Source organism: Amycolatopsis sp. NPDC004378, from assembly GCF_053602455.1.
The window spans coordinates 171,171-225,063 of record NZ_JBSGDR010000009.1 but is presented as its reverse complement, the minus strand read 5'-3'; the positions used below and the strand labels follow the sequence as shown (position 1 = coordinate 225,063).

Below are 53,893 nucleotides of genomic sequence, written 5' to 3'. Positions count from 1 at the left end.
TGGTCGCCGAGCGGGCCGCGTCCGCGCTGGCCGTGCACCGGCTCGTCGCGAAGGACACCGACGGCCTCGAGCGGCAGGCGCACCGCGCCGTCCTGACCGAGCTGCTCGCGTCGCCCGCGCCGTCGGCGGAGCTGCTGGCGCGAGCTTCGGCGCTGGCCGTGCCGCTGACCGGGCGGCAGCTGGTCGGGCTGGCGGCGCGGCCCCGGCTGACCGGCACCCGGCCCGCGCTGTCCACGCCGCCGGTGCTGCGCGAACTGGCCGAGGCGACGGTCCTGGCGGCGCGCCGCGCGAAGGTGTCGGCACTGGTCGCGACGGACGACCTGGGCGTGCGGGCGCTGATCGCGCTGTCGCCGGAGGCGAACGCCGACGCGGTGCTGCACCGGCTGGCCACCGACGTCCACGAGGCCCGCGGCAGCGCGCCGGGTGTGCTGGCCGTCGGCACGACGGTGCTCTCCCCGGCCGAAGCGGGCCGGACGCTGCTGGAGGCCGGCCAGGTCGCGGCGGCGGCGCTCGGGACGGGCGACACGCGCGTGCTGCACCGGCTTTCCGACGTCCGCCTGCGCGGCCTGCTGCACCTGCTCTCGGGCGACGAGCGCGTGACGGCGTTCGCGCACCGGGAACTGGGCCCGCTGCTCCAGCGGGACGCGGCGTCCGGCAGCCGGCTCGTGCAGGCCCTGCGGCACTACTGCGAGCAGGGCGGCAACAAGTCCGCGGCGGCCGCGGCGGCGCACACCTCGCGGACGGCGTACTACCAGCAGCTCGCCCGGATCGAGCAGGTGCTGGGCGTCCGGCTGGAGGACCCGGAGTCGATGCTCTCGCTCTACGTCGCGCTGCTGGCGGGGGACCTCACCCGGACGAGCGAAGAAGAGTCACCCGGACGAGGAGCACAGTGATCGGTCCCGGGCTGCCGATGGAACCGATATGGCCATCCTTCCCTTCGCAGCCTGCCTGATGAGCTTGAGCTGCCTCGCGCCCGCGCACCCGCCGGCGTCGACGTTGCAGCTCACCAGCCACGACACCGCGAACCGCGTCAGCTCGGTGGTGCTCACGTGCGACCCGACCGGCGGCACGCACCCCAAGCGCGACAAGGCGTGCTCGGTGCTCTCCAGCGCCGGCGGCGACTTCTCGAAGATCAACGCCCGGCACCAGATGTGCACGCTGATCTACGCCCCGGTGGACGTCACGGTGGTCGGCAGCTGGCGCGGAAAGCCGGTGTCGTACCAGACGACGTTCCCGAACCGCTGCGCGGCGGACCGCGACTCGGACGACGTCTTCGCGTTCTGACGCGGGCGTGCCCGGCGCGCGGAAGCCGCCGGGCCGCCCCCACGACGGTCCGGTGGCTTCCGCGCAACTCTCTTAACCACGCAAGACCGGGGCGCCCGGTTCAGCCGCAGCGGCCGAGAGGCACGTCACGTGCCGCGGCGCGGCTGAGGTTCCAGGCGGGCCAGCCGTCGGGGGTGTCGCCGGCGAGGACTTCGCGCAGCACGCACGTCCGCAACGGCTCGGGCAACCGGGCCGACACGACCGGGACGACGTCGGCCGAAAAACCCGCGAGATACCGGTGGTCGAGCGGTTTCCCGGCGGCCGCGCGGTCGAGGTTGGCGTCGGCGATCAGGCGTTCCGGGTCGAGGACGGCGAGCACCAGCAGCGCCCCGGCGGCGGCCCCGATCGCGGCGCGCGGCAGCCACGTCGAGCGGAGCTTGACCAGCGAGACCAGCACCAGGACGAACACGGCGCCGAACCAGAGTTCGCAGACCTCGACGAGCAGCCGCAGGACGGTGAAGCCGTAGGCCTCCTGGTAGGTCCACATGCGACTCAACGCCGACCCGACGAGCACCAGGCTCAACGCGCTCAAGGCGCCCAGCAGGACCCGCTGCCGAAGCCGGTCGGCCCTGGTCGCGTTCGGCGCCCAGCGCAAGGCCGCGGCGACGATGGCGAGCGTCAGGACCGTGACGGCGCACAGCTGCCAGAAGCCGCTGCGGGCGTACTCGGCCGACGTCAGGCCGCTGGTGCGCAGGACGTATCCGGTCCCGCCGAACAGCACGACCAGCCGCACGCCGACGAACACGCTGAAGAGCAGCACGAGGACGCCGAGCGGGACCGTCCACTCCAGACCGTTCTTCGTCCGGTGAGGACGGTCCGCCGTCGCGCGGTGCGGTGGGGCGGCCAGGAAGTAGCAGGCCCCGGCGACGACCGACGTGACGACCGCGAAGACACCACACCACCGGACGAGCACGTCGACGCCGAGATCCGGGATCACGGCGCTGACGACGGCGGCGAAGGCGGCATCGGCACTGGCGAGCAGCGGAACGAAGACGGCCACGAGCACGGCGGCGGCCAGCACGGCGAGCGCGATCCGCCGGGCGACGCCGTCGCGGCGGGCGGCGAACCGTCCCACGCCGCGGCCCGCCCACGGAATGGCGCGCACGGCCTCGAGGGGAACGGCGAGCATGTCGTAGAGGACGGAGTTGACGGTCCGCGCCCCGACGACGGCCAGCGACCCGGTGACCACGGCGGCGAGCGCGCAGAGGACGAACAACCACCCCGACGCCCGCACGGCGCCCATCCCGAGAAGGGCGAGGGTGAGGGCGGCCCAGCCGGCATTGCCCCAGGTGAAGCCGGTTTCCCCCGCGGGTCTCGACCGCCGGTCGGCGACGAAGACGGCTGCGGCAGCGGCGAGTCCGGCGAGCAGCCAGCCGATCCCGGGCCGGTCGACGGGCAGGACGAGAGCGGCGGCAATCCCGGCGAGGACGGCCGCGGGAAGGACGGCGGGTGGGAGCGGAACGACGGCCGACTTGGGCGGCGGGACCGGCAGGGAGAGGACCGGAACAGCGGGCCGCTCGGCGACCGCCACACCACCGGGACCCGGCCCTGCAACAGCCCCGCCCACCGAACCACCGGCTGTTCGCTCGGCGGCGCCGACCGCACTCGCCGAACCTCGCCCCGCCGCCCCGCCAGCCACCCGGTCGGCAACCCCGTCCGCTCGGGCCGCACTCGCCGGTTCTCGCCCCGCCGCCCCGCCAGCCACCCGGTCGGCAGCCCCGCCCGCTCGGGCCGCACTCGCCGGTTCTCGCCCCGCCGCCCCGCCCGCTCGCGCCGCACTCGCCGGTTCTCGCCCCGCCGCCCCGCCCGCTCGCGCCGCACTCGCCGGTTCTCGCCCCGCCGCCCCGCCAACTCGCCCGGCAGCCGCATCCGCTCGAGCCGCACTCGCCGGTTCTCGCCCCGCCGCCCCGCCAGCCACCCGGTCGGCAGCCCCGTCCGCTCGGGCCGCACCTCGCCCCGCCGCCCCGGGTGCGCCACCCGCAGCCTCGTCTGCCGGGACACCCGCGGCCACCTGCCGCTTCCCCCGTGGCACGCGGTCTCCCGCGCCGGAGCCGCCCGTTCTGTTCTTCGGCATCTCGCCCGCTTCCTTCCGTGCCTCACCCACCGGGCAACACACGAGTCGATGTTCGCTTTTGCGAATGCGCGGCGCGAGGCCCGCCGCCGCGGTCTTCGGACAACTTCAGCTCGTCGGCAACGTCACCCGGATCCGGCTGCCCACTCCGGTGGCCGGTTCGACCACCCCGATCGTTCCGCCGTGCAGTTCCACCGCCCACCGGGCGATCGCCAGCCCGAGGCCCGTTCCGCCACCGGACGGACGCTCGCCCCGGGTGAACCGCTCGAACACCCGCTCGCGGTCGGCTGGGGCGATCCCGGGCCCCTCGTCGCAGACGTCGATGCGGACCTCGCCCGGCCGGACCTCCGCGAGGACCCGGACCGAGCCGCCCGCCGGGCCGTGGCGGGCCGCGTTCTCCAGCAGGTTGGCCACCACCTGGAACAGCCGGCCGCGGTCCGCCGTCACCACGGCGTCGGGCGGCGAAACCGACACCGAGAACGTCACCCCGCGCACCAGCGCCGCTTCGGAGACCGCCGAGGAAAGCAATGACGCCAACGGAAAGGAAGTCCTGTGCAGCGGGATCGCCCCCGCGTCGAGCCGGGACAGGTCCAGGAGCTCGTCCACCAGCGTCGCCAGGCGCTCGGTCTGCTGCAGCGCCGTCTTCAACGTCGCGGGATCGGCGTCCTCGACGCCGTCCACCAGGTTCTCCAGCACGCCGTTCAGCGCCGTGATCGGTGTGCGCAGCTCGTGGGAGACGTTCGCGACCAGCTCGCGACGCTGCCGGTCCGCGTCGCCGAGGTCGGCGGCCATCTGGTTGAACGCCCGGGCCAGCGAGCCCACTTCGTCGCGGGTCGTCGCGCGGATCCGGCGGGTGTAGTCGCCCTTCGCCATCGCGCGGGCCGCCGCCGTCATCTCGCGCAGCGGGCGCGTCATCCCGTGGGCCAGCACCTGGGAGAGCACCAGCGCCAGGACCATCGCCGTGATCGTCGTCCGGGGTGGCAGCCAGCCGATCTGCCAGTTGAAGAACGCGAACGCGATGCCACCCGAGGCGACCATCAGGATGGCGAGTTTGAGCTTGATCGACCGGATCCGGTCGAGGGGCCGCGGCACGAGGTTCACGATCCCGCCTCCAGTGCGTAGCCGACTCCGTGCACGGTCCGGATCAGGTCGGCCCCGAGCTTCCGCCGCAGCGCCTTGATGTGGCTGTCGACCGCCCGGGTGCCCGCGGAAGTGCCGTGGACGTCCCAGTCCCACACCTCCGACAGCAGCCGTTCCCGCGGTTGCACCGCCCGCGGCCGCCGCGCGAAGTGCACCAGGAGGTCGAACTCGATCGGCGTCAGCTGCGCCGCGACCCCGGCCCGGGCGACGCGCCGCTGGTCGACGTCGATCTCGAGGTCGCCGAGCACGATCCGGGTGCCCGGGACCGCGGCCGAGCGGTCGACCCGCCGCAGCAGCGCGTGCACCCGCGCGGTCAGCACCCGCATCGAGAACGGCTTCGTCAGGTAGTCGTCGGCGCCGACGCCCAGGCCGACCAGCAGGTCCGTCTCGTCGGCGCGCGCGGTCAGCATGAGCACCGGCACCGGCCGCCGCCCCTGGATGCGGCGGCAGACCTCCAGGCCGTCGAACCCCGGGATCATCACGTCCAGCACCACGAGATCCGGCTCGAAAGCGCTGTCCGCTTCGACGGCGGCCGGCCCGTCGTGGGCGACCTCCACGCTGAACCCTTCGGCCCGCAGCCGGGCCGCGATCGACGCGGCGATCGTGACGTCGTCCTCGACGACCAGCACGCGCCGCCCACCCAGTTCCATGGCCACGACCCTATGCACCCCCGGTGGAGACGGTTCGCGTGAAGTGTGGAGATCCTGTGGAGACGTTTCACCCGCTTTGCCGGTTGATGACGGGGAGATGTGTGACACAGGTCATGCACTCCGGCGCCCGTTCGCGCAATCGACAGACTGCACTCCTGATCAGCGAAGAGTGAACAGACTGCCGTTGCCCTCGTCACAACCGGACGCGCAGGATTCCGCAATGGCGCCGACACCCGCAGACCAGCGCGTGCACGACGACGGCCGGGTCGAACTGGACCCCGCCGACGTCGGGTCTCTCGAAGGCAGCCGGTTCTTCAACTCCGAACTGGCACCCGTTCCCGTCGAAAAACGGACCTGGACCACTTACAACTACTTCGCGCTCTGGATGGGGATGGCGCACAACATCCCCAGCTACGCCCTGGCCGCGTCGCTGATCGCGCTCGGCATGAACTGGGTGCAGGCGCTGATCACGATCACCATCGGCAACATCGTCGTGCTCGCGCCGATGCTGCTCAACAGCCACGCCGGCACGAAGTACGGCATCCCGTTCCCGGTGTTCGCCCGCGCGTTCTACGGCCTGCGCGGCGCCAACCTGGCCGCGCTGCTGCGGGCGTTCATCGCGTGCGGCTGGTTCGGCATCCAGACCTGGGTCGGCGGCGAAGCGATCTACGTCATCCTGGGCCGGCTGCTCGGCTCGTGGTGGCGCGACTCGCCGGTGGTCGCCGGCCAGCACTGGACACTGTGGCTGTCCTTCGTGGTCTTCTGGATCGGTCAGATGCTCATCATCTGGCGCGGCATGGAGGCGGTCCGCCGGTTCGAGAACTGGACGGCGCCGCTGGTGTCGGTCGGCTTCCTCATCCTGCTCGGCTACGTGCTGGTCAAGGCGGGCGGGCTCGGCCCGATCCTGTCCGACGGCGGCAAGCTCGGCTGGGGCCCGGACTTCTGGAAGGTGTTCGCGCCGTCGCTGATGGCGATGATCGCGTTCTGGTCGACGCTCTCGCTGAACATGCCGGACTTCACCCGCTTCGGCGGCAGCCAGCGCAAGCAGGTCCGCGGCCAGATCCTCGGCCTGCCGACGACCATGACGTTCATCGCGATCGTGGCCATCCTGACGACGTCGGGCGGGCACGTGCTCTACGGCGAGGACATCTGGGACCCGGCGCAGCTGGCGGACAAGTTCTCCAGCCCGGTCGTGGTCGTCGTCGCCCTGATCGCGCTCGTGCTGGCGACGATTTCGGCGAACCTCGCGGCCAACGTCGTCAGCCCGTCCTACGACTTCTCGAACGCCTTCCCGAAGAAGATCACGTTCGCGGTCGGCGGCGGCATCACCGGCGTCATCGGCATCCTGATCCAGCCGTGGCGGCTCTACTCCGACCCGAGCATCTACATCTTCGCGTGGCTCGGCTTCTACGGCGGCCTGCTCGGCGCCGTCGCGGGCGTGCTCGTCGCCGGGTACTGGGTGATCGCCCGCACCAAGCTGAAGCTGAAGGACCTCTACACACCCGATGGGGTGTATTGGTTCAGCGGCGGCTGGAACTGGCGCGCGCTGGTCGCCACGCTGGTGGGAGCCGTGCTGGCCGTCGGCGGCGCCTACGGCGGGCCGTTCCCCGACGGCGGCCTGATCCCGTTCCTCAAGCCCCTTTACGACTACAACTGGGTGGTCGGCTTCGTCGGCGCGTTCGTCGTCTTCGCCGCCCTGTCGGTATCCGCTAACAAGGAGGAAGCAAGTGAGCGTCGTCCGAGCCGGATTGATCCAGCAGCGGTGGACGGGTGACAAGGAGTCCATGATCAAGGCGGCGGTCGACCACATCGCCACCGCCGCCTCGCAGGGCGCCCAGGTCGTCTGCCTGCAGGAGCTGTTCTACGGGCCGTACTTCTGCCAGGTGCAGGACACCGAGTTCTACTCCTACACCGAAGGCATCCCGGACGGCCCGACGACCCAGCTCATGCAGGAGGTCGCCGAGCGCCACGGCGTGGTGCTCGTCGTGCCGATGTACGAGGTCGAGCAGCCCGGCGTCTACTACAACACCGCCGCGGTGATCGACGCCGACGGCACCTACCTCGGCAAGCACCGCAAGAACCACATCCCGCAGGTCAAGGGCTTCTGGGAGAAGTTCTACTTCCGGCCCGGCAACCTGGGCTACCCGGTGTTCGACACCGCCGTGGGCCGCATCGGCGTCTACATCTGCTACGAGCGGCACTTCCCCGAGGGCTGGCGGGCGCTCGGCCTGGCCGGGGCGAAGATCGTGTTCAACCCGTCGGCGACCAGCCGCGGGCTGTCGCAGTACCTGTGGCGGCTGGAGCAGCCGGCGGCCGCGGTGGCCAACGAGTACTTCGTCGGCGCGATCAACCGCGTCGGGGTGGAACCGCTGGGCGAGAACGACTTCTACGGCCAGACGTACTTCGCCGACCCGCGCGGGCAGCTGATCGGCGACGCCGCGTCCGACACCGAGGACGAGGTGGTGGTGCGCGACCTCGACATGGCGCAGCTCGACGAGGTCCGGGACCTGTGGGCGTTCTACCGCGACCGCCGCCCGGACACCTACGGCCCGCTCACGGAGGCCTGATGACCACGCTCATCTCGGGCGGTCAGGTCGTCTCCCCGTCGGGCGCGCTGCTCGCGGACGTCCTCGTCGACGGCGAGACCATCGCCGCCGTCGGGGCGCCCGGGACGCTGACCGGCGACGAGACGATCGACGCAGGAGGCAAGTACGTGCTGCCCGGCGGCATCGACGCGCACACGCACATGGAGATGCCGTTCGGCGGGACGCACTCGGTCGACACGTTCTCGACCGGCACCACGGCGGCGGCCTGGGGCGGCACCACGACGATCATCGACTTCGCCGTCCAGGCCAAGGGCACGTCCCTGCTGTCCACACTGGACAAGTGGCACGCCAAGGCGGACGGCAACTGCGCGATCGACTACGGCTTCCACATGATCGTCAGCGACGTCAACGACCAGTCGCTGAAGGAGATGGAAGCCTGCGTCGACGGCGGCGTCGGCAGCTTCAAGATGTTCATGGCCTACCCGGGCGTGTTCTACTCCACCGACGGCGAAATCCTGCTGGCCATGCAGAAGGCGCGCGAGATCGGCGCGACGATCATGATGCACGCCGAGAACGGCATCGCGATCGACCAGCTGGCCGCGCAGGCGTTCGAGGCCGGGAACATCGACCCGGTGCAGCACGGGTACACGCGTCCACCCGAGCTGGAGGGCGAAGCGACATCGCGGGCGATCCAGCTCGCGAAGGTGACCGGCTCACCGCTGTACATCGTGCACCTCTCGGCGTCGCAAGCGCTTGCGGCGGTCGCGGAGGCACGCAACGACGGTCAGAACGTCTTCGCCGAGACGTGCCCGCAGTACCTGTACCTGTCCATTGAGGACCTGGCGAAACCGGATTTCGAGGGCGCCAAGTACGTCGCCTCCCCGCCGCTGCGGGAGAAGTCGCACCAGGCCGACCTGTGGCGGGGGCTGCGGACGAACGACCTGTCCGTGGTGTCCACCGACCACTGCCCGTTCTGCTTCAAGGACCAGAAAGAGCTGGGGCGCGGCGACTTCCGGGCCATCCCGAACGGCATGCCGGGCGTGGAGCACCGGATGGACCTGCTGCACCAGGGCGTCGTCGCGGGCGAGCTGACGCTCGGGCGCTGGGTCGAGACGTGCTCGGCGACGCCGGCGCGGATGTTCGGGCTGTACCCGCGCAAGGGTGTCATCGCGGCGGGTTCGGACGCGGACATCGTGATCTACGACCCGGCGGCGACGCAGACCCTGTCCGCCGAAACGCACCACATGAACGTGGACTACTCGGCGTACGAAGGGTTCGAGCTGACCGGCCGCGTGCACACCGTGCTGTCGCGGGGACGCGTGGTCGTCTCCCCGGACGGGTTCACCGGGTCGACGTCGCACGGCAAGTTCCTGTCCCGTGAGCTGAACCAGTACCTGAACTGAGGTAGTCATGGACTTCGGGATCGTGCTGCAGACGGACCCGCCCGCGCGGGACGTCGTGCGGCTGATGAAGGACGCCGAGGACGCCGGGTTCCGCTACGGCTGGACGTTCGACTCCTGCGTGCTGTGGCAGGAGCCGTTCGTCATCTACTCGGCGATCCTGGCGGCGACGTCGTCGCTGGTCGTCGGGCCGATGGTGACCAGCCCGGGCACGCGGGACTGGTCGGTGATGGCCTCGACGTTCGCCACGCTCAACGACATGTACGGCAACCGGACGGTCTGCGGCATCGGCCGCGGCGACTCCGCGCACCGGGTCGTGGGCAAGCCACCGTCCACTTTGGCCACCGTCCGCGACTGCATGCGCGTGGTCAAGGACCTCGCCGAAGGCCGCGCGGTGGAAATGAACGAGACGACCGTGCGGATCCCGTGGATCCGCAACGGCCGCCTGGAGATGTGGATGGCCGGGTACGGGCCGAAAGCGCTGAAGACGGTCGGCGAGCACGCCGACGGCTTCATCCTGCAGTGCGCGGACCCGGCGATCGCGCGCTGGACGATCGGCGCGGTGCGCGACGCCGCCCGCGCGGCCGGCCGTGACCCGGGCGGCATCACGATCTGCGTCGCGGCCCCGGCGTACGTCGGCGACGACCTGCCGCACCAGCGCGAACAGCTGCGCTGGTTCGGCGGGATGGTCGGCAACCACGTCGCGGACCTGGTCGCGCGCTACGGCTCGACGGGCGCGGTGCCGCGAGAGCTGACGGACTACATCCGCGAGCGGGAGGGCTACGACTACAGCCACCACGGCAAGGCGGGCAACCCGTCGACGGAGTTCGTGCCGGACGAGATCGTCGACCGGTTCTGCCTCCTGGGCCCGGCGTCGTCCCACGTCGAACGGCTGCAGGAACTGGCGGAGCTGGGCGTCGACCAGTTCTCGCTGTACCTGATGCACGACGACCGCGAGGCGACGCTGGCGTCGTACGGGGCGCAGATCATCCCGAAGCTCACCGCGTAGGGCTCGCCCTACTCCGCTTCCGGGGGTGCGCACCAGCGCGCCCCCGGTCCCGGTGACGGGACGATCGGGGCCATGAACGCTCCGAAACTCCGCGCCGCGCTGGCTTTGGGGGCCGCCGCGCTCGCCGTGGGCGCACTCGCGCCCGCGGCCGCGGCGAGCCCGGCCGGAATCGTCTGGGAAGCCGCGTGCGCCGCCGGATACCAATGCGGCCACCTCGACGTCCCGCTGTCCTATCAGGACCCTTCGCTGGGAACCGTGTCCATCGCCGTCGGCCGGCTCCCGGCCACCGACCAGGCCCGCAAACTGGGCACCGTCTTCTACAACCCCGGCGGGCCGGGCTCGTCCGGCCGCTTCGCGCCCGCGTTGACGCCTTTCCTGCACGAGCACTACGACATCGTCGGGGTCGACCCGCGCGGTGTCGGCGCCAGCTCGAAGATCCACTGTTTCACCGATCCTTCGCAGCTCGAGGTGCTCCAGCGGGCGCTCGGCACGTTCCCGCTGACCCGCGACGCCGAGCAGCGGCAGATCGCGGACACCCGCACGGTCACCGATCTCTGCGAGCGGAACGCGGGTCCCCTGGCCAACCACCTGTCGACCGGCACGATCGCCCGCGACCTCGACCGGTTGCGGGCGGCGTTCGGCGAGCGGAAACTGCGCTTCTACGGGAAGTCGTACGGCACCTACCTCGGCGAGACCTACGCCAACCTGTTTCCCGGCCGGGTCGGAACGTTGGCGCTCGACGCCGTCGACGACCCGACGCGCTGGGCGACCGGCCCCGGTCCGATGAGCTACCGCCTGCGCGGTTACGAAGACGGCCCGCGGGCCGTACAGTCCTTTTTGGACGCCTGCGCGTCGCGCTGCGCCTTCGACTACGACACAATCCTCGACCGGCTCCAAACCGGACCCATCACGGTGACGGACACGACGGGCAAGCAGGTCGTCGTCACCTACCCGAGCGCGATCGCCACGATCCACAACTACCTGACCGACGCCCAGGCCGCGCCGCGGCTGGCGTCGTTCCTGCAGGCTCTGGCGGACCCAGCGGCACGCGCCCCGGCCTCGGCGGGCGGCCCGCCGGACGTCGACTCCCTGCTGGGTGGCGGCGCGACCCTCTGCTCGGACGCGGACAACCCGCGTGACCCGGCGGTGTGGTGGGACTACGCCCGGCGTGCCGACGAGGCCGGGCGCGGCTTCGGCCCGTACGACGTCTACAAGACGCTCCCGTGCGCGAGCTGGGACGTCTCGGACACCGGCCGCTACACCGGCCCGTGGAACCGCCCGACGGCGCCGATCCTTTTGCTGGCCAACCGAAAGGGCGACCTCGAGACGCCCTATGCGGGGGCGCGGCGCACGGAACGCCTGCTGGGCAACGCGCATCTGCTGAGCCTCGACACGTACGGCCACGGCTCGCGCGGCAAGAGCGCGTGTGTCGACGGCTGGCTCGACCGCTACTTCGCGACCGGCGCCGTCCCGGCGCCCGGCACGGTCTGCGCGCCGGACAAGGGCCCCTTCGACTGAAGGTAGGCCATCGCCGCGTCGGGGTCGCCCAGCCAGCTTTCGTAGCCGGCCGGGTCCTCGAAGAGGTGCGCGAACCGGTGCGCCACTTCGGGTACGCGCTGCGCGGCGTCCAAAGTGGCCAGGACGTGGGGCGGCGGCGGGGCCAGGAGGGCGTTGTTGAAGAGTGTGGCGTGCCGGGCGTGCTGCCAGTAGCGCGCGAAGGCGTCGTGCATGAACTCTTCGTCGAACGGCCGGTCGGCGCGCTCGACGATGGCTTCCTGGTACGCCCGGGCCGCGCGGGCGGCCATGTTGGCGCCCTGACCGCCGACCGGGTCGTTGGTCACCGCGGTGTCGCCCATCGCGAGGACCTTCGCCCCGGACGGCAGGGTGCCCACCGGGTGCCGCACGACCGGCGTGATCCGGCCGTGCAGCATCTCGGTGGGCGCCGCCGGGCGGGCGTCGTCGAGCAGCTTCGCCTGCCACGGGTAGTGCGCGCGCAGCAGGTTCCGCGCGGTCTCGTAGTGCTGGTCGACGTCGGTGACGTCGGTCCAGACGTCCATCGGGCCGCCGGGCAGGCCGAAGAACCCGATGCCGTGCACCGGGCCGTGCACGGAAAGCACCGGCAGCAGGAAGAACTCGCCGACCGGCGCCAGGCCGAACGTCAGGCCCGGCACCGCATCCAGCGTCCCCTCGACGTACAGCACGCCGATCGCGCGCTGGGGCTCGCGGTACGGCGAACGTTCGTCGTCGCGCGGGAACAGCGCGTCGAACTGCGGACCGCGGCCGGCCGCCACGATGAGCAGGTCGCATTCCCGGGCACACTCGTCGAGGACGTCCGGCGTGACACGGCCGATGCGCATGTCACCACCGAGGCGCTCGAACTCCGCCATCCAGCCGGAAACCTTGACGCGCTGGTCGACCGACCGCGCGGGCCGGTCGAGCCCGACGCGCCAGGAAATCGCGGGCTCGGCACCATTGCCCGCGGCCGCGAACGCGACTTCGCGGATGGGCGGCGCGTCCCAGAAGTCGATGCCCAGCTCGTGTTCCCGCTGCAGGGCGGGAGCGAAGACGCATTGGTTGGAGACGAGCCGGCCGGCACGCACGTCTTCCGCGGTGCGTTCGGCGAACACCGTCACGGCATAGCCCGATTGGCGTAAACCAATGGCCAGGACCAGCCCGGCTTGCCCCGCTCCGACGATCCCGATCCGCCGCATGGCCGCCCCTCCCCCGAAAGCCCTTGCCTGCCAACGTACTCGTTCTGCCGAAAACCGCCCTGCCCGAAGGGGCGGCCGCTAGGGTGGCGCGGTGACGCAGCCGCCGACGGGATACGACCGCACGATCCGCCTCCGCGACAACCGGTGGGTGCGCGTCCGGCCGCTCACCCCGGCGGACGCGCCCGAGCTGGGCGAAGCCATCCGCACCGCGGACCCGGAGACGTTGCGGCGCCGCTTCTGCGGCTCGGCCCCGAGGGTGACACCCCGGCTGCTGGAGCGGCTGACGGTGCTGGACTACCAGCGCCGGTTCGCCCTGGTGGCGCGCTGCCTCGAAGGCCCGGGCGTGGCGGTCGCCCGGTACGAGGCCACGAGCAGGCGGGTGGCGGAGATCGCGGTGGCGGTCGCGCCCGCGTGGCGCCGGGTCGGGCTGGCGACGGCGCTGCTGCACATGCTCGGGCTGGCGGCGCTGGAGCGCGGCTTCGACCGCTTCACGGCGGTGTACTTCGCCGACAACAAGCCGGTGGCGGAGCTGCTCGACTGGGCGGGCGGGAAGCACGTGATCGCGGACGGTCTCGCGGAGGCCGAGGTCCGGCTGCCCCGCTGAGTCAGCGCGCGGTGAGGTTGTCGATCATCAGGCCGAGCATGAAGTCGAACCGCTCGTGCGCGGTGCCGGACGTCAGTTCGGCCGCGTGGCGCCGGGTGTTCGGGAAGCGGTCGGCGGGCAGGGCCTTGAACCGCTCGACGAGCTCGTCGCGGCTGAGGACCCAGTCTCCGTCGTGGTGCTGCTCGACGAGCGAGCGCTCGAGGGCGTACGCGCTGACGTAGAGGGTGAGGCCGTCGCGCACCCACGCGGCGGTCCACGGTTCGACGCCCCCGGCGAGCAGGATCGCCAGGATCCCCTCGCCGACGCGCAACGTCTCGAGGTGGGTCGGCACCATGGCCAGCGCGGCCCGCGGGATGCCCGGGTACTTCAGGTACTGGTCGCGGATCCGCGCGTAGACGCCGATCAGCTGCGCGCGCCACGAAGCCGGGTCGGGCTCGGGCAGTTCGACCTCGGCGAAGAGCCGGCCGATGAGCAGGTCGTCGAGGTCCTCCTTGTTGACGATGTGCGCGTACAGCGACGAGGGCCCACTGCCGAGCACGGCCGCGACCCGGCGGATCGTCAGCGCGTCATAGCCCTCGGTGGCGATGACCTGCAGCGCGGCGTCGGTGATCCGCTCGGCCGTGATGGGCGTCTTCCGCGGCACGGGCGCGGCGTCCGGGTGCGGCTGGGCGTGCCGAGCCGCGCGGCGCTGCTTCGGGTCGAGGGGCATGTCGGTCACTATACGGAACTTAGTTCGAGCGAAGGAACTTAGTTCGCAGCGACACCCCTCAGTCCACCAGCGCCTGGTAGACCAGCTGCCGCAGCTGGGAGCGCAGCCGGTAGGTGCTCGACGGCAGCAGCTGCGTGTAGAAGCCGACCGTCAGGTCCTCGTCGGGGTCCACCCAGAACGCCGTCGAAGCCGCGCCGCCCCAGGCGAACTCTCCCGCCGACGACAGGGTTCGGGCCTTCACCGGGTCTTCCAGCACCGAGAAGCCCAGGCCGAACCCGTGCCCGTGGAACGGCATCTCGGCGAACAGCGGGCGGCCGAACTCCTCGAGGTCCACGTGACCGGGCAGGTGGTTGCTGGCCATCAGGGAAACCGTCCGCGGGGACAACAGCCGCACGTCCTCGAACGAGCCGCCGCGCAGCAGCATTTCCGTGAAGCGCCAGTAGTCCGAAGCGGACGACACCAGGCCGCCACCGCCGGACAGGCAGTCGGGACGGGAGGTGCCCAAGCGGCCGAAGGCTTCGTTTCGGACGGCCCGGCCCGTCGCGGGATCCGGGACGTACAACGCCGCCAAGCGCGAGGGGGACGCCGCCACGAACCCCGTCTCCGTCATGCCCAGCGGGCCGAAGATGCGGGAGGAGAAGAACTCGTCCAGGGCCAGCCCGGACACGACCTCGACCAGCCGCCCGAGGACGTCCGTCGCCACCGAGTAGTTCCACTCCGAGCCCGGCTGGAACACCAGCGGCAGCGCCGCCCACTGCTCGGAGCACGCGGCCAGGTCCGCGCCCGGCGGCGTGCCCCACTCGAAGCCCGCCGCGCGGTAGATCGCGTCCACCGGGTGCCCGTGGTGGAAGCCGTAGGTCAGGCCCGCCGTGTGCGTCAGCAGGTGCCAGACGCGGATCGGCTCGGTGGCCGGCTCGGTCAGGGGACGAAGCGCCGACCCCTTGACGTACACCCGCGGCGACGCGAACTCCGGCAGCCAGCGCGAGATCGGGTCGTCCAGCTCCAGCAGGCCCTCTTCGGCGAGCATCATCGCCGCGACCGACGTGACCGGCTTCGACATCGAGAAGATCCGCCACAGCGTGTCGGTCTCGACCGGCGTGCCCGCCTCGACGTCGCTGTACCCGCCACTGCCGACGTGCACGATCCGACCGTGCCGGCTCACCACCGCGAGCCAGCCGGGCAACCGTCCGTCCTCGACATAGCGGTCGAAATGGGTGTCGATCCGGGAAAGCCGCGCCGCGTCGAAGCCGGCTTCGGCCGGGTCGACGTCCACCTTGAGGTCCATGCCTGCGAGGTTACTTTTCGCGAGCCCGTTCGGCCGCTTTCTCCTCACGCCAGGCTTCGTCGTTCTTCCCGATGCGCCAGTACCCCGAGATGGACAGCAGCTCGCGCCGCACGCCGCGCTCGTCGAGCAGGTAGCGCCGCAGCTCGCGCACGAACCCGGCCTCGCCGTGGACGAACGCCTGGACGACGCCCGCGCGCCACGGCAGGGCCCGCACCGCCTCCGCGACGTCGCCGCCCGACGACCGGTGCAGCCACGTGATCTGCGCGTCCGCCTTCGTCACCAGGGCCTGCTCTTCGCCGGCGTTCTCGACCAGGATCACGGCGTGCGCCGGGACGCCCGCCGGGAGCGCTTCGAGGGACGCCGCGATGGCCGGCAACGCGCTTTCGTCGCCGGCCAGCAGGTGCCAGTCGGCCTCGGCGCCCGGCGCGTACGCGCCGCCGGGACCGGACAGCAGCAGCTCGTCGCCCGGCTGCGCGGACGCGGCCCACGGGCCGGCGATGCCTTCGTCGCCGTGGTGGACGAAATCGAAGGTCAGCTCGCCGGCCTGCGGGTCGAACGCCCGGACCGTGTAGGAGCGCATCCGCGGCCAGTGCTCACGCGGCAGCGTCGCGCGGCATTCCTGCACGTCGAACGGCTCCGGGTACTCGACGCCCGGCACCTTGAACAGCACCTTCACGTACGCGTCGGTGAACGCGTTGGGCGTGAAGCCGGCGATGCCCTCGCCGCCCGCGACGATCCGGATCATGTGCGAGGTGATCCGCTCGGTGCGCAGCACCCGCAGCCGCACCGCGGGACGCCCGGACCGCCGGGGTGCTTCAGCCATCGACAACTCCTCGCAAGAACTAAGGGTTACCTAAGCAACCGTACGCGCCCAGTCCGGTTCCTGGCCATCGGGCCGCCCCAGTTCTTCGAGCACCCGGGCAAATCCGGCGGCCGTCTTCGCACGGAACCCGAGGAAGAGCCGGTTGGCCAGCGGCACCCCCCATCGCCCCCGCGAAGCCGCGTTGACCACGCGATGTTCGACGCGCGCACCGGCCGGATCGGGCGTGACGCGGTATTCGCCGCGGTACCACCAGCCGCCCTGCACCGCGAGGAACCCCCGCTCGCGGTCGACGTCCATCCGCATCGGGTACGCGCCCCCGCTCAGCATGCGCCGCAGGCGGTCGAACACCTCGTCCGGCGGCCGCGCGACGACCCCCGACGCCTCCGCAAGCGCTTTCACCCGCGCGGGTCCGAGACGCGCGTGTTCTGGAACGCCGTGATCAGCCATTCGCCGCCTTCCTCGACGAGCACGAAGCCGACGGTGGACTCGCGACCTTCGTCGGTGGTGTCGGCGCCGCTGACCGACGAGCCACCGCCGGCGACGACCACGGCGACGTCCGGGCGGACGAACCGCACCTTCGCCGTCTCGCCGAGTCTGGCGGTCAGCTTCGAGCCCTTGAGCGGCCCTTCGAACAGCGCGCGGTGCGAACTTTCGATCGCTTCGCGGCCCGGGAAGTTCATCCCGAAGAACGTCACGTAGTCGGCGTCCTCGGTGAAGAGCCGGCCGTACGCGGTGGCGTCGCCGGCGTTCCAGGCCTCGGTGAGGCGGCCGAGCACGGCGCGGACGGCGGCATCGGCAGTGGTGGTGGTCATGGGATCCCCTTTCGCGAACGTCGTTCGTTCGACGAACACAGTTCTACTTACGAACAGCGTTCGCGTCAAGTACAGTGTTCGCGTGACCGTTCCCCCACCGCCGTGGCGCAGCGCCCCGCGCCGCCGAGCCGCGAAACCCGCGCTCTCCCAGGGCCTGATCGTGAAGAGGGCCCTGGAAATCCTGGCGAAGGAGGGGCTCGAGGCGGTGACCATGCGACGGGTCGCCCAGGCGCTGGAGACCGGGCCCGCGTCGCTCTACGCGCACGTGGCCAACAAGGACGAGCTGGCGGAGCTGATGCTCGACGCCGTGCTCGCGGAAGCCGTGCTGCCGGAACCGGACCCGGCGCGCTGGGACGAACAGGTCAAGGAACAGGTCCGCGACCAGATCCGGGTGATGGTCGCCCACCCCGGCATCGCGCGGGTCGCGTGGGACATCGCCGTGCCGGTCACGCCCAGCTCGCTGCGGCAGGGCGAAGCGATGCTGGCCTTGCTGCGCGCGGGCGGCCTCACGCTCAAGCAGGCGACTTTCGCGGGCGACGCGCTGGCGTTGTACGCCAAGGCGTACGCCTACGAAGCGAGCGGCTGGACCTGGGGCGACATCGACGAAGCCGAGACGGCGAAACGCGGCGAGCAGATGGTGGCGTACATGCGGTCGCTGCCGCCCGAGGCGTTCCCGAACATGCTGCACGTCGGCGAGTTCTTCTCCGCCGAGACGGCGCAGGAACGCCTCGAGTTCGCGCTCGAGACGTACCTGGCCGGCTTGAAGGTCCTCGCGGCGAAGAACTAGGGCCGCAGCACGATCTTGCCGCGCGTGTGCCGCTGCTCCAGGTCGCGGTAGGCCTCGCGGACCTCGTCCAGCGGGTAGACGCGCGCGACCGGGACCTCGAGCAATCCCTTGCCCACCAACAGGCTCAGCTCGCGCAGTACCTCGGCGGACGCCGCGGCCGCGTTGCCTTCGGCCTTCACGTTGTACTTCCGGGCTGCCTCGAAGTCGATGATCGTGTCGATGCGGCCGGGGTGGATGCCCAGGTGCAGCGCCAGATCCACGTAGCCGTCGCCGAACGTGTCGACGAACGCGTGCACGCCGTCCGGGGCGGCTTCCTTGATCCGCTCGAGGACGCCGTCGCCGTAGGCCACCGGGACCACGCCGAGCTCGCGCAGCCAGTCGTGGTTCGCGGGACCGGCCAGGCCGATCACCGTCGCGCCGGACAGCAGCGCCAGCTGCACGGCGAGCGACCCCACGCCGCCCGCGGCCCCCGAGACGACGACGGTCTCGCCCTCGCGCGGGCACACCGCGCGCACCGCGGCGTAGGCGGTGGTGCCGGCGACGAACAGCCCGCCGGCGACCTCCCACGAGACGCCGTCGGGCTTGGGCGTGAGGTCCGAGGCCGCCGCCACGACGAACTCCGCGTGGCTGGACCGCGTCTCGACGAAGCCGATCACCTCGTCGCCGACGGCGATTTCCTCGACGCCCTCGCCGAGCTCGGCCACGACCCCCGCGAAGTCGCTGCCCTGCCCGGACGGGAACGTCGCCGGGAAGCGCTCGTGCAGGAAGCCCCGGCGGATGGCCGCCTCGCCGGGGTTGATCCCGGCCGCGCGCACCTCGACGAGCACCTGCCCCCGTCCCGGTGCCGGCCGCGGGACGTCCTCGACCCGGAGGACCTCCACGTCGCCGTACTCGTCGAACCTGATCGCGCGCGCCATGGGGCCTCCTCAAAGTCGTTGCTCGATACAAGCAACGACCGGGGCCCCGGTTTTAATTCCCGTCAGCCCGCGAGGCGCCGGACGACCCCGTCGGCCAGCAGCCGCCCGCGGTCGGTGAGCACCGCGCGGCCGCGGGTGTCCAAAGCGGACGGATCGAGCAGCCCTTCGGCCGCCGCCGCCCGGGCTTCGGCCAGGCCGGGCTCGTCGAGGACGTCCAGCGGGAGCCCTTCGGCGACGCGCAGTTCGAGCATGATCCGCTCGAGGTGCTGGTCGTCGTCGGTGAGCACCTCGAGGCCGCCCGCGGGCGAGTCGCCGGCCGCGAGGAGCGCGGTGTAGCGCGCCGGGTGCTTGACGTTCCACCAGCGGACGCCGCCGACGTGGCTGTGCGCGCCCGGCCCGGCGCCCCACCAGTCGTCGCCACGCCAGTAGCCGAGGTTGTGCCGGCACCGGGCGGCGTCGGACGCCGCCCAGTTCGACACCTCGTACCAGCGCAGACCCGCGGCCGACAGGACGGCGTCGATCATTTCGTAGTCCGCGGCCAGCACGTCGTCGTCCGGTGCGGGCAGCTCGCCGCGGCGGACCCGGCGGGCCAGCGCCGTGCCGTCCTCGACGATCAGCGCGTACGCCGACACGTGGTCGACACCCGCCGCGAGCACGGCGTCGAGCGTCGCGAGGAGGTCGTCGGGCCGCTCCCCCGGCGTGCCGTAGATCACGTCGAGGTTCACGTGCTCGAACCCGGCCGCGCGCGCTTCGGCGGCGGCCTTCCCGGGCCGGCCCGGAGTGTGCACGCGGTCGAGGATCTTCAGCACGTGCGGCGCGGCCGACTGCATCCCGAGCGAGACGCGCGTGTAGCCGGCTTCGCGGATGCCGGCGAAGAACTCCGGCGACGTCGACTCCGGGTTCGACTCGGTCGTCACCTCGGCGCCCGGGGCGAGCCCGAAGACGTCGCGGACGGCGTCGAGGACCGAAGCGAGACCGTCGGCGCCGAGCAGTGACGGCGTGCCGCCGCCGACGAACACGGTGTCGGCGGCGGGCGGCACGACCAGGACCTTCGCGGCGAACTCCAGCTCGCGCCGCAGCCCTTCGAGCCAGGACTGCGGCGACGAGCCCGAGTCGAGCTCGCCCGCGGTGTAGGTGTTGAAGTCGCAGTACCCGCAGCGCGTCGCGCAGAACGGGACGTGCACGTAGACCCCGAACGCTCTGCTGCCGAGCCCCTTCAGGGCGCTTTCGGGCAGCGTGAGGTCGGTCGGGGAATCGGGCACCCCCCGATTGTCCCTTACGAAGCCGGGAGGTTCGCCGCCGCCCACTCGGGGTCGGGCGCGATCATCTCGATGACGTCCAGCAGCACGCCGTTCGGATCGGCGACGAAGAAGTGCCGCTGCCCGTACAGCTCGTCGACGACCGGGGCGACCAGTTCGACGCCCGCCTCCGCGAGCCGCTTCGCCTCGGCCGCGGCGTCCTCGACCACGAGCCCGAAGGACAGCCCCGACGTCGGCTGCGCCCGGAACCCCTCGGGCAGCGACTCGTGCCCGCGCCGGACGAAGCTGATCTCGTAGCCGGGCGCGCCGGCGTTGATGCTGGCGAACCAGTCCAGCTCGACCGTGACCGGCAGGCCGACCACGTCCCGGTAGAAGCGGGTGGTCGCGGCGACGTCGTCGACCAGGTACCCCGCCCCGAACCCCTTGACCTGCATTCCCAGTTCCTCTCTTCAAACCACTGCGTCCGTAGTACTCTATCCGTAGTGGTTTCAATCGGGCAAGGAGGATTTCGTGCGGCAGAACACCGAACGGCGGACGACGTTGACCGACGCGGCCATCGAGGTCCTCGCCCGCGACGGCGCACGCGGCCTCACCTACCGCGCGGTGGACACCGAGGCCGGGGTCCCGCCGGGGACGACGTCGAACTACTTCCGCAGCCGCGACCAGCTGCTCTCGGAAGCCGGGGAACGCGTGCACGTCCGGCTGTCCGCGCCGGAGGACGTCATGGCCGACCCGCGGGCCGAAGAGCCGTCGACCGGGCGGGTCGCCGCCCTGCTCGGCGACCTGGTGACGCGGCTGACCACGCGCCGCAGCTCGTACCTGGCGCTGCTCGAACTGCGCCTGGAGGCGAACCGCCGTCCGGAGCTGGCGGCGGCGCTGACCGCGACGGTGAAGGAGAGCTTCGACGTCAGCGTGGGCTTCCACGAAGCCGCCGGGCTGCCCGGCGGACGGGACGAGGTCCTGCTGCTCTATCTGGCCCTCACCGGCCTGACCGTCGAGCGGTTGACATTGCCCGGGGCGTTCGCGGGGTACTCGGACGCGCAGGTCGTGGGCCTGCTGGTCGACCGCATTCTCCCAGGCGAGTGACCCTTCTCCCACCATGCGGGCAGCTCTGGACCACATTGTGGACGCGTGGCACGCTGACGCCGTGACTCATGCCGGTGTTCTCCTCGTGGCCCGCCGCCACGTCGACCTCCTGCGGGTCGCCAGCGCCCTCTGCGTACCCGTTCGCTGACTGCCGCCGCCACCACCTGCCACGAAATCTGGACAGCCGGCGCCGGAGGAAACCCGCGCGAGCCGGTGCTCCTCCGCTGCCACGAAGAGCCTCTCGGAGGACGCCGCCATGGCCACCCCCACGCGCCAGACCCCCGCCCGCCCCGCGCGCGCCAAGCAGAAGCGCGGTGAGGGGCAGTGGGCGCTCGGTTACCGGGAGCCGCTGAACCCGAACGAGCGCTCCAAGAAGGACGACCACCCGCTCAACGTGCGGGCGCGGATCGAGAACATCTACGCCCACCGCGGGTTCGACGCCATCGACCCCGGTGACCTGCGCGGCCGGTTCCGCTGGTTCGGCCTCTACACCCAGCGCAAGCCGGGCATCGACGGCGGCCGCACGGCGACGCTGGAGCCCGAAGAGCTCGACGACCGCTACTTCATGCTGCGGGTCCGGCTCGACGGCGGCGCGCTGACCACCGGCCAGCTCACCGTGCTCGGCGAGATCTCGCAGGCGCACGCGCGCGACACCGCCGACATCACCGACCGGCAGAACATCCAGTACCACTGGATCCAGATCGAAGACGTCCCGAAGATCTGGGCGAAGCTCGAGAACGCCGGCATGACGACGATGGAGGCCTGCGGCGACAGCCCGCGCGTCATCCTCGGCTCGCCGGTCGCGGGCATCGCCGCCGACGAGGTGATCGACGGCACCCCGGCGATCGACGAGATCAAGCGCCGCTACATCGGCAAGCCCGAGTTCGCGAACCTGCCGCGCAAGTTCAAGACGGCGATTTCGGGCCAGCCCGACGTGGCGCACGAGATCCACGACATCGCCTTCGTCGGCGTGAACCACCCCGAGCACGGCCCCGGCTTCGACCTCTGGGTCGGCGGCGGCCTGTCCACCAACCCGATGCTCGGCCAGCGCCTCGGCGCCTGGGTGCCGCGCGACGAGGTCCCGGACGTCTGGGAAGGCGTCATCTCGATCTTCCGCGACTACGGCTACCGCCGGCTGCGCTCGCGGGCCCGGATCAAGTTCCTGGTCAAGGACTGGGGCGCCGAGAAGTTCCGCCAGGTGCTGCAGGAGGAGTACCTCAAGCGCGAGCTGATCGACGGCCCGCCGCCGGCCGACCCGGCCGTCCCGATCGACCACGTCGGCGTGCACCCGCAGGTCGACGGCAAGTTCTACGTGGGCGCCGCGCCGATCGCCGGCCGCGTCTCCGGCGGCACGCTGGTCGCCGTCGCGAAGGCCGCCGAGCGTGCCGGGTCGGGCCGGATCCGGCTCACCCCGCAGCAGAAGCTCGTCGTGCTGGACGTCCCGCAGGAGCAGGTCGCCGGACTGCAGGCGGAGCTGGCCGAGCTGGGACTCGAGACGAAGCCTTCGCCGTGGCGGCGCAACGTGATGGCGTGCACCGGGCTGGAGTTCTGCAAGCTCGCCATCGTCGAGACGAAGGCGCGTGCGCAGCAGCTCGTCGCCGATCTGGAGAAGTCGCTCGCGGACATCCAGGACGGCCTCGACACGCCGGTCACCGTGCACCTCAACGGCTGCCCCAACTCCTGCGCGCGGATCCAGACCGCGGACATCGGGCTGAAGGGCCAGATCGTCACCGACGCCGACGGCAACCAGGTCGAAGGCTTCCAGGTGCACCTCGGCGGCGGGCTCGGCCTCGACGCCGGGTTCGGCCGGAAACTGCGGGGCCACAAGGTGACCGCCGCGGAGCTGACCGGGTACGTCGAGCGCGTCGTGCGCAACTACGTCGCCGGACGCGAAGACGGTGAGCGGTTCGCGCAGTGGGCCGCCCGGGCCGAGGAAAGCGCGCTGCAATGACCGAGCGCGCGACGCCGTTCTACTGCCCTTACTGCGGGGACGAGGACCTGCGGCCGGAAGAGAACGGCGGCTGGCTTTGTTCCGCCTGTCGCCGGGTTTTCTCGGTCAAGTTCCTCGGACTGTCCCTTCCGGAGGTGTCCCGATGACCGCCACTGCCGACTACAAGACCCTCGCCGAGCGCGCTTCCAAGGAGCTCGCCGAAGCCACCGCCGACGAGGCGATCCGCTGGACCGTCGACACGTTCGGCGACGACTTCGTCGTCGCGTCCAACATGCAGGACGCCGTCCTGATCGACCTCACCACCAAGGCGAAGTCCGATGTGGACATCCTGTTCCTGGAGACCGGCTACCACTTCGCGGAGACTATCGGCACCCGCGACGCGGTCGAGGCGGTCTACCCGAACGTGAAGATCGTCAACGCGCAGGCCGAGCAGAGCGTCGCCGAGCAGGACGCGGAGTACGGCGAGAAGCTGCACGACCGCGACCCGACGCTGTGCTGCAACCTGCGCAAGGTCGTACCGCTGCGCAAGACGCTGGCGAACTACTCGGCGTGGATCACCGGTGTCCGCCGCGTCGACGCGCCCACCCGCGCGAACACCCCGATCGTCACCTGGGACGACCGCAACGGCCTGGTCAAGATCAACCCGATCGCGGCGTGGACCGACGACGAGTTCAACGGCTACATCCGCGAGCACGGCATCCTCGAGAACCCGCTGGTGTCGATCGGTTACCTGTCGATCGGCTGCGCGCCCTGCACGGCCAAGGTGGCGCCGGGACAGGACCCGCGCAGCGGCCGGTGGGCGGGGCAGAGCAAGACCGAGTGCGGACTGCACGGCTGAGGAAGGGACGCATGACGACCTTGGAGCCCGCTACCGACGCGGCACAGGACAACCTGGCCGCTCTCGAATCCGAAGCCATCCACATCTTCCGCGAAGTGGCGGGCGAGTTCGACCGGCCGGTGATCCTGTTCTCCGGCGGCAAGGACTCGACGCTGCTGCTGCACCTGGCGATCAAGGCGTTCTGGCCGGCGCCGGTGCCGTTCCCGCTGCTGCACGTGGACACCGGGCACAACTTCGACGAGGTCATCGAGTTCCGCGACCGCGTCGTCGAGCAGCACGGGCTGCGCCTGGTCGTGGCGAAGGTCCAGGACTGGATCGACGACGGCCGCCTGGAAGAGCGCGCCGACGGCATGCGCAACCCGCTGCAGACCACGCCGTTGCTGGACACGATCTCCGAGAACAGGTTCGACGCCGTGTTCGGCGGCGGCCGCCGCGACGAGGAGCGCGCCCGCGCGAAGGAGCGGATCTTCAGCCTCCGCAACGCTTTCGGCCAGTGGGAACCTCGGCGGCAGCGGCCCGAGCTGTGGAACCTCTACAACGGACGCCACCGCCCGGGCGAGCAGGTCCGCGTCTTCCCGCTGTCCAACTGGACCGAGGCCGACGTCTGGAACTACATCGCCCGCGAGAAGGTCGAGCTGCCGTCGATCTACTACGCGCACCGGCGCGAGGTCTACCTGCGCGACGGGATGCTGCTCGCCGAGGGCCCGTGGGGCGGCCCGCGTCCGGGCGAAGACGTCCGTGAGCTGACGGTCCGCTACCGGACGGTCGGCGACGGCTCGTGCACCGGCGCGATCGAGTCCACCGCGACCACCGTCGAAGAGGTCATCGCCGAGGTGTCGGCCTCGCGGCTCACCGAACGCGGCGCGACCCGCGCCGACGACCGGATGTCCGAAGCGGCCATGGAAGACCGCAAGCGTGAGGGGTACTTCTGATGAGTTCGCTGCTGCGCCTGGCCACTGCCGGGAGCGTCGACGACGGCAAGTCCACCCTGGTCGGCCGGCTCCTCTACGACACGAAGTCGGTGCTCGCCGACCAGCTCGACGCCGTCACGCGCGCGTCCGTCGACAAGGGACTGTCCACTCCGGACCTTTCCCTGCTCGTCGACGGCCTGCGCTCGGAGCGTGAGCAGGGCATCACCATCGACGTCGCGTACCGGTACTTCGCGACGCCGAAGCGGTCGTTCGTGCTGGCGGACACGCCCGGGCACGTGCAGTACACGCGCAACACGGTGACCGGCGCTTCGACCGCGCAGCTCGCCGTGCTGCTGGTCGACGCGCGCAAGGGCGTCATCGAGCAGACCCGCCGGCACGCGGCCGTGCTGGCCCTGCTGGGCGTCCCGCAGCTGGTGCTGGCGGTGAACAAGATCGACCTGGTCGGCTACGACGAAGCGACCTTCACGGTGATCGCCGAGGAGTTCGCCGAGCACGCGCTTTCGCTGGGGTACAAGCGGGGTTCGGTGCTCGCGATCCCGGTGTCGGCACTGGAGGGCGACAACGTCGCGACGCGCTCGGAGCGCACGCCGTGGTACTCCGGCCCCAGCCTGCTGGAGCACCTGGAGGACGTGCCGGTCGCGCCGGACCCGCACGACTCGGCGCTGCGGTTCCCGGTGCAGTACGTGATCCGCCCGCGCACGCCCGAGTACCCGGACTACCGCGGCTACGCGGGCCAGATCGCGGCGGGCACGGTGCGGCCCGGCGACGAGATCGTCGTGGTGCCGCAAGGCATCCGCAGCCGCGTCGAACGCATCGACACGGCGGACGGTCCCCTCGCCGAGGCGGGCGCCGGGACGTCGGTGACCCTCGTGCTGGCCGACGACATCGACATCTCCCGCGGCGACCTGATCGCCGCCGCGGACGCGCCGCCGCAGGTCACCGACGAGATCACCGGCACGCTGTGCTGGCTGTCGTCGAAGCCGCTGAAGCCGGGCGCGCGAGTGCTCGTCAAGCACGGCACCCGCACGGTCCAGGCGCTGGCCGGCGAACTGCACGCGCGGTTCGACGAGCAGACACTGTCCAGTGTGGACTCACCGTCGTCGCTGGAGCTGAACGACATCGGGCGGGTCACGCTGCGGCTGGCCGAGGAGCTGGGCGTCGACGACTACGGCGTCATTCCGCGCACGGGCGCGTTCCTGGTCATCGACCCGAAGGACGGCGACACGCTCGCCGCCGGCCTGGTGGGTGAGCGCTTCTCGTGACGCCGCCCCTGGTCGCCGTCGCGCACGGCAGTCGTGACCCCCGCTCGGCCGCGACCGTGCGGGCGCTCGTCCACGTCGTGCGCGCGCAGGCGCCAGGGCTTCCGGTCCACGAGTCCTTTTTGGACCTCTCTTCGCCGCTGGTGACCGACGTGCTGCGCAAGCTGTACGCGGACGGCCACCGGTCGGCGGTCGTGGTGCCCCTGCTGCTCGGGAGCGCGTTCCACGCCCGGGTCGACCTGCCCGCGCTGATCGACCAGGTCGTCTCGGAATGCCCGGGCTTCCGCATCCGGGTGTCGGAGGTGCTCGGTGCGGACCCGGCACTGGAGGCCGTCGCCTTGGACCGGCTGGCTTCCGCGTCACGCCGCCGCGGCACGGGCGTGCTGGTCAGCGCGGTCGGCTCGTCCAACGCCGACGCGAACGCGGTGGTCGCCTCCCTGGCCGCGCGCTGGGAAGATCGCCTGGGTGTCCCGGTGAGCGAGGCCTTCGCTTCGGCGTCCCAGCCGGACATCCCGGCGGCGGTGGCGAAACTGCGTTCGCGGGGCGCGCGGCACCTGGTCGTGGCGTCGTGGTTCCTGGCGCCGGGCCTGCTGCCGGACCGGATCGCCCGGCTGGCCCGCGAGGCGGACCCGAAGGCGTTCATCGCCGGGCCGCTGGCCGACGACCCGCGCGTCGCCGACGTCGTGATCAGCAGGTACGCCGCCGCGATGAGCGGGTTGCTCCGCCAGTACGCCTGACCCCGGCCCGTACCGCCAAAAGGTGAGCTTCATTCACATTTAGCGTCACCGCGCGTGCATGGGAACGGTAAATCCTTGACGCGCTACTTAACTTGCCGGTAACTCTCTAAGCGCTGCGCAGCTTTCTCCCTCCCCTCTTGAAACCGCAGGTAGGTGGATACAGATGAAAGCTCTTCACTTTTCCAAACTCGGCGCTCTGGTCGCGGCCGCGGCCCTTCCGGTCGCCCTCGCCGCCCCGGCGTCGGCGGCCACCACGGTCACCTTCGACTGCCAGGCCGACGCACCCATCGTCGGACCGCAGAAGGTGTCGCTGAACCAGGACGCGGACGTCACCGCGCCCGCCACGGTCGCCCCCGGCGGCGCGTTCGACGTCGTCATCGACCCGGCACCGAACACCGTGCCGAGCGACGTCAGCGGCAACAAGGTCAAGAACATCAACACCTTCGCGCTGAAGTTCCCGATCCCGGCCAACTCCACCTACGTCGGCGCGGACCTCGCCGGCGGATCCGGCCTCGGCAGCACCGCACCCACCATCGCGGTCGCGAACGGCGTCGCGACCCTGAGCTTCCCCGGCCCGATCGCCGGCGGCGCCACCTTCGAACTGCCGACCATCACCGCCCACCTGACCGCCGGCCAGTCGGGCACCATCGAGACGAAGCTGTCCGGCACCAGCTACACCGACCCCGGCCTGACGTTCAAGGCCGTGGCGAGCAGCATCATCGGCGACGTCACCGCGCCGACGGCCTGCTTCCCCAACCCCAGCCCGGTCTTCACCACGACGACCATCGGCTGACCGCGCGCCACCCCGCGGGCGGGATTCCGCCCGTAGGGTGGCCGCATGGGGAACTTCGAACTCGCTCAGGTCAACATCAGCCGGATGAAGACGCCGCTGGACGACGAGTCCTTCCGCGACTTCGTCGGCAACCTCGAACCCGTGAACGCCCTCGCCGACGCCGCACCCGGTTTCGTCTGGCGCCTGCAGACCGAGGACGGCGACGCGACGTCGGTCCGCGCCTTCGAGTGGGACGTCCGCGGCACGTCCGGGGTCCTGGTCAACATGTCCGTGTGGACGTCGGTGGAGACGTTGGCCGCCTTCGTCTACTCAGCCGGGCACGTGGCGATCATGAAGCGCCGCCGCGAGTGGTTCCACCACGTCCGCGAGGCGATGACGGTGCTGTGGTGGGTCCCCGCCGGGCACCGGCCGACCACCGCGGAGGCCGAGGAGAAGATCAAGCACCTGCGCGTCCACGGCCCGACGCCCGAGGCGTTCACGCTGAAGCAGCACTTCTCGCCCGTGGCGGAAGCCCGCGAGGGTGACCCCGGCTGGCTGTGCCCCGCGTAACACCGGCCGCGTGCGGGGAGTGTGCAAGGGTGTCGGCATGGCTGACGAACTGGTGCACTACGACGTGGTGGGCGGCACCGCCACGATCACCCTGGACTCCCCGCACAACCGCAACGCGCTCTCGGCCCAGCTGCGCCGCGAACTCTCGGACTCGCTGAGCAAGGCGGCGGCCGACGACGCCGTCCGCGTCATCGTGCTGACCCACACGGGCCCGGTGTTCTGCGCGGGGATGGACCTCAAGGAGGCCCGCGGCGCCGGCGCGGGCGACCAGGGCGTGAACGAGTTCCCGAAGATCCTCGAGCAGCTGTGGACGAGCCCGAAGCCGGTGGTCGCCCGGCTGGCCGGCCCGGCCCGCGCGGGAGGCATCGGCATGGTCGCGGCGTGCGACATCGCGGTGGCGGTGCCGGAAGCGACGTTCGCCTTCTCCGAGGTCCGCATCGGCGTGGTCCCGGCGGTCATCTCCCTGACGGTGCTGCCGCGGTTGAACCCGCGCGCGGCGCACGAACTGTTCCTGACGGGCGACACGTTCGACGCCCGGCGCGCGGTCGAAATCGGCCTGCTGAACTCGGCGACGTCCGACCTCGACGCCGAAGTGGCCCGGTTCGTGAAGGCACTCGCGGCGGGCGGCCCGAAGGCGCTGGCCGCGACGAAGGAACTGCTGAGCCGCCCCCGCCCCGCGACGCCGTCGGAGGGCTTCGAGGAGATGCTCGGCCTCTCGGCGAAGTTCTTCGCCAGTGAGGAAGGCCAGGAGGGCATCCTGGCCTTCGCCCAGAAGCGCAAGCCGAACTGGGTCCCCGAGGACTGACGTGGCGGCCGGACGCCGCTCAGGCGTCCGGCAGCACGACCGTGAGCCGCCACGAGCCGGCGCTGCGGCCGCTCGGCCCGAGGGCGCGCTGCGCGTCCGAAAGCACGCTGCGGATCGCCAGGTACGTCTTCGGCTCGGCCTTGCGCAGCGCTTCCGAGCCCGGCCAGATCAGCACGTGCTCCCCCGGCGGCAGCCACGACAGATCCGTCAGGCAGTCGTAGAGCGCGTCGAGGTTGTGGCCGAAGTAGTCCGGAAAGGACAGTGCCTCGGCGAACGCGTTCAGCGTGCCCGCCTTGTCCACGGTCGGCTGCGAGTTCACCACGTGCGGGTACGCGCCCCTCGCGAAGGCCTCTTCGGCGGCGGCCTTCGCCTGCTCCGACGCGCTCATCGGGCCGGGTCCACGACGACGAACGACGCGTAGTGGTCGCCGGTGTAGTACAGCTCGTGCGCAGAGCCCGTGATCAGCCGCCGCGCGCCGCGGTCGGCGCTGCCCGGGGTCTTCACGGTGTACTCGTGGTAGTAACCGGACTTCTTGGCGGGCAAGCGCTTCTCGCGGTTCTCGAACACGACGTCGTCGTTGCGCGGGTACGGGTACGGGCCGCCCTTTTCGATCAGCTTCCACGTGTCGGACGCCTGCGGGGGCAGAGCCGACAACGCCTTGACGGGCAGCCCGGAGTCGGTGCCCGGCACGGCCGCGCTCCCCTTCGCGGGCGCACTCGCCGAGGTGCTCGAAGCAGGCGTCGCCGGCGAGGTGCCGCTCACGACGTCCTTGACCAGCCAGCCCCCCAGCACCAGCACGAGGAGCCCGATCAGGGCGGCGGTGATCCGCCTTCGGTTGAACATGGTGCGCCAGCCTAGGACGGGGTGTCGGAGCGGTCGTCGTCACGCCCCGGAGTGAGCCGGCGGGCGAACAGGCCCACGAGCTTGTCGAGCACCCACGCGGCGGCCAGGCACAGCGGCACGACGACCACCATGACCAGCACGAACTGGACCGGGAACCACGCCTGGGCGAGCCACAGCTCGACCCCGTCCCACCAGTCGGCAAGCCCGTTGAACACGGTGTGAGCCTACGCGCGGTCTGCTGCCCCCGCGCCCCAGGGGAGGTACGTTGCCTGACATGTTCGCCGTGTACGCGCAGGAACCCAACGCCGAAAGCCCGCTGGACTCGCTCGTCGTGGGCGAGCGACCCGAACCCGACGTGCCGGACGGCTGGGTCCGCGTGCACGTCAAGGCCGCCAGCCTCAACATGCACGACCTCTGGACCCTGCGGGGCGTCGGCATCAAGCCCGACCAGTTCCCGATGATCCTCGGCTGCGACGGCGCCGGCACCCTCGACGACGGCTCCGAGGTCGTGATCCACTCCGTGATCAACGCGCCGGGCTGGCAGGGCGACGACACGCTCGACCCGAAGCGCACGCTGCTCACCGAGAAGCACCAGGGCACCTTCGCCGACCAGGTGATCGTCCCGGCCCGCAACGTCGTCCCGAAGCCCGCCGGGCTCACCTTCGCCGAAGCCGCCACGATGGGCACGGCCTGGCTGACCGCCTACCGGATGATCTTCGTCAAGTCCGGGCTGCGGCCGGGCCAGACGATGCTCGTGCAGGGCGCCTCCGGCGGCGTCTCGACGGCGCTGGTGCAGCTCGGCCGCGCGGCCGGGCTCCGCGTCTGGGTCACCGGCCGCACCGAGGAGAAGCGCGCCCTCGCCTCGAGCCTGGGCGCCCACCGGACGTTCGAGTCGGGCGCGCGGCTGCCCGAACGCGTCGACGCCGTGTTCGAGACGGTCGGCAAGGCCACCTGGTCACACTCGGTGAAGTCGCTCAAGCCGGGCGGCATCATCGTGGTCTCCGGCTCGACCAGCGGCCCCGACGCGAACGCCGAGCTGCAGCGCGTCTTCTTCCTCCAGCTGCGCGTCTCCGGGTCGACCATGGGCACCCGCGACGAGCTCGCGGACCTGCTCGCCTACCTCGACCTGACCGGCGTCCGGCCGCAGATCGGCACCGAGCTGCCGTTCACCGAGGCCCCCAAGGGGTTCCGGGCGATGCTCGACGGCGACACCGCCGGCAAGATCGTCTTCACCCGCTAGAGCCCCGCTGAGCTGGGCGGATCGTCTTGTTCCGCCCGGCTCGGCATCAGGTGAATCTCTAACGTACTCAGTTCGAGATCTGGTCGTTAGCACCTGAATTCGACCAAAAGCCAATGGTCGCAAGGTAATCTGTAGTCATGACCGCGACGCAGCGGCCCGACTCGGCTGGACCGGGCGGCCGGCCCAGCAGCGACCCGGACCCCATCCGGGTCTCCTTCCGGCGCTACGCCGGCGTCCGCACCCGTGTCCTCGAGGTCGGCGAACCCGCCCAGGACCCGGAGCTCCCCCGCCGCTCACTGCGCCGGCGGTCCGCCGTGCCGCACGTCCGGCCCTCGGCGCCACGCTTGGTGCTGCTGCACGGGTACTGCGACAGCGCCGACACGTGGCGCCCCGCCCTGGAGCAGCTCGCGGCCGCCGGGATCCCGGCGGTCGCGGTCGATCTGCCCGGCTTCGGGGACGCGCAGCCGCTGCGGCCCGGCCCGATGCTGCCGCAGCTCGACGCGTTCACCACGGCCGTCGTCCGCGAACAGGCCGTGCTCGGCTCGGTCGTGCTGGCCGGCAACTCCCTCGGCGGCACGATGAGCCTGCGCGCGGCCCAAAACAGCCGTTTGCCGATCTCCGGCGTCGTCTCGATCGCCGCGCCCGGGTTCGTCGACTCGTGGCTGATCCGCACGGTCGCGCGCTACCCGCTGCCGCTGCGGCTGTACTCCTCGCTGCCGGTACCGGTGCCGGGCTTCCTGGTGCGCAAGGTCGCCGAGCAGGTCGTCCCGCGGCTGCTCTACGCGAACTCGACCGCGGCGGACGCGACGCAGGTGCAGCGCTTCACCGCGCTCTTCCCGGACTACCGGGCGACCAAGAACCGCCTGGAGGAGGCCCGCCAGCTCGTCGCCGAGCTCGCCGACGCCTACCGGCTCGACTCGGTGAAGGTCCCGCTGCTCGTCGTCGCGTGCGGCAAGGACAAGCTGGTCACGGCCGCGTCCGGGCGCCAGCTGCACACGCTGGTGCCGCACAGCAGGCTGCTGGTCCGCGAGGACTGGGGGCACTGCCCGCAGCTGGACGACCCGGTCGAGATCGCCGAGCTGCTCACGTACTTCGCGGCGAGCGCGGTCCGGACCACCCAGGCCAAGCGGGCCGCCGAAACGGCGTCGCGGGCCGTGAGCGAGGACACCGCGGCGGGCTGAGCGGCTCACACTGTCTTCACGCGGAGTTGGCGGTAGGTTCCCCCGTTGGGGTCCGTGATCCGGGCTCGTACACCGACGTTCGGGAGACGAAGATGTCCGCTCCAAGCCTGGGCTCCAGCTCCGGCATCTTCCGGCGCAAGCCGATCGACCAGATCCAGGACACCAGCGAAAGCGGTGGCCTCAACCGCACCCTGGGCCTGTGGCAGCTGACCGCCATCGGCATCGGCGGCATCATCGGCGCGGGGATCTTCGCCCTCGCCGGCAGCGTCGCGCACGGCGACGACTCGGCGGGCATCCCCGGCGTCGGCCCGGCCGTGCTGATCTCGTTCCTCATCGCCGGCGTCGCGAGCGCCGCGGCCGCGTTCTCCTACGCCGAGTTCGCGGGCCTGATCCCCAAGGCCGGTTCGGCCTACACCTACGGCTACGCGGTGCTGGGCGAGGTGGTCGGCTGGTTCATCGGCTGGGACCTGCTGCTGGAGTACACCGCGATCGTCTCGGTCGTCGCGATCGGCATCTCCGGCTACTTCAGCTTCCTGCTCGGCCAGCTCGGCCTCGACCTGCCCGCCTGGATGCTCGGCGCGCCCGGCACCGGCCCGGGCCACAAGGTCGACCTGTTCGCCGCGCTGCTGTGCCTGCTGATCGCGTACCTGCTCAACCGCGGCATCCGCAGCGCCGCCCGGTTCGAGACGGCGATGGTCGGGATCAAGGTCCTGATCGTGCTGGTGGTCATCCTGGTCGGCTTCTTCTACGTCAAGACCGGCAACTACACGCCGTTCGCCCCGGCGGGCTTCGGCGGCGCGGTGACCGGTGCCGCGACGGTGTTCTTCGCCGTCTTCGGGTACGACGCCATGAGCACCGCGGCAGAAGAGTCCAAGGACGCGCAACGGCACATGCCGAAGGCGATCATCTACTCGCTGGCCATCTCGATGGTGCTGTACGTGCTGGCCTGCCTGGTGCTGACCGGCATGCAGAAGTACACCGAGATCGACCCGAAGAGCGGCTTCTCGACGGCGTTCAAGTCCGTCGGGCTCTCCGGGCTGGCCACGGTGATCGCGATCGGCGCCATCATCGGCATCCTCACCGTGCTGTTCACGTTCCTGATGGGCGCCACCCGCGTCGGCTACTCGATGAGCCGCGACGGCCTGCTCCCGCCGTGGCTCGGCAAGACGAACCCGAAGCGCCAGGTGCCGAGCCGGATGACCTGGATCCTCGGCGGCGCGTCGGCGGTCATCGCCGGGCTGCTCCCGATCGGCGAGGCCGCCGAGCTGACGAACATCGGCATCCTGCTCGCCTTCGTCGTCGTCTGCGTCGCGGTGATCGTGCTGCGCTACAAGCAGCCCGACCTGCCGCGGACGTTCAAGACGCCGGGCATGCCGGTGGTCCCCGCGATCGGCGTGGTGTTCTCGATCTGGCTGATCACGTTCCTGCAGCCGGCGACCTGGCTGCGGTTCGCCGTCTGGTTCGTCATCGGCATGGTCATCTACTTCGCCTACAGCAAGCGGCACTCGGTACTGAACCGCGAGGGTTAGCGGATCCGGTCGAGGCGCGCGGCGGCGTCGCGCGCCTCGACCTTCAGCCGTTCGACGATCACCGCGGCCGAGGCGTCGTAGGCGAGCGGGTAGGTCTGGCCCGCCCACAGGGATATCGCTTCGGGGTCACCGGCTTTCGCCGCCGCCTTGCGCACCGGCCCGGCCAGGCTGTTCAGCTGCGGGTACGCGGCGGGCGCGCCCTCGGACAGCGCGTCCATGAACCTGTTGACCAGGCCGCGTGCCGGGCGTCCGCTGAAGGCGCGCGTGAACGCCGTCTCGCGCTCGGCGAGCGCCAGCGCCTTGCGGTGCGGCTCGGACGTCCCGGCTTCGTCGGCGCGCAGGAAGACCGTGCCCAGCTGGGCGGCCGCGGCACCGGCGGCGAGCACGGCCGCGACGTCGGCGCCGTGCACCAAGCCGCCTGCGGCGATCAGCGGCAGGTCGACGTGCGCGGCGACCAGCCGCAGCAACGCGAGCACGCCGTATTCCGCGCCGCCACCGGGCGAGGCGGCGTCGTCGGTGAACAGGCTCCGGTGCCCACCCGCCTCGAACCCCTGCACCACGAGCGCGTCGGCGCCGAGGTCCACGGCCCGCCGCGCGGCTTCCGGCGTGGTCACCGTGACGACGACCTTGCTCCCGGCCTCGTGCAGGCGCACGACGTCCGACGGCGTGGGCGGCCCGAAGGTGAACGACACCACGGGAACGCCCTTCTCGAGGACGACGTCCAGCTTCGCCGGGTAGGCGTCGTCGTCCCACTTCGCCTCGCCGAGCTCGACGTCGTACTGACGCGCGAAGGCCTCCAGACGCTCGCGGTGCGCGGAGACGTCGGCGCCGGTGTCGGGCTGCGGGACGAAGAGGTTGACGCCGAACGGCTGCCCGGTCAGCTCGCGCGTGCGGTCGATCTGCGCGGCGAGCGCCGCCGGGGTGAGCATGCCGGCGCTCAGGAAGCCGAAACCGCCGGCCTCGGTCACCGCGGCGACCAGCTCGGGCGTGGTCGGGCCGCCCGCCATCGGGGCGGCGATGACCGGGAAACTCAGCTCGTCGAACATGCCGCCGAGCGTAGTACTCAGACGGGCAGCACCATCGTGTACAGCTTCTTGATGCGCCCGTCCTCGACGAGGGCGACGTCGATCCCGCGCACGACCGGCGGGCCGCCCGCCGGGCCGAGCGCCCAGGCGAGGTGGCCCAGGTCGCGGTTCACCAGCACCGGCCCGGCCGGCGAGAACTCGAAGTCCGGAGACTGCGCCAGCAGCCCGCGGGCCTTGGCGTCCAGCTCCTCGTGGCCGGTCGCGAACCCTTCGGGATCGGCGAACTCGACGTCGGCCGCGTAGGTCGCCGCGATCGCCTTCGCGCGCCGCTCGTCGTCGCGCTCGTTGAAGACCTTCAGGAGATTGGCCTCCATCAGCTCGGCCACCGTCGCCATCACACCCTCCTCGTTCCGAAGACGACCGCCATATTACGTGACATGTCACGTAATTGTCAGGGGTGGTCCTCCGGCCGCGGCAGGCTGCCGTGCTCGACGAGCGAGTCGTAGACGCGGTCGAGCAAGGCGGCCAGCTGCGGCTGCCCGTCCGGCCCGAGCGCGTCCAGGAAGGCCTTGCGCACGAACTCGACGTGGTCCGGCGCGGCCCGCCGGAGCGCCTCCCAGCCGTCGCCGGTCAGCTCGACGTCGGTGGCCCGGCGGTCTTCGGGACTGACGCCGGTGCCGACCAGGCCGCGTTCCCGCATCCGCTTGAGGTGGTGCGAAAGCCTGCTGCGCTCCCAGCCGATGCGGATCGCGAGGTCGGTGACCCGCATCCGGCCGGCGGGCTCGCTCGTGAGGGCGACCAGCACGTGGTAGTCCGCGAGCGACAGGCCGCTGTCGGCGCGCAGTTGCCGGTTCAGCTCGTACTCCAGGCGGAGGTGCACCTTCATGTAGGCGTACCAAGCGGCCGTCTCGGCGCCGGTAAGCAGCGCGAACGGCGAGCCCGGCACGAAGTCCCGCGTCACCTCGCGAGCTTAACCACCCGAACTGGTCTAGACCACGACCGCCGGAAATGCGACGATCCGGCCAGGTGCGACGGCGAGGTCGCGCCCATCCCGCCAGGAGGTCCCCGGTGAAGACACCCCTCGCGCGGCGCGTCGGCCGCGCACTCGCCGTGCTGGCCCTGATCGGCGCCAGTACCACCGCCGGCCAGCTCACCCCGGCCGCCGCGGCCACCCCCGCGCTGCAGTCGATCGTGCCCGTCCCGGTGTCGGTGACACCGGCGGCCGGCGTCGCGTTCCCGCTGGTCCCGACGACGAAGATCGTCACCGAAGCCGGCTCGGCGCCCGCCAAGCAGGTCGGCGACTACCTCGCCGGGGTGCTGCGCCCCTCGACGGGCTTCGCGCTGCCGGTGTCCGACGCCCCGGCGTCCGTGCCGTCGGACAGCATCGCGCTCCTGCTCAGCGGCGCGCCCGCGTCGGTCGGCGCGCAGGGCTACCAGCTGGTGGCCACCGCTTCGTCGGTCACCGTGCGAGCCACCACCGCCGACGGACTGTTCGCGGGCGTCCAGACCCTGCGGCAGCTGCTGCCGGGCCGGGTCGAGAGCCCCACCGCGCAGACGGGCCCGTGGAGCGTCCCGGGCGCGACGATCCTCGACTACCCGCGTTTCGGCTACCGCGGCGCGATGCTCGACGTCGCGCGGCACTTCCACCCGGTGCCGACGGTCAAGCGGTACATCGACGAGCTCGCCCAGTACAAGGTCAACAACCTGCACCTGCACCTGGCCGACGACCAGGGCTGGCGCATCCAGATCGACAGCTGGCCCCGGCTGGCGACCTACGGCGGCAGCACGCAGGTCGGCGGCGGCGCGGGCGGCTACTACACGAAGGCGCAGTACACGGACATCGTGAACTACGCGGCTTCGCGCCACATCACGATCATCCCCGAGATCGACATGCCGGGGCACGTGAACGCGGCCCTGGCGTCGTACGCCGAACTGAACTGCAACGGTGTCGCGCCGGCGCTGCGCACGGACACGGCGGTCGGCTACAGCTCGCTGTGCATCTCGAAGGACATCACGTACACGTTCATCGCGGACGTCCTGCGCGAACTGGCGGCCCTGACGCCGGGCCCGTACCTCCACATCGGCGGCGACGAAGCCTCGTCGACGTCGTCGGCGGACTACCTGACGTTCGTGAACAAGGTGCTGCCCCTGGTCGCGGCGACCGGCAAGTCGGTGGTGGGCTGGCACGACATCGCGAAGGCCACGCTGCCCGCTTCGGCGACGCCGCAGTTCTGGGGCACCACGACGGCGGACTCCGGCGTGTCGGCCGCGGTTTCGCGCGGCAGCAAGGTGATCCTGTCGCCGGCGAACAAGGCGTACCTCGACATGAAGTACAACAGCTCGACCCCGATCGGCCTGTCGTGGGCGGGCTACATCGAGGTCCAGGACGCGTACGGCTGGAACCCGGGGTCGTACCTGTCGGGCGTCGGCGAGTCGGCCGTCCGCGGCGTCGAATCGCCGCTGTGGGCGGAAACCGTGGTGACGCCCGCGGACATCGACTACCTGGCGTTCCCGCGGCTGGCGGCGCACGCCGAGCTGGGCTGGTCCCCGTGGTCGACCCACGACTGGACGGCGTTCCGCACCCGCCTGGGCGCCCAGGCCCCGCGCTGGGTGGCGCACTCGATCAACTTCTACCGCTCGGCCCAGGTCGCGTGGGACACGGGCGGCACGACGAACCCGGGGACGTGCGCGGACCCGGAGTGGAGCGCGTCGCAGGTGTACACCGGCGGGAACGTGGTGTCCCACAACGGCCACAAGTGGACGGCGAAGTGGTGGACGCAAGGCGAGGAGCCGGGTACGACGGGCCAGTGGGGAGTGTGGACGGACAACGGCGCCTGCTGAGCCGGCGGCCGGGCTCGCTTCGTCAGGAGCCCGGCTTCCACCTGGCCCGGACCTGCCGCCACACCAGGCCCACGAGGGCGACGAGCACACCGGCGCAGATCGGCCACAACTGGCGCAACGGCTGCTGGTGGATCAGGTGCACCCCGGCGAACGAGAGAACCAGGAACGCCACGAACGCGGCCGGGAAGTACTTCCGGCCCCAAGCGGAGTCGTCGTCGCGCATTTCTCTCCTTCGCGGGTGAGCCAGTCAACCACGTCCCACCCACCGTTCATCCGGTGATTCCGGAACACCCGGTTCGCCCCGCGGGTTAGGTTGGGGCATGAGCGTTGATCTGGAGCAGGTGCGCACGCTGTCGCTGAAGGAAAACGGCCTGGCCACGGTCGCCACCACCCGGGCGGACGGCACCGTCCACGCCTCCGTCGTCAATGCCGGCGTCCTCGCGGACCCGGTGACCGGCGCGCCGGGCGTCGCGTACGTCGCGGTCGGGCAGGCGCACAAGCTCGCCCTGCTGCGGCGGGCCGGGCACGCCACCGTGACCTTCCGGCGTGGCTGGAACTGGGTCTCGGTCACCGGCGCCGTGCACCTCATCGGGCCGGACGACCCCGACCCCGCCTTCGACGCCGCGGGCCTGCCGAAGCTCCTGCGCGACGTGTTCATCGCCGCCACCGGCACCCACGACGACTGGGCCGAGTACGACCGCGTGATGGCCGAGGAGCGCCGGGTCGCGGTGTTCGTCACGGCGGACCGGATAATCGGCAACCCCTGATCCCACCCGGCCCCCAGGAGTCGTCCCGTTGTCCGAGTCCCCGCTCCGCGTCACCACCCCGGTCAAGGTCCTGGTCGGCGTCTTCGCCGTCGCCGACGCCGGGTTCGGGGTGGCTCTTGCCCTGGGCCTGGTGCGCGGCCTTTCGCCGTGGCTGATCGGCGGCGCCTACGCGGCCACCGTGCTCGTCGCCGTCTTGGCCTACCGCGTCTCCCGCGCGCGCATGCTCAAGCGCGGCTTCGAAGGCCTGCGCGACCTCACCATCGGCGACGAAGGCATCCGCCTGCCCGCGGGCACGCTGAGCACCCGGGTCGTGCCGTGGTCGCAGATCGCCGACGTCAACCCCCGCCGCTCGGCCCGCTTCGGCGACGGCTACCTGCGCGACGCCCTCTGGCTCGACCTGGTCACCGGCGGCGGCGTCGAGAGCTCGGTGCAGCGGTACGCACCCCGCGCCCGCCTCGAACCGGCTCCGCCGCACCGGAGGCAGTTCGACCAGACCGCGATCCTCGACCCGGTCCTCTTCGACGCCGTCGTCGACCGGCTCCGGAAGGAGCTGCGCAACCGGCAGCTGCACGCCCAGCTCCGCGGCACCCCGCGCATCCGCTGACCGGCGCCCGGTTCAGCCGAGCCGGCCCAGCAGCTCCCGCGGCACGATCCGCACCGGGTACGGCCGCTCGACCTCCAGCGCCTCGTCACCCGCGGCCTTGGCCACCTGGTGGTAGTGGCCCTCCTCGTCCAGCTCGAACACCGACAGCGTGGGGTCGGCCGGGTCGATCACCCAGTAGCTCCCGGTCCCGAGCCGCTCGTAGACCGCCTTCTTGAGGTTGAGGTCGTAGATGGCGGTGCTGGGCGACAGCACTTCGACGGCCAGCACCGGCGGCGCCGGCAGGTCCTTCTCGGTGAAGTCCCCGACCCGGCCGACCAGGACGTCCGGCTGCAGTTCGATCCGGTCGCCGTGGTGCACCGCGAAGGGCGCCCCGAAAACGTCGAACTCCGCCGGGCACACCGCTTCCAGCACGCCGTAGAGCCGGTAGGTGATCTTCTGGTGCCGGGCACCGGGTGCCGGGGTCACGAGCAGCGCCCCGTCGATGAGCTCGTATCTTCGCCCGTCATCCGGCATCCCCTCCAGGTCGCGCACCGTCATGGGGCCCGACCCGGCCGGATACTGGATGTCCGTCATGGCAGTCATGGTGCCCTCCTTTCGCTCTTCACACCAGAGCACCAGACAGCACCGACAGAAACCGCATCGAACACGGGTTCGGCGCCCATATTCACACGAAGGCGTGAATATGGGCGCCGCTGTCACTTCAGCGTGACACTTACTTCTTGCTCTTCCCGGTGTCCTCAGTGGACAGAGCGGCGACGAAGGCTTCCTGCGGGACCTCGACCCGGCCGACGGTCTTCATCCGCTTCTTGCCTTCCTTCTGCTTTTCCAGCAGCTTCCGCTTCCGCGAGATGTCACCGCCGTAGCACTTGGCGAGGACGTCCTTGCGGATCGCGCGGATCGTTTCGCGCGCGATGATCCGCGAACCGACCGCCGCCTGGATCGGCACCTCGAACTGCTGGCGCGGGATGAGCTCGCGCAGCCGCGTCGCCATCCGGTTGCCGTAGCCGTACGCCGCGTCCTTGTGCACGATCGCCGAGAACGCGTCGACGGTTTCGCCCTGCAGCAGGATGTCCACCTTGACCAGGTCGGCGATCTGCTCGCCGGCCTCTTCGTAGTCCAGTGACGCGTAGCCGCGCGTGCGCGACTTCAGCGTGTCGAAGAAGTCGAAGATGATTTCCGCCAGCGGGATGTTGTAGCGCAGCTCGACGCGGTCCTCGGACAGGTAGTCCATGCCCAGCAACGTGCCGCGCTTCGTCTGGCAGAGCTCCATGATCGTGCCGACGAACTCCGACGGCGCCAGGATGCTGACCTTCGACACGGGCTCGTGCACCTCGGCGATCTTCAGCCCGCTCGGCCAGTCGGACGGGTTCGTCACGACGACCTCGCTGCGGTCCTCCAGGATCACGCGGTAGATGACGTTCGGCGCCGTCGAAATCAGGTCGAGGCCGAACTCGCGCTCGAGCCGGTCGCGCGTGATCTCCAGGTGCAGCAGGCCGAGGAAGCCGCAGCGGAAGCCGAAGCCCAGCGCCACCGACGTCTCCGGCTCGTAGTCGAGCGCGGCGTCGTTCAGCTGGAGCTTGTCCAGTGCCTCGCGCAGCTCGGGGTAGTCGGACCCGTCCACCGGATACAGTCCCGAGTAGACCATCGGCTTCGGCTCGCGGTAGCCCGCCAGCGCTTCCTTGGCGCCGTGGCGCTCCGACGTCACGGTGTCGCCGACCTTGGACTGCCGGACGTCCTTCACGCCGGTGATCAGGTAGCCGACCTCGCCGACGCCGAGCCCCTTGCTGGGCTTGGGTTCCGGCGAGATGATGCCGACTTCCAGCAGCTCGTGCGTGGCGCCGGTGGACATCATCTTGATCTTCTCGCGCGGCGTGATCTTGCCGTCGACGACCCGGATGTAGGTGACGACGCCGCGGTAGGTGTCGTACACGGAGTCGAAGATCATCGCGCGGGCCGGCGCGTCGGCGTCGCCCTGCGGCGCCGGGACCTGCTTCACGACCTCGTCGAGCAGCTCGGCGACGCCCATGCCGGTCTTGGCCGAGACCCGCAGGACGTCCTCCGGCTCGCAGCCGATGATGTGGGCGAGCTCACCCGCGTACTTGTCGGGGTCGGCCGAGGGCAGGTCGATCTTGTTCAGCACCGGGATGATCTGGAGGTTGTTCTCCAGCGCCAGGTACAGGTTGGCCAGCGTCTGGGCCTCGATCCCCTGCGCGGCGTCGACCAGCAGGATCGCGCCTTCGCACGCCTCCAGGGCCCGGGAGACCTCGTAGGTGAAGTCCACGTGGCCGGGGGTGTCGATCATGTGCAGGACGTGGTCCTGGCCGTCGACCTGCCACGGCAGCCGGACGTTCTGCGCCTTGATCGTGATCCCGCGCTCGCGCTCGATGTCCATCCGGTCGAGGTACTGGGCGCGCATCGCCCGCTCTTCCACGACGCCGGTGAGCTGCAGCATGCGGTCGGCCAGGGTGGACTTGCCGTGGTCGATGTGCGCGATGATGCAGAAGTTCCGGATCAGCTCCGGCGGCGTGAAGGTGGTGTCGGCGAACGTCGTCACTCGAATGAGTCCTCGGAAAGTCGGGGATGGCCACCTCTATGTTCCCATGGCCCTCCGGGTGCGGGTGGGGGTCATCCCCGATGCGGGGTTCGGAGATCCGTGGTGCCCTCGAAGGATGAGCACTTCGCCCCAGCCGGCACCCCCTCCCCAGCCGGAGACCAGCGGCTTCGCCCGCGTTCTCGACCGTGCGTTCGGTCACCCCTCCGGACCGCTCGGCCGCCTCGGCGGCTGGGTGATGGCGCGGGGCAACGCCGCCACCGAACACCGCGTCGTCGACCTCGCGAAGATCGAACCGGACGAGACCGCGCTCGTCGTCGGGCCCGGCCCGGGCGTCGGCCTGGCGGCCGCGGCCCGGCTGGCCGGGCGCACGATCGGCGTCGACCCCTCCCCCGAGATGCTCGGGCTCTGCCACGAGCGCTGCGGCGAGACCGTCGAGCTGCGCGAGGGCTCGGCCGCGCGCACCGGCGAGCCCGACGCCTCCGTCGACGTCGTGCTGACCGTGAACAACGTGATGCTCTGGGACGACCGCGCGGCCGGGTTCGCCGAGCTGTTCCGGGTGCTGCGCCCCGGCGGGCGGCTGCTGCTGTCCGCGCACGAGAAGTGGCTGCCGGTGAGCAGGCACGTGCTGGCCGACGAAGCCGCCGAAGCGGGCTTCGCCGACCTCCAGACCTGGACCTGGGACCCGCCCGGCTTCGCCGCGCTCGCCGCGCAGCTGCGCGCCGTCAAGCCCGCCTAGCGGGTGTCCGTGCGGATCGGGTGGCCCTCCGGCACCTCGATCAGCACGATGCGCGTGCCGTCCGGGTCGGCGATCCAGGCCTCGTCGAGGCCCCAGGGCTCCCGCTGGGCGTCCCGCACGGGTTCCAGGCCCTTCGCCGCGAGGTCAGCCATGGTCCCGGCGAGGTCCCGGACCTGCAGCCAGAGCACCAGGTCGGGCGACGCGCCCGTCTCGCCCCGGCCCGAGACCTCCAGGGAGCCGTGGCCGAGGAAGAACACGGTGCCGCCGGGGAACTCGCGCTCCACGGCGAGGCCCAGGGTGTCGCGGTAGAACGCCGTCGTCGCCTCGACGTCACGCGGGCGGATCAGCAGCCGGCTCTTCAGGACTTCCATCCGACCATGCCTACCGGACGGGCTCAGGCGGCCGCAATCGCGGCGATGCCGGTCAGCACGATCACGGACCCGGTGAGCCGCCGCACGGCGTCGCTCTCGCCCAGCACCAGCCAGGCGGCGAGGCCGCCGAGCACGATGCTCAGCTCCCGGGCGGGCGCGACGAGGCTGACGGGCGCCATCGTGAGCGCGAACAGCACGAGGATGTACGCGACCGGCGAGAGCACCGCGACCAGCAGCACCTCGCGGCGGTGTTCGCGCCAGACCCGGGTCACCTCGGCCCGGTCGGCCAGCGCGCCGGGCACCAGCAGCACGCTCTGCAGCACCGAGCCGAGCCCGAAGTAGACGACCGGCGGCACGCGGAGCCCGGTCACCGAGTGCGCGTCCCAGAGCGTGTAGCCGGCGATCACGGCCCCGGTCAGGAGGCCGTAGAAGATCCCGGCCTTGACCGCCTGGGGGTCGCCCGCCTTGCGGCCGGTGCTGATCACCAGCACCCCGGCGATCACCAGGAACGCGCCGACCAGGCCGAGCCATCCCGGCCGCTCGCCGAGCACCAGGACGGCGGCGAGCACCGAGAGCAGCGGCCCGGTACCGCGGGCGACCGGGTAGACGACGGAAAGGTCGCCGACGCGGTACCCGCGCTGCAGCACGACGCCGTAGGCGATGTGCAGCACCGACGTCACCACGGCGGCCACCAGCCAGCTCCACTGTGGACGTTCCGGCTCGACCACCAGCAGCACGGCCGTGACCGGCAGGAGGAGCACGGCGGAAACCGTGTAGTAGAGCCAGACGAACTGGGTGCCGCCGGAGGAGATCCGCTTGGCGGCGAGGTTCCACGCGGCGTGCACGACGGCCGCGACGAGGACGAAGGACAGAGCAGTGGCGTTCACGGGACCCCTTCGGGTTTTCGCGCGCGCGAAAACCGGGTCCTCCAGGCTTTTGCCCCGTCAGATGAACGACCGGCCGTCCGGGCCCGCCGATGGTGCCGCTCGGACCAGACCCGCCGGTCCTGGTTGTGTGGTGCGGGGAGCGCGGACCGGCGACGGAACCCTAGGCACTGACTCCGCCCCACCGTACTCCCGGTTCCGGACGCGCGCGGCGCGGCTGTTAAAGTGGTCGCTCGCTGCCCGTGCGGCATTCCGTCATGGAGGAAACCCGCTTCCGAGCGGGGCCACAGGAGCGCGGCGGCGAATCTCACCGAGTGAAACAGGAGTTGCCCTATGGCCAACATCAAGTCGCAGATCAAGCGCATCACGACGAACGAGAAGGCGCGTCAGCGCAACCAGGCGATCCGGTCCTCGGTGAAGACCGCGATCCGCAAGGTCCGCGAAGCCGCCGAGGCCGGCGACAAGGCAAAGGCCGTCGAGCTGCAGCGCGACGCCGCCCAGAAGCTGGACAAGGCCGTCTCGAAGGGCGTCATCCACGCCAACCAGGCCGCCAACAAGAAGTCGGCGCTGGCGAAGCGCGTCAACGCGCTCTGAGCCGCTTGATTTCTGGGAAAGCCCCGGCTCCGGCCGGGGCTTTTTCATGCCCGGACACGCACGTCGTCACCGATCGCCCTTGGCGGCCGCCACCTCCAGCACGGCTCGCTCCAACGCGTAGCCCGGGTCCGCCGCCACCCCCTTGACCTCGGCGTTCAGCCTCGCCACCACGCGCATCGCCGTCGCCAGGCCGTCGGGGTTCCAGCCGCGCGACTGGCCCTGCGCCTTGCGGATCTTCCACGGCGGCATGCCCAGCTCGCCCGCCAGCTGATTCGGGTTGCCCCGCCCCGCGCCGGACACGCGGGCGATCGTGCGGACCGCGTCGGCCAGCGCGTCGGCCACCAGGACGTGCGGGACGCCCAGCTGCATCGCCCAGCGCAGCGACTCCAGCGCCGCCGAGCGGTCGCCGCCGACCGCCTTCTCCGCGACCGCGAACCCGGTCACGTCGGCGCGGCCGCGGTGGTAGCGGCGGACCGCGTCGGCGTCGACCGTCCCGCCCGTGTCGGCCACCAGCTGACCGGCCGCCGAGGAGAGTTCCCGCAGGTCGGAGCCCACGGCGTCGATCAGCGCGGCCACCCCGGCCGGGTCGATCTTGCCGCCCGCCCGGCGCACCTCGTGCCGCACGAACTGCTCGCGCTCGGCCGGCTTGGTCAGCTTCGGGCACTCGGTGACCTCGGCGCCGGCCTTCTTGAGCGCGGCCGGCAGCGACTTGCCCGCCTTGCTGCGGCCCCCGCCGGTGTGCACGACGACCAGCACGACACCGTCCGCCGGGTCCTTCAGGTACGACGCGACGGCGTCGGCCAGCTCCTGCGAGATGTCCTGCGCCGACTCCAGGACGATCACACGGCCTTCGCTGAACAGCGACGGGCTGACCAGTTCGGCGAGCTCGGGCGCTGTGAGTTCGGACACCCGGACGCGGGTCAGCTCGGCCGTCGCGTCGACGGCGCGGGCGGCGCCGAGCGTCTCGCGGACGGCCCGCTCGATCAGCAGTTCTTCCTCGCCGAGCACCAGGTGCAGCGGGGCCGGGGCGGTGGCTTGCGCGGTCACGGACGAATCCTCTCACTTGCTCCTTCGTGCCCCCGCTCCGGTGATGTCGGGCGGCCACCATGGCACAGCGTGACCGCCATGTCGTACGGTGTCCTCGAGGCGGCGCGCTGACTCGCGCGCACCGACAACCGAATACCGCTCATCCAGAGGGGCAGAGGGAACGGCCCGACGAAGCCCCGGCAACCGGCGTACAGCCCGTCATCCCGCGATCGCGGGGTAGCTGACGACCACGGTGCCAATTCCGGCCCGCTTCGGCGGGGCAGATGAGGAAAGGAACCTCGCGATGACCGCCACCCTCGGAACGACCTCCACCACGAAGACCCCGGATCTCGGTCCCGCCGTCGAACTGGTGTCGAAGGAAGAGGGACACCGGCAGCCGCTCGCCCCCGAGTTCGTCTCCGCCGAGGACTTCTCGCCGCTCGAGGTCGCCTACGACTTCGGCCGCGTCCGCCGTGAGGACATCGAGGCCGGCCCCAAGAACATCTGGCGCTACAAGAAGCTCCTCCCGGTGCCGTCCAACGTCGAAGAGATCCCGAACACCGAGCCCGGCGCGACCCGCCTCATCCGCGCCGACCGGCTCGCGAAGGAGCTCGGCCTCAAGCGCGTGTGGGTCAAGGACGACACCGGCAACCCGACGCACTCCTTCAAGGACCGCGTCGTCGCCGTCGCCCTGGCCGCGGCGCGCGAGTTCGGGTTCGAGGTGCTCGCGTGTCCGTCGACCGGCAACCTGGCCAACGCGACGGCCGCCGCCGCGGCCCGCGCGGGCTGGCGGTCGGTCGTGCTGATCCCGAAGACCCTCGAGCGCGCCAAGATCCTCACCACCGCGGTGTACGACGGCGACCTGATCGCCGTCGACGGCAACTACGACGACGTCAACCGCCTCGCCACCGAGCTGGCCGGCGAGCACCCGAAGTGGGCGTTCGTGAACGTGAACGTCCGGCCGTACTACTCGGAAGGCTCGAAGACGCTGGCCTTCGAGGTCGCCGAGCAGCTCGGCTGGCGCATCCCGCCGCAGATCGTCGTGCCGATCGCCTCCGGTTCGCAGCTGACCAAGGTGGACAAGGGTTTCCGCGAGCTGGGCCAGCTCGGTCTCGTCGACGCCAGCCCGTACAAGGTGTTCGGCGCCCAGGCCACGGGCTGCTCGCCGGTGTCGACGGCGTTCCGCGAGGGCCACGACGTGGTCCAGCCGGTGAAGCCGGACACGATCGCCCGTTCGCTGGCGATCGGCAACCCGGCCGACGGCCCGTACGTGCTCGACATCGTCAACCGCACCGGCGGCGCGATCGAGGACGTCACCGACGAAGAGGTCGTCGAGGGCATCCGCCTGCTGGCCCGCACCGAGGGCATCTTCACCGAGACGGCCGGCGGGGTCACCGTTGCCACGGCGAAGAAGCTGGTCGAGACGGGCAAGCTGGACCCGGACGCCGAGACGGTCCTCCTCATCACCGGCGACGGCCTCAAGACCCTCGACGCGGTCGAGAACCACATCGGCCCGAAGGCGACCGTGCCCCCGTCGGCCAAGGCCGTGAACGAGGCCCTCGGCTACTGACGTCCGCCGCCGGGGCGAGCCCGCGTGCCCGCCCCGGCGCCATGGCCTCCTTCCGTTCGCGCGGTGGGCGGTTCATCGGCCGGGGTGCTCCTCGCCCGGCCACGCTCCCGGTGGCCGCCGGGATCACCGGCGCGGCGGACCGCGTGGCTCGCCCCGGCGGACGATCGCCGGGCCCGCGACCACCGCCGTGTCGCCGTCCAGGTCGGTCCGGGTGACCAGGGCGCCCAGCCCCGTCAGGCTGTCCATTGTGGACTTGCTCGGGTGGCCGTACGTGTTGCCCGCGCCCACGCTGACCAACGCCATCCGCGGGGCCACCGCCGCGAGGAACGACGGCAGCGAGTAGCGCGAACCGTGGTGGGGCACCTTCAACACCTCCGCTTTCAGGTCGCCGACGTCGGCCAAGAGGTCCGCCTGCGCCGCCAGTTCGACGTCGCCGGTCAGGAGCACCCGGCCCGCCGGGGTTTCCGCGCGCAGGACCACCGAGCTGTTGTTGATCGTGGTGCCGTCCTGCTGACCGGCCGAGCGGGCCGGGACGTAACGCGGGCCGAGCACGTCGAGCGAAAGCCCGGGCCACGCCAGCTTCTCCCCCGGGCTCAGCTCCACCAGGGGCACTGCTTGCCGCTCCGCCTCCGCCGCCACCTGGCGCCACGCCCACTCCGGCGCCCGCCCGGGGCCGACGGCGACACCGCCCACCGCCCGGCCGTCGAAGACCGACGCGAGCCCGCCGATGTGGTCCGCGTGCAGGTGGCTCAGCACCAGCAGCGGGATCCGGTCGACGGCCAGCCGCTGCAGGCATTCGTCGACCGGCCCCGGTTCGGGCCCGGTGTCCACGACGACCGCCCGCCCGGGCTCGGCGGTCGCCAGCACGACCGCGTCGCCCTGGCCGACGTCGCACTCGACCATCGCCCAGTTCCGCGGGGGCCACGCCGGCGCGAGCACCCGGACCGGCACGAACACCAGCAGGGCGCCGACCACCAGCACGGCCATCGCCAGCCGCACGCGACGACGCCGGGCCGCCAGGACCAGCACCGCGAGGACGGCGGCGGCGAGCAGCCCACCTGACCAGCCACCCGGCCACGGCACGACCGCGCCGGGCGCCCGGGCACCGTGACGCGCCACCGTGATCAGCCACTCGGCCTCCGGACCGGCCAGGTGCACCAAGACCTTCCCGGCGCCCGGCCACCAGGGACCGGTGACCGTGGCCAGCACGCCGAGCACCGTCACCGGCGCCACCACGGGCGCGGCGAGGACGTTCGTCAGCACCGACACCAGGCTCACCGAACCCGCCATGCCCGCGATGACCGGCGCCGTCACCAGGAACGCCGCCAGCGGGATCGCCAGCCCTTCGGCGAACCCGGGTGGGACGCCGCGGCGGACCAGCGCGCCGGCCCAGCGGGGCGCGAGCAGGACCAGCCCGGCGGTGGCGAACACCGAGAGCGCGAACCCGAAGTCCGTCGCCATGGCGGGATCCGCCACCACGAGCACGCACACCGCGAACGCCAGCGCGGGCAACGCCGAACCCCGCCGTCCCAGCGCCAGCGCCAGCAGGGCGACCGCCGCCATCACCCCGGCCCGCAGCACGCTCGGTTCCGGGCCGACCAGCACGAGGAACCCGGCCAGGCACACGCCGGCGGCGACCGCCGACAGCCTGGGGCCGAGCCGCAGCAGGCGCAGCAGGAGCAGGACGGCTCCGCACGCCACGGCGAGGTTTCCCCCGCTGACCGCGGTCAGGTGGGCGAGTCCCGCGGTGACGAACTCCTGCTCGACCCGCGGCGACAACGCGCTCGTGTCGCCCAGGACCAGTCCCGGTATCAGGCCGGCGGGTTCGTCCGGCAGGACCTGGCACAGGTCGTGGAGACCGGCGCGCAGGCCGGCCGCCGCCCGCTGCCACCACGGCGCCGGGCCGGGCTCCCCCGGCGGGCCGCGGACGGACAGCACCGCGACGGTCAGGTCCGCACCGCGCGGCGGCAGCAGCATGCCGGTGGCCGTCACGTCCTGGCCCGGCACGAGGGCCGCCCACTGCGCGACCGGTGCCAGCAGCAGGACGCGCCCGGACGACGAGACCGGCCGGCCGTCGACCGCCGCCGTGCGGACGTCGGCGGCCAGCACCACCGACCGGGCACCCGCCTGCTGATCGGCGTACCCCGCGCTGCGCACGGGTTTCGGGCGTTCGGTGACGACGACCCGCAAGGCCGCCGGCAGCCCGTCGCCGGTCGCGGCGCGCAGGTCGTCTGCCTGCGCGCCGCGGATCCGCCAGGCGACCGGACCGGCGGCGACGAGCCCCAGCACGAGCAGTGCCGCCGCCGCACCGAGCACTCGCGGCCGCCCCCGCGCTCGCCAGAGCACCAGCCCGGCGAGCACCGCCGAGACCAGGCCGACGGCGACCGCCGTCCACCAGCCCAGCAGCAGGCCGCCCAGGGCCGCGAGCCAGCAGGTCAGCGCCGCTGGGACCAGGCGCATGTCCTGGCGGGTGTCGATCGGGGGAAGGGTGCTCATCCGACCGTCACCTGCCCACGGAGTTTCTCGAACTTGCTTTCCCCGATCCCGGAGACTTCGCGCAGTTGCTCGACTTTCGTGAAGCCGCCGTGGTCGGTGCGCCACTGGACGATCCGCTGGGCCGTCACCTCGCCGACGCCCGGCAGCGTGTCCAGCTGGTCCGCGCTGGCCGCGTTGAGGTCGACCTTGCCGGCCGCCGGGGCGCCGCCCGGGCCGGCGGGTGGTGCCGGTGCCGGGATCCCGACCGCGAGCTGTTCGCCGTCGGTCACCCGGCGGGCGAGGTTCAGCGCGTTCAGGTCCGCGCCGGGTTCGGCGCCGCCGACCGCCCGCAGCACGTCCGCGACGCGGGCGCCCTGGGGGACGGTGACGAGACCGGGCGACCGCACGCGGCCGATCACGCTGACGACGAGGCCGGCCTGGGGTGCGGCCCGGGCCGATGCCTCACTCGCCGGTTTCGCGCTGGGGAGCGCAGGTGGCGACTCGGGCACCGGACGGCCCCCGAGGAGCGCGACCGAGCCGAGGACGATCACCACGACCGCCGCGAGGACACCGGCGAACGCCCACCGGCGGCGGCCGGCACCGGCCGGCAGCCAGCGCCGGACCAGCCGGCCGCCCGGCCCGACGGTGGTCGCGTCGGGCGAGAGCTGGTCGGCCAGCCAGGCGAGCCGGTCGTTGACGGGAGGGCCCGGATCCCGGGCGGGCTGCTCGAACACACGATCGACGTTAGGGCCGCGGGGAGGCGTCCGACAGGGGTGTCGCCGCGTCCTGTGGACAACCGGGGTGATGGGGATGGATCCCTCCGGCCCGGCCCGGGAACGGCCGTTTCCGTCGTACCCGGGTGGCATGCTGGAGGGTTCGGCGCGCCACCCGGCCGCGGCTACCGGCGGGAGGGCACCGCCCGCTGGACGACCACGCCGAGCACGCCGGGCCCGGTGTGCGCCCCGATCACCGCGCCCAGTTCGGAGACCACGCAGCCCGCCGAGCGCGGCACCGCTTCCTCCAGGCGGTTCGCCAGCTCGACCGCCCGCTCCGGCGAGGCGAGGTGGTGGACGGCGAGCTCGACGTCGTCGTCCTTCGCGGCCTGCGCGGCGAGCTCGACCAGCCGCGCGAGCGCGCGGTTCATGGTGCGGACCTTCTCCAGCGGCAGGATCCGGCCGTCCGACATGTGCAGCACCGGCTTCACCGCCAGCGCCGTGCCCAGCAGGGCCGCCGCCGGGCCGATCCGGCCGCCGCGGCGCAGGTGGTCGAGGGTCTCGACGACGAACAACGTCGACGAGCAGCCGGCCGCCGTCACGGCCGCGGCCTCGACGTCCGCCGCGGAAGACCCGGCCGCGGCGGCGTCGGCGGCGTGCAGCGCGGCGAACCCGAGCCCCATCGCCGTCGTGCGCGAGTCGACCACGCGGACCCGGTCCGGCCCGACCTCCTGCGCCGCCAGCACGGCCGCTTCCCAGGTGCCCGACAGCTCGCGCGAAAGGTGCACCGAAACGATCGCGTCCGCGCCGTCGGCGAGCGCCTTGCGGTACTCCGCCGCGAATTCGGTGGGTGTCGGCCGGGAGGTCGTCACGATCTTGCGCTGGCTCATCGCTTCGGCGACCGCCGCGGGGCCGGTTTCGACGCCGTCGAGGGATACCACGCCGTCGACGAGGACGTGCAGCGGCACCACCCGGACCGAGTGCCGTTCGGCGAAGCCCTCCGGCAGGTGGGCGGTGGAATCCGTGACTACGGCGACCGACACGCCGTCAGCCTACGTGGCCGGGAGCCGGGACCGGCGCCAGCAACACGGACATCGCGTCCCCCACCGACGCGTGCCCCTGCCAGCCCCAGTGCATGCCGTCCGGGTTGCCTTCGCCGCTCAGGACGTGCTCTGCGACAACGGCTTCGAGGTCGAGCAGGGGAACCCGTGCCCGCGCGCCCCACGCCGCCATCGCCGCCGCCGCGGCGGGACGCGCGGTGTGCACGCCGCCGTAGGCCGCGGCCCGGTGCACCGACGGCAGCCACCCGAAGATCGGCAGTTCGGGCCGCAGGACGCGCAACGCCTCCACCGCCATGTCGAGGTACTGCACCGTGAGCTTCGCGGGCAGCACCGCGGGACGACCGCGGAAGGCGACCGAAAGCCGGGGCTGCGCGGCGAGGTAGGCCTTGCGCACCACCCGCCGGACCGGGTCGGGCCGCAGGTACCGCAGGCCCGTGCGCAGGTAGGTCGGCAACGGCGAAGGCAGCGTGTCCATGCTCCCGATCGCCAGCACGACCGCGTCGACGTGGTGCAGGTCGGCCCAGACGCGCGGATCGCCGGTCAGCGACCACCAGACGTCCCGCGCGGTCCAGCCGATGCCCGCGACCAGGTCCGCGGTGCCGCCCAGGGCCGCGGCGGCGACGTTGGGCCACAGCCGCGGCTCGTCCGCGGCGCAGGGTCCTTGGGGACCGTGAAAGCTCAGCGAGTCGCCGAACACCAGCAGGCGCGGCCCCATCGGCTAGCCGTGCATCCCCGCGTTGTAGGCCTGCAGCCGCCACTTGTCGTCGCGCCGGCCCAGCTCGACCCAGTGGCAGTTGGAGATGCCGCCGAGCGACGGCCAGGTCTCCACCGGCAGGTTCAGCAGCCGCGCGGTGAGCGCCGTGATCAGCCCGCCGTGCGCGGCGAGCAGCACGGTGTCGCCGACTTCGGAGTTGGCCTGCAGCAGGTCGGCGACCACCTCGCTCGCCCGGTCGGCGACGTCGAGGCGGTTCTCGCCGCCCGGCGGTGCCCAGGTGGCGTCACGGCGCCAGCGGTCGCGCTCGCCGGGGTAGGCCTCGTCGACCTCCGCGCCGGTCATGCCCTGCCACTCGCCGAGGTGCGTCTCGCGCAGCCGCTTGTCGATCCGCAGCGGGACGCCGATCGCGTCGGTGAGCACGGTGGCCGTGTCGGTGGCGCGGCGCAGGTCGGACGCGATGACGAGGTCCGGGGAGAACCGGGCCAGCGCGGGAACCGCGAACCGGGCCTGGTTCCAGCCGCGCGGGGTCAGCGCCGAGTCGAGGTGACCCTGCATGCGTCCGGCGGCGTTGTAGTCCGTCTCGCCGTGGCGCCAGAGCACGAGCCGCCGCGGACTCACGGGGCGTCCGCGTCCTCGTCGGCGGGCTGTTCGTCGAGTCCGGCGACCTCGATGCGCGGGCAGTCCTTCCACAGCCGTTCGAGGCCATAGAACGTGCGCTCCTCGACGTGCTGGACGTGCACGACGACGTCGACGTAGTCCAGCAGGACCCAGCGGCCCTCGCGGGCGCCCTCGCGGCGCACCGGCTTGTGCCCGCTCTCCCGCAGCTTCTCCTCGACGTTGTCGACGATCGCGCCGACCAGGCGCTCGTTGGACGCGGAGGCGATGACGAAGGCGTCGGTGATGACGAGCTGCTCGGACACGTCCAGCACGACGACGTCGCTGGCCTTCTTGTCCGCCGCCGCGTGTGCGGCCGCTACGGCCAGCTCTCGTGCCTCGGACGTGGCTGCCACAGTGCTCCTTCACAGATCGGGTTCGCCCGAGAAGGGTACCCGCCGGGACCAGCGGCCTTTCAGTCGCTCTTCCGGTAGAGATCCTTCTTGGCGATGTAGCGGACGACGCCGTCGGGGACGAGGTACCAGACCGGCTCGCCGCGTTCGACGCGCTCGCGGCAGCCGGTCGACGAGATCGCCATCGCGGTGACCTCGACCAGGCTCACCTTGCCGCTGGGCAGGTGGTGCGAGTTGAGCCGGTAGCCGGGCCGCGTGACGCCGATGAAGTGCGCGAAGTCGAACAGCTCGTCGGCCTTGTGCCAGGTGAGGATCTGTTCGAGCGCGTCGGCGCCGGTGATGAAGTAGAGCTGGTCCTCGGGGTACTCGGCGTGCAGGTCGCGCAGCGTGTCGACGGTGTAGGTCTGGCCGGCGCGGTCGATGTCCACGCGGCTGACCGAGAAGACCGGGTTGGACGCGGTCGCGATGACCGTCATCAGGTAGCGGTCCTCGGCCTTGGTCACCTGGCGGCTCGTCTTCTGCCACGGCTGGCCGGTGGGGACGAAGATCACTTCGTCGAGCCCGAACCGGGACTGGACCTCGCTGGCCGCGACGAGGTGGCCGTGGTGCACGGGGTCGAACGTGCCGCCCATGACCCCGATCCGCCGTGGTGACATGGAAGAGGAGCCTATACATCGGCGGGCGCGGCCGTCCTGTGCTGCCGGACACCTCGCCCGACCGGGCAATTACTGTGATTCAGCTCACATTACGGCCGGTATTGGTCGCGAACGGTCCGTTCGCGACGCCGCCGATTCCCGGTCTGTCGGTGCCATGGGGTAGACGTGGGGACGTGGACACGACCAGCACCACCTCAGCCCTCCGCGACCGCGCCGAGACCCTCCTCCGGGCCCTGGCCGGCGACTCGGCGAAGCTGCGCGAAGACCAATGGACGGCCATCGAGGCCCTCGTCGCGCAGCGCCGTCGCGCGCTGGTCGTGCAACGGACCGGCTGGGGCAAGTCGGCGGTGTACTTCCTGGCCACGGCCCTGCTGCGCGAGCAGGGCAGCGGGCCGACGGTCATCGTCTCGCCCCTGCTCGCCCTGATGCGCAACCAGATCTCGGCGGCGGCGCGGGCCGGGATCCACGCGGCCACCATGAACTCAGCCAACCCCCAGGAGTGGGA

General features: G+C 71.7%; 61 protein-coding genes and 1 riboswitch (2 of these 62 only partly in view). Of the genes, 30 read left to right on the top strand and 31 right to left on the bottom strand.

The annotated features are described in order from the left end of the window. Positions 1-893, top strand: partial view of a PucR family transcriptional regulator gene (locus ACWEN0_RS26340; protein WP_451978717.1) — the 3' portion only. 742 nt of this gene lie to the left of the window's left edge; only the last 893 of its 1,635 coding nucleotides appear in the window; its start codon lies off the left edge, out of view; the stop codon is at positions 891-893. 28 nt (positions 894-921) lie between these two features. Then, entirely contained in the window at positions 922-1,284 is a 363-nt protein-coding gene (locus ACWEN0_RS26335) for an SSI family serine proteinase inhibitor (RefSeq protein WP_451978714.1), read from the top strand. Positions 1,285-1,384: 100 nt separating this feature from the next. On the opposite strand, the gene ACWEN0_RS26330 is transcribed toward ACWEN0_RS26335, so the two are convergent. The 3 genes from ACWEN0_RS26330 to ACWEN0_RS26320 all read right to left on the bottom strand — a co-directional run bounded on the left by ACWEN0_RS26330 (position 1,385) and on the right by ACWEN0_RS26320 (position 5,163). Then, complete coding sequence (locus ACWEN0_RS26330) at positions 1,385-2,854, bottom strand: DUF4153 domain-containing protein (RefSeq protein WP_451978711.1); 1,470 nt, start codon at positions 2,852-2,854, stop codon at positions 1,385-1,387. A gap of 648 nt (positions 2,855-3,502) precedes the next feature. Then, positions 3,503-4,495: an ATP-binding protein gene (locus ACWEN0_RS26325; protein WP_451978708.1), complete on the bottom strand. Its 993-nt coding sequence runs from the start codon at positions 4,493-4,495 to the stop codon at positions 3,503-3,505. Further along, the gene (locus ACWEN0_RS26320; protein ID WP_451979045.1) at positions 4,492-5,163 is read right to left on the bottom strand and encodes a response regulator transcription factor; all 672 of its coding nucleotides are present in this window, start codon (positions 5,161-5,163) and stop codon (positions 4,492-4,494) included. The genes ACWEN0_RS26325 and ACWEN0_RS26320 overlap by 4 nt, the downstream gene beginning before the upstream one ends. Positions 5,164-5,404: 241 nt before the next feature. Here ACWEN0_RS26320 and ACWEN0_RS26315 point away from each other — a divergent pair, with 241 nt between their 5' ends. The 5 genes from ACWEN0_RS26315 (at position 5,405) to ACWEN0_RS26295 (ending at position 11,657) form a co-directional block, all read left to right on the top strand. Beyond that, a complete protein-coding gene (locus ACWEN0_RS26315) occupies positions 5,405-6,958 on the top strand; it encodes an NCS1 family nucleobase:cation symporter-1 (RefSeq protein ID WP_451978705.1) in 1,554 nt (517 codons plus the stop codon). Positions 6,959-6,968: 10 nt separating this feature from the next. Then, positions 6,969-7,751: a nitrilase-related carbon-nitrogen hydrolase gene (locus ACWEN0_RS26310; RefSeq protein WP_451979042.1), complete on the top strand. Its 783-nt coding sequence runs from the start codon at positions 6,969-6,971 to the stop codon at positions 7,749-7,751. Further along, positions 7,751-9,133 carry a dihydropyrimidinase gene (gene hydA, locus ACWEN0_RS26305; RefSeq protein ID WP_451978702.1) on the top strand — a complete coding sequence of 461 codons (1,383 nt, stop codon included), beginning with the start codon at positions 7,751-7,753 and terminating at the stop codon, positions 9,131-9,133. Before ACWEN0_RS26310 ends, hydA begins: the two co-directional genes overlap by 1 nt. A gap of 7 nt (positions 9,134-9,140) precedes the next feature. Then, entirely contained in the window at positions 9,141-10,139 is a 999-nt protein-coding gene (locus ACWEN0_RS26300) for a TIGR03842 family LLM class F420-dependent oxidoreductase (protein ID WP_451978699.1), read from the top strand. A 72-nt stretch (positions 10,140-10,211) separates the two neighbouring features. After that, entirely contained in the window at positions 10,212-11,657 is a 1,446-nt protein-coding gene (locus tag ACWEN0_RS26295) for an alpha/beta hydrolase (RefSeq protein ID WP_451978696.1), read from the top strand. Here the strand turns inward: ACWEN0_RS26295 and ACWEN0_RS26290 are convergent. Next, complete coding sequence (locus tag ACWEN0_RS26290) at positions 11,588-12,850, bottom strand: styrene monooxygenase/indole monooxygenase family protein (RefSeq protein WP_451978694.1); 1,263 nt, start codon at positions 12,848-12,850, stop codon at positions 11,588-11,590. The genes ACWEN0_RS26295 and ACWEN0_RS26290 overlap by 70 nt on opposite strands. A gap of 91 nt (positions 12,851-12,941) precedes the next feature. Between ACWEN0_RS26290 and ACWEN0_RS26285 the strand changes: the two genes are divergently transcribed. Next, a complete protein-coding gene (locus ACWEN0_RS26285; protein WP_451978691.1) occupies positions 12,942-13,454 on the top strand; it encodes an N-acetyltransferase family protein in 513 nt (170 codons plus the stop codon). A gap of 1 nt (position 13,455) precedes the next feature. On the opposite strand, the gene ACWEN0_RS26280 is transcribed toward ACWEN0_RS26285, so the two are convergent. Genes ACWEN0_RS26280 through ACWEN0_RS26260 form a run of 5 tightly spaced genes read right to left on the bottom strand, consistent with a single transcriptional unit; the run spans position 13,456 to position 17,083 of the window. Then, positions 13,456-14,172: a TetR/AcrR family transcriptional regulator gene (locus ACWEN0_RS26280; protein WP_451978688.1), complete on the bottom strand. Its 717-nt coding sequence runs from the start codon at positions 14,170-14,172 to the stop codon at positions 13,456-13,458. A gap of 49 nt (positions 14,173-14,221) precedes the next feature. Continuing rightward, a complete protein-coding gene (locus tag ACWEN0_RS26275) occupies positions 14,222-15,448 on the bottom strand; it encodes a serine hydrolase domain-containing protein (RefSeq protein WP_451978685.1) in 1,227 nt (408 codons plus the stop codon). A 10-nt stretch (positions 15,449-15,458) separates the two neighbouring features. Beyond that, complete coding sequence (locus tag ACWEN0_RS26270) at positions 15,459-16,271, bottom strand: siderophore-interacting protein (RefSeq protein ID WP_451978682.1); 813 nt, start codon at positions 16,269-16,271, stop codon at positions 15,459-15,461. Between the two features lie 30 nt (positions 16,272-16,301). Then, complete coding sequence (locus tag ACWEN0_RS26265) at positions 16,302-16,670, bottom strand: hypothetical protein (RefSeq protein ID WP_451978680.1); 369 nt, start codon at positions 16,668-16,670, stop codon at positions 16,302-16,304. After that, positions 16,667-17,083: an SgcJ/EcaC family oxidoreductase gene (locus ACWEN0_RS26260; RefSeq protein WP_451978677.1), complete on the bottom strand. Its 417-nt coding sequence runs from the start codon at positions 17,081-17,083 to the stop codon at positions 16,667-16,669. The genes ACWEN0_RS26265 and ACWEN0_RS26260 overlap by 4 nt, the downstream gene beginning before the upstream one ends. A gap of 82 nt (positions 17,084-17,165) precedes the next feature. Between ACWEN0_RS26260 and ACWEN0_RS26255 the strand changes: the two genes are divergently transcribed. Next, positions 17,166-17,870 (top strand): TetR/AcrR family transcriptional regulator, encoded by a 705-nt coding sequence (locus ACWEN0_RS26255; RefSeq protein WP_451978674.1) that lies wholly within the window; start codon positions 17,166-17,168, stop codon positions 17,868-17,870. Here the strand turns inward: ACWEN0_RS26255 and ACWEN0_RS26250 are convergent. From ACWEN0_RS26250 to ACWEN0_RS26240, 3 genes are all read right to left on the bottom strand, one after another. After that, complete coding sequence (locus ACWEN0_RS26250; RefSeq protein WP_451978671.1) at positions 17,867-18,787, bottom strand: NADP-dependent oxidoreductase; 921 nt, start codon at positions 18,785-18,787, stop codon at positions 17,867-17,869. The genes ACWEN0_RS26255 and ACWEN0_RS26250 overlap by 4 nt on opposite strands. Before the next feature lie 62 nt (positions 18,788-18,849). Beyond that, complete coding sequence (hemW, locus tag ACWEN0_RS26245; RefSeq protein ID WP_451978668.1) at positions 18,850-20,049, bottom strand: radical SAM family heme chaperone HemW; 1,200 nt, start codon at positions 20,047-20,049, stop codon at positions 18,850-18,852. 14 nt (positions 20,050-20,063) lie between these two features. Next, positions 20,064-20,480 carry a VOC family protein gene (locus ACWEN0_RS26240; protein WP_451978665.1) on the bottom strand — a complete coding sequence of 139 codons (417 nt, stop codon included), beginning with the start codon at positions 20,478-20,480 and terminating at the stop codon, positions 20,064-20,066. Between the two features lie 76 nt (positions 20,481-20,556). Between ACWEN0_RS26240 and ACWEN0_RS26235 the strand changes: the two genes are divergently transcribed. The 11 genes from ACWEN0_RS26235 (at position 20,557) to ACWEN0_RS26185 (ending at position 28,996) form a co-directional block, all read left to right on the top strand. After that, entirely contained in the window at positions 20,557-21,132 is a 576-nt protein-coding gene (locus tag ACWEN0_RS26235; protein WP_451978662.1) for a TetR/AcrR family transcriptional regulator, read from the top strand. A 13-nt stretch (positions 21,133-21,145) separates the two neighbouring features. Then, complete coding sequence (locus ACWEN0_RS26230; protein WP_361103927.1) at positions 21,146-21,280, top strand: putative leader peptide; 135 nt, start codon at positions 21,146-21,148, stop codon at positions 21,278-21,280. Positions 21,281-21,388: 108 nt separating this feature from the next. Further along, the gene (locus ACWEN0_RS26225; protein ID WP_451978659.1) at positions 21,389-23,083 is read left to right on the top strand and encodes a nitrite/sulfite reductase; all 1,695 of its coding nucleotides are present in this window, start codon (positions 21,389-21,391) and stop codon (positions 23,081-23,083) included. After that, positions 23,080-23,229, top strand: a complete 150-nt coding sequence (locus ACWEN0_RS26220) for an Insertion element protein (protein WP_103348823.1) — start codon at positions 23,080-23,082, stop codon at positions 23,227-23,229. The genes ACWEN0_RS26225 and ACWEN0_RS26220 overlap by 4 nt, the downstream gene beginning before the upstream one ends. Continuing rightward, a complete protein-coding gene (locus ACWEN0_RS26215) occupies positions 23,226-23,921 on the top strand; it encodes a phosphoadenylyl-sulfate reductase (protein ID WP_451978656.1) in 696 nt (231 codons plus the stop codon). The genes ACWEN0_RS26220 and ACWEN0_RS26215 overlap by 4 nt, the downstream gene beginning before the upstream one ends. A gap of 11 nt (positions 23,922-23,932) precedes the next feature. Beyond that, positions 23,933-24,853 (top strand): sulfate adenylyltransferase subunit CysD, encoded by a 921-nt coding sequence (gene cysD, locus ACWEN0_RS26210; RefSeq protein WP_451978653.1) that lies wholly within the window; start codon positions 23,933-23,935, stop codon positions 24,851-24,853. Next, entirely contained in the window at positions 24,853-26,115 is a 1,263-nt protein-coding gene (locus tag ACWEN0_RS26205; RefSeq protein ID WP_451978650.1) for a sulfate adenylyltransferase subunit 1, read from the top strand. Before cysD ends, ACWEN0_RS26205 begins: the two co-directional genes overlap by 1 nt. Next, complete coding sequence (locus tag ACWEN0_RS26200; RefSeq protein WP_451978647.1) at positions 26,112-26,849, top strand: sirohydrochlorin chelatase; 738 nt, start codon at positions 26,112-26,114, stop codon at positions 26,847-26,849. Before ACWEN0_RS26205 ends, ACWEN0_RS26200 begins: the two co-directional genes overlap by 4 nt. Positions 26,850-27,012: 163 nt before the next feature. Then, positions 27,013-27,642: a cyclase gene (locus ACWEN0_RS26195; protein ID WP_451978645.1), complete on the top strand. Its 630-nt coding sequence runs from the start codon at positions 27,013-27,015 to the stop codon at positions 27,640-27,642. A gap of 45 nt (positions 27,643-27,687) precedes the next feature. Further along, a complete protein-coding gene (locus ACWEN0_RS26190) occupies positions 27,688-28,191 on the top strand; it encodes a DUF3291 domain-containing protein (RefSeq protein ID WP_451978642.1) in 504 nt (167 codons plus the stop codon). Between the two features lie 37 nt (positions 28,192-28,228). Next, a complete protein-coding gene (locus tag ACWEN0_RS26185; protein WP_451978639.1) occupies positions 28,229-28,996 on the top strand; it encodes an enoyl-CoA hydratase family protein in 768 nt (255 codons plus the stop codon). A 19-nt stretch (positions 28,997-29,015) separates the two neighbouring features. Here the strand turns inward: ACWEN0_RS26185 and ACWEN0_RS26180 are convergent, their stop codons facing one another. The 3 genes from ACWEN0_RS26180 to ACWEN0_RS26170 are packed head-to-tail and all read right to left on the bottom strand — an operon-like array spanning position 29,016 to position 30,054. Next, a complete protein-coding gene (locus ACWEN0_RS26180) occupies positions 29,016-29,384 on the bottom strand; it encodes a barstar family protein (RefSeq protein ID WP_451978636.1) in 369 nt (122 codons plus the stop codon). Then, positions 29,381-29,839, bottom strand: coding sequence for a ribonuclease domain-containing protein (locus tag ACWEN0_RS26175; protein ID WP_451978633.1), 459 nt, complete (start codon positions 29,837-29,839; stop codon positions 29,381-29,383). The genes ACWEN0_RS26180 and ACWEN0_RS26175 overlap by 4 nt, the downstream gene beginning before the upstream one ends. A gap of 11 nt (positions 29,840-29,850) precedes the next feature. Then, on the bottom strand, positions 29,851-30,054 hold the full coding sequence (locus tag ACWEN0_RS26170; RefSeq protein WP_257919930.1) for a hypothetical protein: 204 nt from the start codon (positions 30,052-30,054) through the stop codon (positions 29,851-29,853). Positions 30,055-30,113: 59 nt separating this feature from the next. On the opposite strand from ACWEN0_RS26170, the gene ACWEN0_RS26165 reads away from it, so the two are divergent. The 3 genes from ACWEN0_RS26165 (at position 30,114) to ACWEN0_RS26155 (ending at position 33,789) form a co-directional block, all read left to right on the top strand. Then, a complete protein-coding gene (locus ACWEN0_RS26165) occupies positions 30,114-31,079 on the top strand; it encodes a quinone oxidoreductase family protein (protein ID WP_451978630.1) in 966 nt (321 codons plus the stop codon). Positions 31,080-31,216: 137 nt separating this feature from the next. Next, on the top strand, positions 31,217-32,260 hold the full coding sequence (locus tag ACWEN0_RS26160; protein WP_451978627.1) for an alpha/beta fold hydrolase: 1,044 nt from the start codon (positions 31,217-31,219) through the stop codon (positions 32,258-32,260). Positions 32,261-32,352: 92 nt separating this feature from the next. After that, the gene (locus ACWEN0_RS26155) at positions 32,353-33,789 is read left to right on the top strand and encodes an amino acid permease (protein ID WP_451978624.1); all 1,437 of its coding nucleotides are present in this window, start codon (positions 32,353-32,355) and stop codon (positions 33,787-33,789) included. Here the strand turns inward: ACWEN0_RS26155 and ACWEN0_RS26150 are convergent. From ACWEN0_RS26150 to ACWEN0_RS26140, 3 genes are read right to left on the bottom strand one after another with little or no spacing between them, the layout of a single operon-like run. Then, a complete protein-coding gene (locus tag ACWEN0_RS26150; protein WP_451978621.1) occupies positions 33,786-34,835 on the bottom strand; it encodes an NAD(P)H-dependent flavin oxidoreductase in 1,050 nt (349 codons plus the stop codon). The two genes, ACWEN0_RS26155 and ACWEN0_RS26150, sit on opposite strands and share 4 nt — an antisense overlap. 17 nt (positions 34,836-34,852) lie before the next feature. Beyond that, the gene (locus ACWEN0_RS26145) at positions 34,853-35,209 is read right to left on the bottom strand and encodes a nuclear transport factor 2 family protein (RefSeq protein WP_451978618.1); all 357 of its coding nucleotides are present in this window, start codon (positions 35,207-35,209) and stop codon (positions 34,853-34,855) included. 56 nt (positions 35,210-35,265) lie between these two features. Beyond that, a complete protein-coding gene (locus ACWEN0_RS26140) occupies positions 35,266-35,775 on the bottom strand; it encodes a MarR family winged helix-turn-helix transcriptional regulator (protein ID WP_451978615.1) in 510 nt (169 codons plus the stop codon). A gap of 107 nt (positions 35,776-35,882) precedes the next feature. Between ACWEN0_RS26140 and ACWEN0_RS26135 the strand changes: the two genes are divergently transcribed. Beyond that, positions 35,883-37,655, top strand: coding sequence for a family 20 glycosylhydrolase (locus tag ACWEN0_RS26135; RefSeq protein WP_451978612.1), 1,773 nt, complete (start codon positions 35,883-35,885; stop codon positions 37,653-37,655). A 22-nt stretch (positions 37,656-37,677) separates the two neighbouring features. Here the strand turns inward: ACWEN0_RS26135 and ACWEN0_RS26130 are convergent, their stop codons facing one another. Next, positions 37,678-37,878: a hypothetical protein gene (locus tag ACWEN0_RS26130; protein ID WP_451978609.1), complete on the bottom strand. Its 201-nt coding sequence runs from the start codon at positions 37,876-37,878 to the stop codon at positions 37,678-37,680. Between the two features lie 97 nt (positions 37,879-37,975). On the opposite strand from ACWEN0_RS26130, the gene ACWEN0_RS26125 reads away from it, so the two are divergent. Both ACWEN0_RS26125 and ACWEN0_RS26120 read left to right on the top strand, forming a co-directional pair. Beyond that, positions 37,976-38,422: a pyridoxamine 5'-phosphate oxidase gene (locus ACWEN0_RS26125; RefSeq protein ID WP_451978606.1), complete on the top strand. Its 447-nt coding sequence runs from the start codon at positions 37,976-37,978 to the stop codon at positions 38,420-38,422. A gap of 28 nt (positions 38,423-38,450) precedes the next feature. Then, positions 38,451-39,026: a hypothetical protein gene (locus ACWEN0_RS26120; RefSeq protein WP_451978603.1), complete on the top strand. Its 576-nt coding sequence runs from the start codon at positions 38,451-38,453 to the stop codon at positions 39,024-39,026. Between the two features lie 12 nt (positions 39,027-39,038). On the opposite strand, the gene ACWEN0_RS26115 is transcribed toward ACWEN0_RS26120, so the two are convergent. Then, entirely contained in the window at positions 39,039-39,608 is a 570-nt protein-coding gene (locus tag ACWEN0_RS26115) for a Uma2 family endonuclease (RefSeq protein WP_451978600.1), read from the bottom strand. A gap of 130 nt (positions 39,609-39,738) precedes the next feature. Further along, positions 39,739-41,580: a translation elongation factor 4 gene (gene lepA, locus ACWEN0_RS26110; RefSeq protein WP_451978597.1), complete on the bottom strand. Its 1,842-nt coding sequence runs from the start codon at positions 41,578-41,580 to the stop codon at positions 39,739-39,741. A 115-nt stretch (positions 41,581-41,695) separates the two neighbouring features. Between lepA and ACWEN0_RS26105 the strand changes: the two genes are divergently transcribed. Continuing rightward, entirely contained in the window at positions 41,696-42,316 is a 621-nt protein-coding gene (locus ACWEN0_RS26105) for a class I SAM-dependent methyltransferase (protein WP_451978594.1), read from the top strand. Here ACWEN0_RS26105 and ACWEN0_RS26100 read toward each other — a convergent pair. Beyond that, positions 42,313-42,687 carry a VOC family protein gene (locus ACWEN0_RS26100; RefSeq protein WP_451978591.1) on the bottom strand — a complete coding sequence of 125 codons (375 nt, stop codon included), beginning with the start codon at positions 42,685-42,687 and terminating at the stop codon, positions 42,313-42,315. The two genes, ACWEN0_RS26105 and ACWEN0_RS26100, sit on opposite strands and share 4 nt — an antisense overlap. Before the next feature lie 23 nt (positions 42,688-42,710). Continuing rightward, complete coding sequence (locus tag ACWEN0_RS26095) at positions 42,711-43,574, bottom strand: DMT family transporter (RefSeq protein ID WP_451978588.1); 864 nt, start codon at positions 43,572-43,574, stop codon at positions 42,711-42,713. 330 nt (positions 43,575-43,904) lie between these two features. On the opposite strand from ACWEN0_RS26095, the gene rpsT reads away from it, so the two are divergent. Next, positions 43,905-44,165: a 30S ribosomal protein S20 gene (gene rpsT, locus ACWEN0_RS26090; RefSeq protein ID WP_013228460.1), complete on the top strand. Its 261-nt coding sequence runs from the start codon at positions 43,905-43,907 to the stop codon at positions 44,163-44,165. Between the two features lie 66 nt (positions 44,166-44,231). Here rpsT and holA read toward each other — a convergent pair whose 3' ends face one another. Then, positions 44,232-45,212, bottom strand: a complete 981-nt coding sequence (gene holA / locus ACWEN0_RS26085; protein WP_451978585.1) for a DNA polymerase III subunit delta — start codon at positions 45,210-45,212, stop codon at positions 44,232-44,234. A gap of 136 nt (positions 45,213-45,348) precedes the next feature. Further along, positions 45,349-45,482, top strand: a riboswitch (SAM riboswitch). 13 nt (positions 45,483-45,495) lie between these two features. Between holA and thrC the strand changes: the two genes are divergently transcribed. After that, positions 45,496-46,761: a threonine synthase gene (thrC, locus tag ACWEN0_RS26080; RefSeq protein ID WP_451978582.1), complete on the top strand. Its 1,266-nt coding sequence runs from the start codon at positions 45,496-45,498 to the stop codon at positions 46,759-46,761. Positions 46,762-46,884: 123 nt separating this feature from the next. On the opposite strand, the gene ACWEN0_RS26075 is transcribed toward thrC, so the two are convergent. From ACWEN0_RS26075 to nadD, 7 genes are all read right to left on the bottom strand, one after another. Continuing rightward, positions 46,885-49,257, bottom strand: coding sequence for a ComEC/Rec2 family competence protein (locus ACWEN0_RS26075; RefSeq protein ID WP_451978579.1), 2,373 nt, complete (start codon positions 49,255-49,257; stop codon positions 46,885-46,887). Then, positions 49,254-49,970: a helix-hairpin-helix domain-containing protein gene (locus ACWEN0_RS26070; protein ID WP_451978576.1), complete on the bottom strand. Its 717-nt coding sequence runs from the start codon at positions 49,968-49,970 to the stop codon at positions 49,254-49,256. Before ACWEN0_RS26070 ends, ACWEN0_RS26075 begins: the two co-directional genes overlap by 4 nt. Positions 49,971-50,134: 164 nt before the next feature. Next, the gene (locus tag ACWEN0_RS26065; RefSeq protein WP_451978573.1) at positions 50,135-50,992 is read right to left on the bottom strand and encodes a DegV family protein; all 858 of its coding nucleotides are present in this window, start codon (positions 50,990-50,992) and stop codon (positions 50,135-50,137) included. 4 nt (positions 50,993-50,996) lie between these two features. Next, entirely contained in the window at positions 50,997-51,725 is a 729-nt protein-coding gene (octT, locus tag ACWEN0_RS26060) for a diglucosylglycerate octanoyltransferase (RefSeq protein ID WP_451978570.1), read from the bottom strand. A 3-nt stretch (positions 51,726-51,728) separates the two neighbouring features. Next, positions 51,729-52,343, bottom strand: coding sequence for a histidine phosphatase family protein (locus ACWEN0_RS26055; protein ID WP_451978567.1), 615 nt, complete (start codon positions 52,341-52,343; stop codon positions 51,729-51,731). Continuing rightward, positions 52,340-52,735 (bottom strand): ribosome silencing factor, encoded by a 396-nt coding sequence (gene rsfS / locus ACWEN0_RS26050; protein WP_451978564.1) that lies wholly within the window; start codon positions 52,733-52,735, stop codon positions 52,340-52,342. The genes ACWEN0_RS26055 and rsfS overlap by 4 nt, the downstream gene beginning before the upstream one ends. Before the next feature lie 59 nt (positions 52,736-52,794). After that, entirely contained in the window at positions 52,795-53,364 is a 570-nt protein-coding gene (gene nadD / locus ACWEN0_RS26045) for a nicotinate-nucleotide adenylyltransferase (RefSeq protein WP_451979040.1), read from the bottom strand. A 197-nt stretch (positions 53,365-53,561) separates the two neighbouring features. Between nadD and ACWEN0_RS26040 the strand changes: the two genes are divergently transcribed. After that, positions 53,562-53,893, top strand: partial view of a RecQ family ATP-dependent DNA helicase gene (locus ACWEN0_RS26040; RefSeq protein WP_451978561.1) — the beginning only. It continues 1,780 nt past the right edge of the window; 332 of the gene's 2,112 nt are visible here — the first part of the coding sequence; it begins with the start codon at positions 53,562-53,564; the stop codon falls past the right edge of the window.

Excerpts from the sequence above, each read along its gene's own strand:
- cysD (WP_451978653.1), top strand. The coding sequence starts at position 23,933 with ATGACGACCTTGGAGCCCGCTACCGACGCGGCACAGGACAACCTGGCC.
- ACWEN0_RS26160 (WP_451978627.1), top strand. The coding sequence starts at position 31,217 with ATGACCGCGACGCAGCGGCCCGACTCGGCTGGACCGGGCGGCCGGCCC.
- hydA (WP_451978702.1), top strand. The coding sequence starts at position 7,751 with ATGACCACGCTCATCTCGGGCGGTCAGGTCGTCTCCCCGTCGGGCGCG.
- ACWEN0_RS26175 (WP_451978633.1), bottom strand. The coding sequence starts at position 29,839 with ATGTTCAACCGAAGGCGGATCACCGCCGCCCTGATCGGGCTCCTCGTG.
- ACWEN0_RS26155 (WP_451978624.1), top strand. The coding sequence starts at position 32,353 with ATGTCCGCTCCAAGCCTGGGCTCCAGCTCCGGCATCTTCCGGCGCAAG.
- thrC (WP_451978582.1), top strand. The coding sequence starts at position 45,496 with ATGACCGCCACCCTCGGAACGACCTCCACCACGAAGACCCCGGATCTC.
- ACWEN0_RS26205 (WP_451978650.1), top strand. The coding sequence starts at position 24,853 with ATGAGTTCGCTGCTGCGCCTGGCCACTGCCGGGAGCGTCGACGACGGC.
- ACWEN0_RS26115 (WP_451978600.1), bottom strand. The coding sequence starts at position 39,608 with ATGACTGCCATGACGGACATCCAGTATCCGGCCGGGTCGGGCCCCATG.
- ACWEN0_RS26290 (WP_451978694.1), bottom strand. The coding sequence starts at position 12,850 with ATGCGGCGGATCGGGATCGTCGGAGCGGGGCAAGCCGGGCTGGTCCTG.
- ACWEN0_RS26335 (WP_451978714.1), top strand. The coding sequence starts at position 922 with ATGGCCATCCTTCCCTTCGCAGCCTGCCTGATGAGCTTGAGCTGCCTC.
- ACWEN0_RS26230 (WP_361103927.1), top strand. The coding sequence starts at position 21,146 with ATGCGGGCAGCTCTGGACCACATTGTGGACGCGTGGCACGCTGACGCC.
- ACWEN0_RS26295 (WP_451978696.1), top strand. The coding sequence starts at position 10,212 with ATGAACGCTCCGAAACTCCGCGCCGCGCTGGCTTTGGGGGCCGCCGCG.
- ACWEN0_RS26100 (WP_451978591.1), bottom strand. The coding sequence starts at position 42,687 with ATGGAAGTCCTGAAGAGCCGGCTGCTGATCCGCCCGCGTGACGTCGAG.
- ACWEN0_RS26130 (WP_451978609.1), bottom strand. The coding sequence starts at position 37,878 with ATGCGCGACGACGACTCCGCTTGGGGCCGGAAGTACTTCCCGGCCGCG.
- ACWEN0_RS26150 (WP_451978621.1), bottom strand. The coding sequence starts at position 34,835 with ATGTTCGACGAGCTGAGTTTCCCGGTCATCGCCGCCCCGATGGCGGGC.
- ACWEN0_RS26310 (WP_451979042.1), top strand. The coding sequence starts at position 6,969 with ATGATCAAGGCGGCGGTCGACCACATCGCCACCGCCGCCTCGCAGGGC.
- ACWEN0_RS26270 (WP_451978682.1), bottom strand. The coding sequence starts at position 16,271 with ATGGCTGAAGCACCCCGGCGGTCCGGGCGTCCCGCGGTGCGGCTGCGG.
- ACWEN0_RS26225 (WP_451978659.1), top strand. The coding sequence starts at position 21,389 with ATGGCCACCCCCACGCGCCAGACCCCCGCCCGCCCCGCGCGCGCCAAG.
- ACWEN0_RS26275 (WP_451978685.1), bottom strand. The coding sequence starts at position 15,448 with ATGGACCTCAAGGTGGACGTCGACCCGGCCGAAGCCGGCTTCGACGCG.
- ACWEN0_RS26300 (WP_451978699.1), top strand. The coding sequence starts at position 9,141 with ATGGACTTCGGGATCGTGCTGCAGACGGACCCGCCCGCGCGGGACGTC.
- ACWEN0_RS26215 (WP_451978656.1), top strand. The coding sequence starts at position 23,226 with ATGACCGCCACTGCCGACTACAAGACCCTCGCCGAGCGCGCTTCCAAG.
- ACWEN0_RS26260 (WP_451978677.1), bottom strand. The coding sequence starts at position 17,083 with ATGACCACCACCACTGCCGATGCCGCCGTCCGCGCCGTGCTCGGCCGC.
- ACWEN0_RS26240 (WP_451978665.1), bottom strand. The coding sequence starts at position 20,480 with ATGCAGGTCAAGGGGTTCGGGGCGGGGTACCTGGTCGACGACGTCGCC.
- ACWEN0_RS26185 (WP_451978639.1), top strand. The coding sequence starts at position 28,229 with ATGGCTGACGAACTGGTGCACTACGACGTGGTGGGCGGCACCGCCACG.
- ACWEN0_RS26315 (WP_451978705.1), top strand. The coding sequence starts at position 5,405 with ATGGCGCCGACACCCGCAGACCAGCGCGTGCACGACGACGGCCGGGTC.
- ACWEN0_RS26165 (WP_451978630.1), top strand. The coding sequence starts at position 30,114 with ATGTTCGCCGTGTACGCGCAGGAACCCAACGCCGAAAGCCCGCTGGAC.
- ACWEN0_RS26145 (WP_451978618.1), bottom strand. The coding sequence starts at position 35,209 with ATGGCGACGGTGGCCGAGCTGATGGAGGCCAATCTCCTGAAGGTCTTC.
- ACWEN0_RS26195 (WP_451978645.1), top strand. The coding sequence starts at position 27,013 with ATGAAAGCTCTTCACTTTTCCAAACTCGGCGCTCTGGTCGCGGCCGCG.
- ACWEN0_RS26125 (WP_451978606.1), top strand. The coding sequence starts at position 37,976 with ATGAGCGTTGATCTGGAGCAGGTGCGCACGCTGTCGCTGAAGGAAAAC.
- ACWEN0_RS26075 (WP_451978579.1), bottom strand. The coding sequence starts at position 49,257 with ATGAGCACCCTTCCCCCGATCGACACCCGCCAGGACATGCGCCTGGTC.
- octT (WP_451978570.1), bottom strand. The coding sequence starts at position 51,725 with ATGGGGCCGCGCCTGCTGGTGTTCGGCGACTCGCTGAGCTTTCACGGT.
- ACWEN0_RS26250 (WP_451978671.1), bottom strand. The coding sequence starts at position 18,787 with ATGGCGCGCGCGATCAGGTTCGACGAGTACGGCGACGTGGAGGTCCTC.
- nadD (WP_451979040.1), bottom strand. The coding sequence starts at position 53,364 with ATGGGCGGCACGTTCGACCCCGTGCACCACGGCCACCTCGTCGCGGCC.
- rpsT (WP_013228460.1), top strand. The coding sequence starts at position 43,905 with ATGGCCAACATCAAGTCGCAGATCAAGCGCATCACGACGAACGAGAAG.
- ACWEN0_RS26190 (WP_451978642.1), top strand. The coding sequence starts at position 27,688 with ATGGGGAACTTCGAACTCGCTCAGGTCAACATCAGCCGGATGAAGACG.
- ACWEN0_RS26220 (WP_103348823.1), top strand. The coding sequence starts at position 23,080 with ATGACCGAGCGCGCGACGCCGTTCTACTGCCCTTACTGCGGGGACGAG.
- ACWEN0_RS26105 (WP_451978594.1), top strand. The coding sequence starts at position 41,696 with ATGAGCACTTCGCCCCAGCCGGCACCCCCTCCCCAGCCGGAGACCAGC.
- ACWEN0_RS26180 (WP_451978636.1), bottom strand. The coding sequence starts at position 29,384 with ATGAGCGCGTCGGAGCAGGCGAAGGCCGCCGCCGAAGAGGCCTTCGCG.